This window comes from Methylotenera sp., assembly GCF_013141425.1.
Taxonomy (GTDB): Bacteria; Pseudomonadota; Gammaproteobacteria; order Burkholderiales; family Methylophilaceae; genus Methylotenera.
Genome location: NZ_JABFRA010000074.1, coordinates 1 through 53,398, shown reverse-complemented (window position 1 = coordinate 53,398; position 53,398 = coordinate 1). Strand labels below are relative to the sequence as shown.

51 protein-coding genes are annotated in these 53,398 nt (G+C 44.0%); 25 read left to right on the top strand and 26 right to left on the bottom strand.

Features of this window, described 5'->3' with window-relative positions; translation table 11 throughout:
* Positions 1 to 44: 44 nt before the first annotated feature.
* The 12 genes from HOO90_RS06560 (at position 45) to HOO90_RS06505 (ending at position 14,863) form a co-directional block, all read left to right on the top strand.
* A complete protein-coding gene (locus HOO90_RS06560; RefSeq protein WP_292841125.1) occupies positions 45 to 2,477 on the top strand; it encodes an LPS-assembly protein LptD in 2,433 nt (810 codons plus the stop codon).
* A gap of 56 nt (positions 2,478 to 2,533) precedes the next feature.
* On the top strand, positions 2,534 to 3,799 hold the full coding sequence (locus tag HOO90_RS06555; protein ID WP_292841122.1) for a peptidylprolyl isomerase: 1,266 nt from the start codon (positions 2,534 to 2,536) through the stop codon (positions 3,797 to 3,799).
* 30 nt (positions 3,800 to 3,829) lie between these two features.
* Positions 3,830 to 4,834: a 4-hydroxythreonine-4-phosphate dehydrogenase PdxA gene (gene pdxA, locus HOO90_RS06550; RefSeq protein ID WP_292841114.1), complete on the top strand. Its 1,005-nt coding sequence runs from the start codon at positions 3,830 to 3,832 to the stop codon at positions 4,832 to 4,834.
* A gap of 16 nt (positions 4,835 to 4,850) precedes the next feature.
* Positions 4,851 to 5,633 (top strand): 16S rRNA (adenine(1518)-N(6)/adenine(1519)-N(6))-dimethyltransferase RsmA, encoded by a 783-nt coding sequence (rsmA, locus tag HOO90_RS06545; protein WP_292841111.1) that lies wholly within the window; start codon positions 4,851 to 4,853, stop codon positions 5,631 to 5,633.
* Positions 5,634 to 5,689: 56 nt separating this feature from the next.
* A complete protein-coding gene (gene adk, locus HOO90_RS06540; RefSeq protein WP_292841108.1) occupies positions 5,690 to 6,343 on the top strand; it encodes an adenylate kinase in 654 nt (217 codons plus the stop codon).
* A 17-nt stretch (positions 6,344 to 6,360) separates the two neighbouring features.
* Complete coding sequence (locus HOO90_RS06535) at positions 6,361 to 6,792, top strand: hypothetical protein (protein WP_292841105.1); 432 nt, start codon at positions 6,361 to 6,363, stop codon at positions 6,790 to 6,792.
* A 491-nt stretch (positions 6,793 to 7,283) separates the two neighbouring features.
* Positions 7,284 to 9,734, top strand: coding sequence for a leucine--tRNA ligase (gene leuS / locus HOO90_RS06530; protein ID WP_292841102.1), 2,451 nt, complete (start codon positions 7,284 to 7,286; stop codon positions 9,732 to 9,734).
* 3 nt (positions 9,735 to 9,737) lie between these two features.
* The gene (lptE, locus tag HOO90_RS06525; RefSeq protein ID WP_292841100.1) at positions 9,738 to 10,235 is read left to right on the top strand and encodes an LPS assembly lipoprotein LptE; all 498 of its coding nucleotides are present in this window, start codon (positions 9,738 to 9,740) and stop codon (positions 10,233 to 10,235) included.
* 10 nt (positions 10,236 to 10,245) lie between these two features.
* Positions 10,246 to 11,259: a DNA polymerase III subunit delta gene (holA, locus tag HOO90_RS06520; RefSeq protein ID WP_292841097.1), complete on the top strand. Its 1,014-nt coding sequence runs from the start codon at positions 10,246 to 10,248 to the stop codon at positions 11,257 to 11,259.
* A gap of 32 nt (positions 11,260 to 11,291) precedes the next feature.
* Complete coding sequence (locus HOO90_RS06515) at positions 11,292 to 12,548, top strand: glutamate-5-semialdehyde dehydrogenase (RefSeq protein WP_292841094.1); 1,257 nt, start codon at positions 11,292 to 11,294, stop codon at positions 12,546 to 12,548.
* A gap of 12 nt (positions 12,549 to 12,560) precedes the next feature.
* The gene (gene nadD / locus HOO90_RS06510) at positions 12,561 to 13,205 is read left to right on the top strand and encodes a nicotinate-nucleotide adenylyltransferase (protein WP_292841092.1); all 645 of its coding nucleotides are present in this window, start codon (positions 12,561 to 12,563) and stop codon (positions 13,203 to 13,205) included.
* A gap of 86 nt (positions 13,206 to 13,291) precedes the next feature.
* The gene (locus HOO90_RS06505; protein WP_292841089.1) at positions 13,292 to 14,863 is read left to right on the top strand and encodes a M48 family metalloprotease; all 1,572 of its coding nucleotides are present in this window, start codon (positions 13,292 to 13,294) and stop codon (positions 14,861 to 14,863) included.
* Between the two features lie 39 nt (positions 14,864 to 14,902).
* Here the strand turns inward: HOO90_RS06505 and bioD are convergent, their stop codons facing one another.
* The 5 genes from bioD to bioB are packed head-to-tail and all read right to left on the bottom strand — an operon-like array spanning position 14,903 to position 19,420.
* Positions 14,903 to 15,550 carry a dethiobiotin synthase gene (gene bioD, locus HOO90_RS06500; protein WP_292841086.1) on the bottom strand — a complete coding sequence of 216 codons (648 nt, stop codon included), beginning with the start codon at positions 15,548 to 15,550 and terminating at the stop codon, positions 14,903 to 14,905.
* A 1-nt stretch (position 15,551) separates the two neighbouring features.
* Positions 15,552 to 16,445, bottom strand: a complete 894-nt coding sequence (gene bioC / locus HOO90_RS06495; protein ID WP_292841084.1) for a malonyl-ACP O-methyltransferase BioC — start codon at positions 16,443 to 16,445, stop codon at positions 15,552 to 15,554.
* A gap of 5 nt (positions 16,446 to 16,450) precedes the next feature.
* A complete protein-coding gene (bioH, locus tag HOO90_RS06490; protein WP_292841081.1) occupies positions 16,451 to 17,251 on the bottom strand; it encodes a pimeloyl-ACP methyl ester esterase BioH in 801 nt (266 codons plus the stop codon).
* Complete coding sequence (gene bioF, locus HOO90_RS06485) at positions 17,248 to 18,405, bottom strand: 8-amino-7-oxononanoate synthase (protein WP_292841078.1); 1,158 nt, start codon at positions 18,403 to 18,405, stop codon at positions 17,248 to 17,250. Before bioF ends, bioH begins: the two co-directional genes overlap by 4 nt.
* A 1-nt stretch (position 18,406) precedes the next feature.
* Positions 18,407 to 19,420 carry a biotin synthase BioB gene (gene bioB / locus HOO90_RS06480; protein ID WP_292841075.1) on the bottom strand — a complete coding sequence of 338 codons (1,014 nt, stop codon included), beginning with the start codon at positions 19,418 to 19,420 and terminating at the stop codon, positions 18,407 to 18,409.
* A 75-nt stretch (positions 19,421 to 19,495) separates the two neighbouring features.
* Here bioB and HOO90_RS06475 point away from each other — a divergent pair, with 75 nt between their 5' ends.
* Positions 19,496 to 20,212 (top strand): ComF family protein, encoded by a 717-nt coding sequence (locus HOO90_RS06475; protein ID WP_292841072.1) that lies wholly within the window; start codon positions 19,496 to 19,498, stop codon positions 20,210 to 20,212.
* Between the two features lie 98 nt (positions 20,213 to 20,310).
* On the opposite strand, the gene HOO90_RS06470 is transcribed toward HOO90_RS06475, so the two are convergent.
* Complete coding sequence (locus HOO90_RS06470; RefSeq protein ID WP_366928748.1) at positions 20,311 to 20,514, bottom strand: phage integrase N-terminal SAM-like domain-containing protein; 204 nt, start codon at positions 20,512 to 20,514, stop codon at positions 20,311 to 20,313.
* Positions 20,515 to 20,671: 157 nt separating this feature from the next.
* Between HOO90_RS06470 and HOO90_RS06465 the strand changes: the two genes are divergently transcribed.
* The 5 genes from HOO90_RS06465 (at position 20,672) to trmL (ending at position 23,777) form a co-directional block, all read left to right on the top strand.
* Positions 20,672 to 20,917: a hypothetical protein gene (locus tag HOO90_RS06465; RefSeq protein WP_292841070.1), complete on the top strand. Its 246-nt coding sequence runs from the start codon at positions 20,672 to 20,674 to the stop codon at positions 20,915 to 20,917.
* A 138-nt stretch (positions 20,918 to 21,055) separates the two neighbouring features.
* Positions 21,056 to 21,424, top strand: coding sequence for a transposase (locus tag HOO90_RS06460; protein WP_292841067.1), 369 nt, complete (start codon positions 21,056 to 21,058; stop codon positions 21,422 to 21,424).
* Complete coding sequence (locus HOO90_RS06455; RefSeq protein WP_366928749.1) at positions 21,352 to 22,227, top strand: IS3 family transposase; 876 nt, start codon at positions 21,352 to 21,354, stop codon at positions 22,225 to 22,227. Before HOO90_RS06460 ends, HOO90_RS06455 begins: the two co-directional genes overlap by 73 nt.
* Before the next feature lie 74 nt (positions 22,228 to 22,301).
* Complete coding sequence (locus tag HOO90_RS06450) at positions 22,302 to 22,691, top strand: hypothetical protein (protein WP_292841064.1); 390 nt, start codon at positions 22,302 to 22,304, stop codon at positions 22,689 to 22,691.
* A 621-nt stretch (positions 22,692 to 23,312) separates the two neighbouring features.
* The gene (trmL, locus tag HOO90_RS06445; protein WP_292841061.1) at positions 23,313 to 23,777 is read left to right on the top strand and encodes a tRNA (uridine(34)/cytosine(34)/5-carboxymethylaminomethyluridine(34)-2'-O)-methyltransferase TrmL; all 465 of its coding nucleotides are present in this window, start codon (positions 23,313 to 23,315) and stop codon (positions 23,775 to 23,777) included.
* Between the two features lies 1 nt (position 23,778).
* Here the strand turns inward: trmL and HOO90_RS06440 are convergent, their stop codons facing one another.
* From HOO90_RS06440 to HOO90_RS06415, 6 genes are all read right to left on the bottom strand, one after another.
* On the bottom strand, positions 23,779 to 24,297 hold the full coding sequence (locus HOO90_RS06440) for a metal-dependent hydrolase (protein WP_292841058.1): 519 nt from the start codon (positions 24,295 to 24,297) through the stop codon (positions 23,779 to 23,781).
* A gap of 164 nt (positions 24,298 to 24,461) precedes the next feature.
* Positions 24,462 to 25,484, bottom strand: a complete 1,023-nt coding sequence (locus HOO90_RS06435) for an NAD(P)H-dependent glycerol-3-phosphate dehydrogenase (protein WP_292841055.1) — start codon at positions 25,482 to 25,484, stop codon at positions 24,462 to 24,464.
* Complete coding sequence (locus tag HOO90_RS06430) at positions 25,485 to 25,904, bottom strand: SH3 domain-containing protein (protein WP_366928747.1); 420 nt, start codon at positions 25,902 to 25,904, stop codon at positions 25,485 to 25,487.
* A gap of 46 nt (positions 25,905 to 25,950) precedes the next feature.
* Positions 25,951 to 26,433, bottom strand: coding sequence for a protein-export chaperone SecB (gene secB / locus HOO90_RS06425; RefSeq protein WP_292841049.1), 483 nt, complete (start codon positions 26,431 to 26,433; stop codon positions 25,951 to 25,953).
* Between the two features lie 88 nt (positions 26,434 to 26,521).
* Positions 26,522 to 26,779, bottom strand: a complete 258-nt coding sequence (grxC, locus tag HOO90_RS06420; protein ID WP_292841046.1) for a glutaredoxin 3 — start codon at positions 26,777 to 26,779, stop codon at positions 26,522 to 26,524.
* Positions 26,779 to 27,303, bottom strand: a complete 525-nt coding sequence (locus HOO90_RS06415) for a rhodanese-like domain-containing protein (protein WP_292841043.1) — start codon at positions 27,301 to 27,303, stop codon at positions 26,779 to 26,781. The genes grxC and HOO90_RS06415 overlap by 1 nt, the downstream gene beginning before the upstream one ends.
* A gap of 184 nt (positions 27,304 to 27,487) precedes the next feature.
* On the opposite strand from HOO90_RS06415, the gene gpmI reads away from it, so the two are divergent.
* Both gpmI and HOO90_RS06405 read left to right on the top strand, forming a co-directional pair.
* Positions 27,488 to 29,050, top strand: coding sequence for a 2,3-bisphosphoglycerate-independent phosphoglycerate mutase (gene gpmI / locus HOO90_RS06410; RefSeq protein WP_292841040.1), 1,563 nt, complete (start codon positions 27,488 to 27,490; stop codon positions 29,048 to 29,050).
* Between the two features lie 31 nt (positions 29,051 to 29,081).
* On the top strand, positions 29,082 to 30,383 hold the full coding sequence (locus HOO90_RS06405; protein WP_292841117.1) for a peptidoglycan DD-metalloendopeptidase family protein: 1,302 nt from the start codon (positions 29,082 to 29,084) through the stop codon (positions 30,381 to 30,383).
* 149 nt (positions 30,384 to 30,532) lie between these two features.
* Here HOO90_RS06405 and HOO90_RS06400 read toward each other — a convergent pair whose 3' ends face one another.
* The 7 genes from HOO90_RS06400 to clpB all read right to left on the bottom strand — a co-directional run bounded on the left by HOO90_RS06400 (position 30,533) and on the right by clpB (position 36,727).
* Positions 30,533 to 30,823 (bottom strand): hypothetical protein, encoded by a 291-nt coding sequence (locus HOO90_RS06400; RefSeq protein ID WP_292841038.1) that lies wholly within the window; start codon positions 30,821 to 30,823, stop codon positions 30,533 to 30,535.
* Positions 30,824 to 31,005: 182 nt separating this feature from the next.
* Positions 31,006 to 31,512 carry a peptidoglycan-binding protein LysM gene (gene lysM / locus HOO90_RS06395; RefSeq protein ID WP_292841036.1) on the bottom strand — a complete coding sequence of 169 codons (507 nt, stop codon included), beginning with the start codon at positions 31,510 to 31,512 and terminating at the stop codon, positions 31,006 to 31,008.
* A 120-nt stretch (positions 31,513 to 31,632) separates the two neighbouring features.
* Positions 31,633 to 32,016 carry a DUF4157 domain-containing protein gene (locus HOO90_RS06390; protein ID WP_292841033.1) on the bottom strand — a complete coding sequence of 128 codons (384 nt, stop codon included), beginning with the start codon at positions 32,014 to 32,016 and terminating at the stop codon, positions 31,633 to 31,635.
* 3 nt (positions 32,017 to 32,019) lie between these two features.
* On the bottom strand, positions 32,020 to 32,439 hold the full coding sequence (locus HOO90_RS06385; RefSeq protein ID WP_292841030.1) for a secondary thiamine-phosphate synthase enzyme YjbQ: 420 nt from the start codon (positions 32,437 to 32,439) through the stop codon (positions 32,020 to 32,022).
* A gap of 77 nt (positions 32,440 to 32,516) precedes the next feature.
* On the bottom strand, positions 32,517 to 33,101 hold the full coding sequence (locus HOO90_RS06380) for a hypothetical protein (RefSeq protein WP_292841027.1): 585 nt from the start codon (positions 33,099 to 33,101) through the stop codon (positions 32,517 to 32,519).
* Between the two features lie 19 nt (positions 33,102 to 33,120).
* On the bottom strand, positions 33,121 to 34,077 hold the full coding sequence (locus HOO90_RS06375; RefSeq protein ID WP_292841024.1) for a transglycosylase SLT domain-containing protein: 957 nt from the start codon (positions 34,075 to 34,077) through the stop codon (positions 33,121 to 33,123).
* A 58-nt stretch (positions 34,078 to 34,135) separates the two neighbouring features.
* Positions 34,136 to 36,727 carry an ATP-dependent chaperone ClpB gene (gene clpB, locus HOO90_RS06370; RefSeq protein ID WP_292841021.1) on the bottom strand — a complete coding sequence of 864 codons (2,592 nt, stop codon included), beginning with the start codon at positions 36,725 to 36,727 and terminating at the stop codon, positions 34,136 to 34,138.
* Between the two features lie 262 nt (positions 36,728 to 36,989).
* On the opposite strand from clpB, the gene HOO90_RS06365 reads away from it, so the two are divergent.
* From HOO90_RS06365 to HOO90_RS06355, 3 genes are all read left to right on the top strand, one after another.
* On the top strand, positions 36,990 to 39,344 hold the full coding sequence (locus HOO90_RS06365) for a cation-translocating P-type ATPase (protein WP_292841018.1): 2,355 nt from the start codon (positions 36,990 to 36,992) through the stop codon (positions 39,342 to 39,344).
* Entirely contained in the window at positions 39,344 to 39,487 is a 144-nt protein-coding gene (gene ccoS / locus HOO90_RS06360; protein ID WP_292841015.1) for a cbb3-type cytochrome oxidase assembly protein CcoS, read from the top strand. Before HOO90_RS06365 ends, ccoS begins: the two co-directional genes overlap by 1 nt.
* 90 nt (positions 39,488 to 39,577) lie before the next feature.
* The gene (locus HOO90_RS06355; protein WP_292841012.1) at positions 39,578 to 40,237 is read left to right on the top strand and encodes a sulfite exporter TauE/SafE family protein; all 660 of its coding nucleotides are present in this window, start codon (positions 39,578 to 39,580) and stop codon (positions 40,235 to 40,237) included.
* Here HOO90_RS06355 and HOO90_RS06350 read toward each other — a convergent pair.
* Positions 40,217 to 40,645, bottom strand: coding sequence for a CZB domain-containing protein (locus HOO90_RS06350; RefSeq protein ID WP_292841009.1), 429 nt, complete (start codon positions 40,643 to 40,645; stop codon positions 40,217 to 40,219). The two genes, HOO90_RS06355 and HOO90_RS06350, sit on opposite strands and share 21 nt — an antisense overlap.
* 301 nt (positions 40,646 to 40,946) lie before the next feature.
* Entirely contained in the window at positions 40,947 to 42,152 is a 1,206-nt protein-coding gene (locus HOO90_RS06345; RefSeq protein WP_292841006.1) for a sialidase family protein, read from the bottom strand.
* 398 nt (positions 42,153 to 42,550) lie between these two features.
* Between HOO90_RS06345 and HOO90_RS06340 the strand changes: the two genes are divergently transcribed.
* Both HOO90_RS06340 and HOO90_RS06335 read left to right on the top strand, forming a co-directional pair.
* Positions 42,551 to 45,517, top strand: coding sequence for an EAL domain-containing protein (locus HOO90_RS06340; protein WP_292841003.1), 2,967 nt, complete (start codon positions 42,551 to 42,553; stop codon positions 45,515 to 45,517).
* The gene (locus tag HOO90_RS06335) at positions 45,507 to 46,793 is read left to right on the top strand and encodes an HD-GYP domain-containing protein (protein ID WP_292841000.1); all 1,287 of its coding nucleotides are present in this window, start codon (positions 45,507 to 45,509) and stop codon (positions 46,791 to 46,793) included. Before HOO90_RS06340 ends, HOO90_RS06335 begins: the two co-directional genes overlap by 11 nt.
* Positions 46,794 to 46,853: 60 nt before the next feature.
* Here HOO90_RS06335 and HOO90_RS06330 read toward each other — a convergent pair whose 3' ends face one another.
* The 5 genes from HOO90_RS06330 to HOO90_RS06310 form a co-directional block, all read right to left on the bottom strand.
* Complete coding sequence (locus HOO90_RS06330; RefSeq protein ID WP_292840998.1) at positions 46,854 to 47,276, bottom strand: biopolymer transporter ExbD; 423 nt, start codon at positions 47,274 to 47,276, stop codon at positions 46,854 to 46,856.
* Positions 47,273 to 47,998 (bottom strand): MotA/TolQ/ExbB proton channel family protein, encoded by a 726-nt coding sequence (locus HOO90_RS06325; protein WP_292840995.1) that lies wholly within the window; start codon positions 47,996 to 47,998, stop codon positions 47,273 to 47,275. The genes HOO90_RS06330 and HOO90_RS06325 overlap by 4 nt, the downstream gene beginning before the upstream one ends.
* A gap of 4 nt (positions 47,999 to 48,002) precedes the next feature.
* Positions 48,003 to 48,689, bottom strand: a complete 687-nt coding sequence (locus HOO90_RS06320) for an energy transducer TonB (protein ID WP_292840992.1) — start codon at positions 48,687 to 48,689, stop codon at positions 48,003 to 48,005.
* A 518-nt stretch (positions 48,690 to 49,207) separates the two neighbouring features.
* Positions 49,208 to 50,815: a PepSY domain-containing protein gene (locus tag HOO90_RS06315; protein WP_292840989.1), complete on the bottom strand. Its 1,608-nt coding sequence runs from the start codon at positions 50,813 to 50,815 to the stop codon at positions 49,208 to 49,210.
* Entirely contained in the window at positions 50,816 to 53,113 is a 2,298-nt protein-coding gene (locus tag HOO90_RS06310; protein WP_292840986.1) for a TonB-dependent receptor, read from the bottom strand. It abuts the gene before it with no gap.
* Positions 53,114 to 53,398 lie beyond the last annotated feature (285 nt).

Genomic DNA, 53,398 nt, shown 5'->3' with positions numbered 1-53,398 from the left:
ATACTCGTGCCTTCAATTTCTCTGCGCTTCAATGTGTTAATTTCATGCGATTAAGACGCTTTTTTAGTGCTATTTCCATTGCCCTATGCTCTTTTAGCTTGTTTGCTCAAGCAGAAGATGAAGCCGCACCTGCCGAATCCCACTCACCTGAAACATTGACGATTAGCGAGGCCCTCAAGCAAACCACGGCCGATTCACTTGTGATTGAGGGCGACAAGCTAGAATTACGACTTGATCGACAAATGCGCGCAACTGGTAATGCTTCAATCCGACGCGGGAAACAAAGCATAACTGGCGATGCAATTGACTATGATTTGCAGAATGACGAGCTGAACGTCAAAGGCAATGCCAGCATCAATGTAGGCAATGCAAAACTCACCGGCCCTGAACTGCGTATGAGACTATCTGAAAGTATCGGCGAAATTAAAAATGCTTCGATTAGCATTGCTAAATCTTCCGAACCGAAAAAATCACAAGCCGCCAGTAGTAATTCTGAGCAATTTTCCAAACGCTTAGGCAATTTACAAAGCCCACAAATAGGGGGCGCAAGCACTTATTCCATTGCTACCGATGCAAATCAAGAACAAAATTCCTTAGGTTCTGATTCTGGTCTACGTTCAGATCTGCACAGCTCGAATGCACGCGGCGATGCAGAAGCAATCCTGTTTGAAGGGCAAGATAAAAAACGCCTGAAAAATGCACGTTATACCACCTGTGAAGTCGGGGTAGATGATTGGTATATTAAAGCCAAAGAATTAGAACTCAATGATTACACGGAATCAGGTGTGGCTAAAAATGCCTACATTGAATTCAAAGGTGTGCCACTCATATACACGCCTTGGATTAGCTTCTCTTTTAACAATCAACGCAAAAGCGGCTTGCTCGCACCAACCTACGGCACCACTAGTAAAAGTGGTTTTGAGCTCTCTGTGCCATTTTATTGGAATATCTCACCTAATAAAGACGCAACCATGGCGGTGCGTGCCTTAAGCAAGCGCGGCGTGCAATTGCAAGGTGAATTTCGATATTTAGAAGATAGGTACTCAGGCATTGATAATGTTGAATACCTGCCCAGCGACAGCCTGAGTGGTGAAAATCGATATTACGCAAACTTAAAACACCAGCACAATCTAGGCAAAGGCTGGTCAGCGGGTTATAGCCTTGAAAAAGTGTCAGATGACCAATATTTTTCAGACCTATCAACTCGTATCGTCACCACCAGCCGCATCAATTTACCGCAACAATTTAATGTAGATTACGCTGATGACATCTGGCGATTTAATGCGCTTGCACAAAAATTTCAAACACTGGATCAGCTATCTTATCCTTACGAACGTTTGCCACAATTGACCTTAAACGGGAATAATTATTTTGGCGATGTAAATGCCAATTTGTACACACAACTGGTTGCCTTTGACACCAACCAGAACGCCCCTACCAGAGTCACTGGCACACGTTTTAGCTTGTATCCGAGCATTAGCTTACCCTTGACCCGATCATACGGTTACATCACCCCTAAAATTGGCATTCATCACACCAGCTACAGTTTGAGCAATAACCCCAATAACAGCAACTCTCAAGATCGAACCGTGCCGATTATGAGTATCGATAGTGGTTTATTTTTTGATAAAGACCTTAAAATCGCTAACAGCAACTATACACAAACGATAGAACCTAGAATGTATTACGTTTACATTCCTAACAGCAAACAGGCCAATATTCCAATATTTGATACAAGTGAGTCTGACTTAAACTTCACTAGTCTATTTAGCGAAAACCAATTCACTGGTAGCGACCGTATTAACAATGCAAATCAGCTGAGTTTGGCGCTAACTACACGACTTATTGACACTGACACTGGAGAGCAGCGCTTATCCGCTTCAATCGGGCAACGTTATTATTTTGAAGATCAAAAAGTATCACTCCCCGGTGCGACATTACGCCAAAGCAATAGCTCAGACATTATTGCGGGGCTCAATACCAATTTAAAAAATCATTGGGACCTGAATGCCCTTTGGCAATATAACACCGATGATTCAAGTTCTGTTCGTACAACGCTCATGAGCCGTTACAATCCAGAACCTGGTAAAACATTGAATCTGAGTTATAGTTATAGACGGAATAACTCAAGCACTTTAATTAATAACGGGCTAGATCAATTTGACATTTCGGGGCAATGGCCTTTAGGCAAAGGTTGGTATGGAATTGGCCGTGCCAATTACTCAATACGTGAGAGTCAAATCATCGAAACACTCGCCGGCTTGGAGTATGATGCTGGATGTTGGCAAGCAAGAACCGTAATTCAACGTGTAAGTACCGCAACTGCGGATGCGAACTATGCATTATTTTTTCAACTTGAACTCGGAGGCTTAGCTTCAATTGGCGCCAATCCGCTCTCGACTATCAAGCGCAATATTCCAGGCTATGTAAATACAGGACTTATTCCTGAGACTTATCAACAACCTTATTACGAGTAAATAAATTGCGAGCTTTTATTATAAATTCACTGCGTTTCCTAACCCTTTCCGGCGCCATGCTCTTGGCGAGCTTATCCTATGCACACGCGGAAGAAGTTGTTAAATTAGACCGTATCGTTGCTGTTGTCGACCAAACCGTCATTACAGAACAAGAGTTGGAGGGAAGAATTGCTACCGTAACTGCACAACTAAAAAAACAAGGCAATGAACTCCCAGAAGAAAGCATTCTGCGTAAACAAATTTTAGAACGGCTTATTTCTGATACTTTACAAATTCAGTTTGCGGCACAAACTGGACTAAAAGTCGACGATAGCCAATTAGATAAAACCATCGAGCGCATTGCAGAGCAAAATCAGTTAACACTTACTGAGTTTAGTGAAGCGCTAGCCAAAGATGGCATTAGCATGCGTAAATTTAGGGCTGATATTCGCAACGAAATCATCATCGCGCGTCTGCGTGAGCGTGAAGTGGACGGTCGCGTTAACGTCAGTGAATCTGAAATTGACAATTATTTAACATCGCAAGCTTCTAGAAACGAAAGCCAAGATGAATTCGAAATTTCGCACATTTTAATCCGCACGCCAGAAGAAGGCGCTACTGAGGACATTCAGAAAGCCAAAGCCAAGGCAGAAGAAGCCATCAACCAACTTAAAGCAGGGGCAAGCTTCGCAAAGGTTTCAGCAAGTTTTTCTGACGCACCTAATGCCTTGGAAGGTGGAAATTTAGGCTGGAAAAGCGGCACACAAATTCCCGCCTTGTTTCTGGATGCTTTGAAAGACATGCAAGTTGGCGAGAACTCCGCCACACTGCGAAGCCCTAACGGTTTTCATATTTTAAAACTTACCAACAAACGCGGTGGCAATTCTCCGTTGGTGATTCAACAAACGCATGCGCGCCACATACTAATTAAAATCACAGAAGTGTTGTCGGAAAATGAAGCTAAACAAAAAATGGACGTTATCAAAGAGCGTTTAGATAACAACGAGAAATTTGAAGCGCTAGCACGCCAATATTCCGAAGATAGTACCGCGTCTAACGGCGGAGATCTAGGCTGGGTAAATCCTGGCGATACTGTGCCGCAGTTTGAAAAAGCCATGAACGATCTGAAAGACAATCAAATCAGCGCGCCAGTTCGCAGTCAGTTTGGTTGGCATATCATCCAAGTATTGGAGCGTCGTTCTCAAGACATGAGCAAAGAATCTGCCCGCTTAAAAGCGCGTCAAGAAATCCGCAATCGTAAGGCCGATGAAGCCTATCAAGACTGGATTCGTGAACTGCGCGACCGTGCTTATGTAGAACTCAGGCTTGAAGATAAATTTTAAACTGTACAACTTCTTAGTGTTAATAGGCACGTGAGCCAATTGTTACCCACTATCGCCATTACGGCTGGCGAACCAGCAGGCATTGGGCCTGATTTATGTGTGCAGTTGGCCCATCAAAACCTCAAGGCCAAAATCGTGGTGATTGCTGATGTGGCAATGCTGAATGTGCGTGCTAAACAACTTAATCTAACGCTCAACATTCTCCCGTTCTCAACACAAAACACGCCTATTCACCAAGGTAATGGCACCTTGACGGTATTACATCAAGCCGTAAATCAAGTGGCAATCGCTGGAAAGTTAAACGCCGCAAATAGTCAATATGTGCTGGAAACACTTAAGACCGCTGCGCTTGGTTGCACTTCAAATCAGTTTGATGCCATGGTCACGGCTCCTGTACACAAAGGCGTTATTAATGATGCTGGCATTGCTTTTAGCGGTCATACTGAATTTTTAGCGGAGCTGACCAACACTCCGCAAGTAGTCATGATGTTAGTAGGTAGCGGGCTACGCGTCGCCCTAGCGACCACACATTTAGCGCTTAAAGATGTACCCGCCGCCATTACTAAAAAAAACTTAGAAACCACCATTCGAATTTTACATCACGATTTAGTGCATAAATTTTGTTTGAAAAACCCACGTATTCTAATAGCTGGCTTAAATCCACATGCCGGTGAAGATGGCTATTTAGGCCGTGAAGAGATTGATATTATCAACCCTGTGCTAGAAAATTTACGTACCGAAGGCATGCAACTGATAGGTGCGTTGCCCGCAGATACTTTGTTCGCAAAGCACCATTTAAGCAGCGCAGATGCAGTACTCGCCATGTACCACGACCAAGGCTTACCTGTACTCAAACACGCTAGCTTCGGAGAAGGTGTAAACGTAACACTTGGATTGCCAATCATCCGAACCTCGGTTGACCACGGCACCGCGCTAGATTTAGCAGGTACGGGCAATATCGAAATCGGTAGCATGCTAGCCGCCATTCAATTGGCAATCACGCTAGCCAATAACAACTTAGCATCTAAAGCCTAGCCCCAAGTCCCTAAAAATGAAACACATTGCTAAAAAGCGCTTCGGCCAAAACTTTCTCACTGACCAAGCTGTGATTAATAGCTTGGTAGACGCCATTTCTCCAAAATCTGAAGACTTAATGGTAGAAATTGGCCCTGGCTTAGGCGCATTGACTAAGCCTTTGCTACAACGACTTAATATGCTGCACGTAATAGAAGTTGACCGCGACATTATCGCCTGGATGGAAAAAGAGTACGTCAAGCCTGTGAATGGCAAAAAAGTCGCCATCACCATTCACAACGCAGATGCACTTAAGTTTGACTTTACTAGCCTAGGTAACAATTTACGTGTAACTGGCAACCTGCCTTACAACATTTCAACGCCGATTCTTTTTCACCTGCTAGACAATGTAAGCACAATCACCGACATGCACTTTATGCTGCAAAAAGAAGTGGTAGAGCGCATGGTGGCTTCGCCCTCAACTGCAGCGTACGGAAGGCTTAGCGTAATGCTGCAATATCGTTTACAAATGGATTATTTAATCACCGTACCGCCAGAAGCTTTTGAACCTGCGCCAAAAGTAGAATCAGCTTTTGTGCGTTGCGTGCCGCATGCTGTGCTGCCGTTTGTAGCGAAAGATGAAGATCTCTTTGCAAAAGTCGTATTAGCCGCATTCGGACAGCGCCGAAAAACATTACGCAATACACTAAAAGAGCTATTAAATGACGAAGGCTTTACTGCACTGAATATCGACTCACAACAACGTGCAGAAAATTTAGCCGTTTCAGATTTTGTCGCTATTGCGAATTATCTAAGCTGATATAATTTAACCAAATAAAATTTAAATAAACTTAACTATTACATTGGGGAGCAATTTTGCGAATTATTCTATTAGGCGCACCGGGCGCAGGCAAAGGTACACAAGCCACCTTTATTAAACAACACTTCAATATTCCGCAAATCTCCACTGGAGACATGTTACGTGCAGCAGTTAAAGCGGGCACGCCATTGGGCTTGGAAGCAAAAAGCTTCATGGATAGCGGTGGTCTAGTGCCAGATGCAGTGATTATCGGCATGGTAAACGAGCGCATTAAAGAAGCTGATTGTGCAAACGGCTTCTTATTTGACGGCTTTCCACGCACCATTCCACAAGCTGAAGCCATGAAGAACGCAGGCGTAACGATTGATTACGTAGTAGAAATCGACGTGCCAGACAGCGCCATTATGGAACGCATGACAGGTCGTCGCAGCCACCCAGCTAGTGGCAGAACCTATCATATTAAATTCAACCCACCAAAAGTGGAAGGCAAAGACGACATCACAGGTGAAGACCTAGTACAACGTGCTGACGAAGCGCCAGATGTTGTGAATAAACGCCTAGTTGAATACCACGATCAAACTGAACCATTAGTTGAATACTATAGCAGCTGGGCAAAAAGTGGCGCAGTTGGCGCACCAAAACATGTGAAAATTAATGGTTTAGGTGAGCTTGAAACGATTAAAGCTAATATTTTTGCTCAGCTTAAATAAAACATAGGAGAACTATGATGGGTCTTTACAGATATATCTTAATTCCAGCTATAACATTCTGCCTAAGCACTAATGTTATAGCGGATACACTTAAAAGCCCACTTGAAGCAAGAGAATTAACTAACAAAGTAATGTCCAAAATGGATGAAGGCGACATAGAAAGTGGTTTGTTATTACTTAAGCCATATTCAATAGTCCCACCAGCAGAATTTGACGTTTTGCTCGACAAACTTAAAATGCAACTCCCAGTAATGTCTCAGCGCTTTGGAAATAGTATTGGGCATGAATTTATACGTGACGAGAAGTCTGGCGAAAATATTCTACGAATTACTCAAATTCATAGATTCGAAAAGCACCCTATGCGTTGGTGCTTTTACTTTTATCAAGGTAAGAATGGATGGGTTCTGAATACTTTTATTACTGACGATGACATACGTCAACTGTTCTAATAATAATCAGCAACCTCATTCAGCGCATAAAGCTTCACTAACTACTCCCACCACCAAATTCCCTTGCTGTCGCGCCGAGTAGCGCAGTCTAGATGGGAGGTTTCGGTATTCGGCTGTTTGAGCCCAAATGATTTTGTTGAACAGGTTTCCGATTGCGGCCACTTAAAGACGAGCAACGCAGAAAACAAGTGACAGGGGGTAGCCTTTCACAACCGACTTAGCGCTTTAGCACTAAGCGAGTTTAGGGATGCCCCTTGCGGGTATTCTTTGATTGCTTTCTATTGGCTACACAAAAGAAAGCAATTCGCCAGTCGCGCGAAAGCGACCAATAACCAATATGAATAAATCTTATATTCAAAGTCACTAGATTCCGACCTACGTCGGAATGACAACGTGGTAGCCAAGAGATTACATGTCATGCGCGGAATGACGCACACACCGCTTAAAGGTATAATCTAGCTATTCAGTTAAATTTCAAGAATAGTTAAATTATGCAACAGCAGTACCCATTCAAAGAAGTCGAACAATCCGCCCAAACATACTGGGAAAATAATCAAACTTTTACCGCTTCTGAGCAATCAGATAAGCCAAAATACTATTGCTTATCGATGTTCCCCTACCCTAGTGGACGCTTGCATATGGGGCATGTGCGTAACTATACGATTGGCGATGTACTCAGTCGCTTTCACAAAATGAAGGGTTTTAACGTGATGCAACCAATGGGTTGGGACGCGTTTGGCTTGCCTGCAGAAAATGCTGCGATTAAAAATAATACGGCGCCTGCAAAATGGACATACGAAAATATCGAACACATGAAAACCCAGCTTAAACAACTGGGTTTAGGTGTGGACTGGAATCGCGAGATTGCCACTTGTAAGCCCGAATATTACAAATGGGAACAATGGCTATTTACTGAGCTTTTCAAAAAAGGTCTCATCTACAAAAAAACTTCAACCGTGAATTGGGACCCAGTTGACGGCACAGTCTTAGCGAATGAGCAAGTGATTGATGGCCGCGGCTGGCGTAGTGGCGCCTTGGTTGAAAAGCGTGATATTCCACAATACTTTATGAAAATCACCGCATATGCGGAAGAGCTATTGAATGACTTGGATAAGCTAGAAGGCTGGCCTGAACAAGTTAAAACCATGCAACGCAACTGGATTGGCAAAAGCTTCGGTTGCGAAGTTGAATTTCCAATTGTTGATCAAGCAGGCAATTTAAAGGTTTATACCACACGCCCGGACACGCTAATGGGTGCAACGTATGTGGCGGTTGCTGCAGAGCATGCTTTAGCAACACAAGCCGCGCAAAACAACCCTGCTTTAGCTGAGTTTATTGCTGAATGTAAACGCGGCAGTGTGGCAGAAGCAGATGTTGCAACGGCTGAGAAAAAAGGGATGGCAACTGGCTTGTTTGTGACGCATCCGCTGAATGGCGAAAAATTACCAGTTTGGGTAGCCAACTATGTATTAGCGAGCTACGGTGAAGGCGCAGTGATGGCCGTGCCTGCGCATGATGAACGTGATTTTGAGTTTGCAGCTAAGTATAATTTGCCAATTAAAGCAGTGATCACTTCGACTGGCTCAGTAACCAACGGTACTCTTCCAATGACAGAACATGGCGTGTTATTTGATTGTGGTGATTTTAACGACTTAGATTTTGATGGGGCAAGTGCGGCGATTGCCTCCGCCTTATCCGCTAAAAACTTAGGCAAACGTCGCACCCAATATCGCCTCCGTGACTGGGGGGTTTCACGCCAACGCTACTGGGGCTGCCCTATCCCCATTATTCACTGTGACAAATGCGGGGAAGTGCCAGTGCCTGCCGAGCAATTGCCAGTGGTATTGCCAGAAGACGTAGTGATGGATGGTGTAGGCTCTCCAATTAAAAAAGACCCGAGTTTTTTTGAGACCACTTGTCCAACCTGTGGCGGCAAAGCCACTCGCGAAACCGATACTTTAGACACGTTCTTTGAATCATCTTGGTACTTCGCACGTTACGCCAGCTTTGATAGCAAAACAGCCATGGCAGATGAACGTGCAAACTACTGGTTGCCTGTTGACCAATATGTGGGCGGCATTGAGCATGCGATTTTGCATTTACTTTACGCACGCTTTTTTAACAAACTGATGCGCGATGTGGGTTTACTGAAAAATGACGAGCCGTTCACCAACTTGCTTACACAAGGCATGGTGCTAAAAGATGGCACAAAAATGAGCAAATCCAAAGGCAATACGGTTGACCCGCAAGAGTTAATTGATACTTATGGCGCTGATACCGCGCGTTTATTCATGATGTTTGCTGCGCCACCTGAACAAAGTTTAGAATGGGCTGACAGCGGCGTGGAAGGTGCAAATCGCTTTTTACGTAGGTTATGGAAAGCGACTTACGATCATGTTGAATTAGGTCAAATTGCGGCTTATAAAGCTGGCGATTTATCTGCCGAACTCAAAGCAATTCGCTTGCAATTGCATACTACTATCGAAAAAGTAGCGGATGACTATGGTCGCCGCCATAGCTTTAACACGGCGATTTCATCTGTAATGGAACTAATGAATGCTTTAGCCAAACTTGAAGGCACGGATGAAATTACCCGTAGCGTGCGCCAAGAAGTTTTACAGAATGTCGCGTTATTGCTATCGCCTATCGTGCCGCATATCTGCCAAGCAATTTGGGCAGAGCTTTGCCCACAAAGCCATATTTTAGAGGCTGGCTGGCCTGCAGCAGATACAGCGGCCATGGTGCAAGACAGTGTGGAATACGTAATTCAAGTGAATGGAAAGTTACGTGGTAGCATTAACGTAGCGAAAACTGAAACTAAAGAAGCTTTAGAAAAACTGGCACTTGAGCAGCCTTTTGTGCAAAAATTCATTTTAGTAAACATGTCTGTACGCAAAGTGATTGTTGTGCCAAATAAACTCATTAATGTGGTTGTGGGGTAAGTGATGCAAAAATTCATACGCCGTATCAGTGTTGGACTAATTTTTACGCTAGCGCTGTCTGCCTGCGGCTTTCAATTGCGCGGCATCGCTGAGTTATCGTTTAAAAACCTATATATTCAAGGTAGCCCACTGAGTATTTCCAAAGATTTAAAACACGCGCTTAAAACCAATGGCATACAGGTGGTTGATAGCGTTGAACAAGCTGAATTATTAATTGAGTTGTTGAATGAAAGCAATGAAAAACGCATTCTGTCTTTAAGTGGTAAAGGTGTAGTGCGTGAATTTGAGCTAACCTACCGCGTAAGCTTCAGAACACGTGAACCTGCCAGCGCTACGTGGAGTGCGCCTCAAACCGTACAAACTCGGCGAGATTTTTCATACAGCGACAATGCCTTGCTAGGAAAAGCCGAAGAAGAAGTGCTACTTAATAATGACATGCACAAAGATGCCGTGCGTGAAGTAATGCGCCGTCTAACAGCAATTAAATTAACAGCTAAATAACTCAGCACGCATGCAATTAGCCCCAGCGCATCTTGAAAAGCACCTTAGCCAAGGCTTAAAGCCGCTTTATGTATTGGTTGGCGATGAGCCGCTTGCTCAACGTGAAAGTCTGGATGCAATTCGTTTGGCAGCCCGGACGCTGGGCTTTGACGAACGCACCAGCTTAATTGTAGAACGCTATTTTAATTGGCAGCAGATTCAATCCTATGGTCAAAGCATCTCGCTTTTTGCCAGTCAGCGCTTATTAGAAATCAACATTCCCTCGGGCAAACCGGGAGTGGATGGTAGCAAAGCGCTACAAGCACTGGCAACAAACGCGATACCAGACACCACAGTTGTGATTATTCTGCCAACACTGGAACGCGAAGCTAAAAATAGCGCTTGGTTTAGTACCTTAGAAAGCAATTCAGTCGTAATCACATTAAACGAAGTAGATGCAAACCATTTACCAAAATGGATAGCCGAGCGACTAGCACTGCAAGGGCAACACACCAGTACACAGACATTGGAGTTTTTAGCACATCAGGTTGAAGGTAATTTACTAGCGGCCAATCAGGAAGTGCAAAAACTGGGACTTTTATACCCAAAAGGTGAGCTCGCGGATGTGACTGTGCGCGAGGCGGTGTTGAACGTGTCACGTTACGATGCGTTTCAGCTAGGCGAGGCCGTTTTATTGGGTGACGCAGCGCGAACATCACGCATCTTGCAAGGGCTAAAAGATGAAGGTGAAACTGCGGTAGCAGTGATGAATCCTTTAATGTGGATATTACGGCCATTAGTCCGTATCAAACAGGCTGAACTACGCGGTGAAAATATCATGAGCGCCATGACAAGCGCACGTATTTATGGCGATAAACAGGTACTGGTGAAACGTGCACTGGCGAGATTTAGTCTAAGACAACTTGAAGCCGCCCTACAAAAACTAGCGGATATCGACAAAACTGCCAAAGGGGTCATGCTTGGTGACGCCTGGCTGGAAATTTCAAGATTATGCTTTGGGTTAGCGCGTGTACGTAGTCGCTAGCGCATACCATGCATAAAAAAGTATAATCGCTCATGGATATTAAAAACTACATGCAACAATTGGGTATAGCCGCACGTAAAGCGTCTCGCTTTATGGCAAGTGCCGATACCAACATTAAAAACCAAGCGCTTACGAATATCGGCGATGCAATCTTGCGCGAAAAAGAGGCACTGCTGGTAGCAAATAAGCTGGATTTAGATGCGGCACGTGCAAGCGGGTTAGATGAAGCCATGCTGGATCGACTCACCATTACCGAGAAATCCATCAAAACCATGGTGGAAGGTTTAAAGCAAATCGTGAGTTTGGCCGACCCTATTGGTGAAATGACGGATTTCAAGTATCGTCCTAGCGGCATTCAGATTGGCAAAATGCGCGTGCCATTGGGCGTGATTGGTATTATTTACGAAGCGCGTCCCAATGTAACGGTAGATGCGGCTGGGCTTTGCATTAAGTCTGGCAATGCTGCTATTTTGCGCGGTGGTAGCGAGGCTATTCATTGCAATCAGGCCTTAGCAAAACTAGTGCATGAAGGATTAGAAAAAGCAGGCTTACCAACCACTGCCGTGCAAGTGGTTGAAACGACTGACCGTGCCGCTGTGGGCGAGTTAATTACCATGAAGCAATATGTAGATGTGATCGTTCCACGCGGTGGCAAAGGGCTAATAGAACGTATTAGCAATGATGCGCGTATTCCTGTGATTAAACATCTCGATGGTAATTGCCATGTTTACGTGGATGACGATGCGGATTTTGACAAAGCCTTGCGGATCCTAGAGAACAGCAAAACGCAAAGACTTGGTACTTGCAATACGGCCGAATCATTACTGATTGCTCGCTCTGTAGCCAAAGAAATGTTGCCAAAACTGGCCGACATGCTTACTTCGCACAGCATTGAAATACGGGGCTGTGCAGAAACCTGTACGCTGGTAAAACAAGCTGTGCCTGCTTCGGATGAGGATTTTTATACGGAATATTTAGCCGCCATCATCTCTTGCAAAATCGTGGGCGGTCTGGAGGAAGCCATAGCGCATATCAACCAACATTCAAGCCAACACACTGAAGCGATTGTTACTGAGAACTACACCAAAGCACGCAAATTCTTACGTGAAGTGGACTCCAGCAGCGTCATGGTGAATGCTTCCACACGCTTTGCAGATGGCTTTGAATATGGGTTAGGCGCTGAAATAGGCATCTCGACGGATAAACTACACGCGCGTGGACCCGTCGGTTTAGAAGGTCTGACCTCACTAAAATACATCGTACTAGGCGACGGCCACGTAAGGGCTTAACAAGGGTTCAACGTGCAAACCATTGGCCTGCTAGGCGGCACATTCAATCCCATCCATTTTGGCCATTTACGCATGGCGCAAGAGTTAGCAGAGTCACTCAACTTAGACGAAGTCCGTTTTATTCCCTCGGCCAACCCGCCACATAAACACGCACCCTTAGTCAGCGCAGAACAGCGTGCCACCATGGTGCGACTGGCGATTGCCGACAATCCATTATTTAAATTTGACGAGCGCGAACTAAACCGCAAAGGAGCATCCTTTACCATTGACACCTTAGTGAGTCTGCGTGATGAACTGGGTGAAAAAACCAGCCTAGTACTGATTATGGGTAGCGATGCCTTTGTCAAATTCGATACATGGCATCGTTGGCAAGAAATTATCAAGTTATGCCATATCGCTCTGGTGCAAAGGCCCGATAAGAAGCCTACAGAGGCATTATCAAAAACGCTGGCGCTTTTTTTAGAGCAACACTACACCGAACAAGTGGATGATTTACATACCGCTGCCGTTGGCTCTGTTACCATGCAAGCCATTACACCTTTAGAAATTTCCTCCACCGCGATTCGCCGCACTTTGCAGCATCAAGGTTCTGCGCGCTATTTAGTACCACAAAATGTGCTTGATTTTATTGCTAGTAATCACCTGTATAGCACTTAACTATTTTTTACTTTCCATCGAACAATTCCTATTAACTCGTTGTGATTTTTGCGTTATGCTTTGAACAACTTTAAAAGGGCCGCATCATGCAGAAACCAACACATAAAAGAAACCTGAGCTTAGTCCTAGTGACTGCCACCGCATTGTTCATTTCAGCTTGTGGCACAAACCCTGTTACAAAAAAAAGAGAGTTGCAACTCGTTTCTGAATCACAAGAAATCTCCATGGGCGCGCAGAATTATGGCCCGGCACGCCAATCTCAAGGTGGCGATTACGTTATCGACCCTGAACTTACCGCTTATGTGCAAAGTGTTGGCAATCGATTAGCTAAAGTATCAGATCGCCAATTGCCTTATGAATATACTGTGCTGAACGATTCTGTACCAAACGCTTGGGCCATGCCTGGCGGAAAAATAGCGTTTAATCGTGGCTTGCTATATGAATTAAACAGCGAAGCCGAGCTCGCTGCTGTGATGGGTCATGAAATGGTGCATGCCGCTGCTAGGCACGGTGCGAAGAGCATGGAGCGCGGCATTTTCATGCAAGGCGCGATGATTGCAGTGGGCATTGGTGCGCAAAATACCGATTACGCCAACTTGATTGTAGGTGGCGCACAACTAGGCGCGCAATTGGCAACCAGCAAATATGGCCGCGATGCGGAAAGTGAATCAGACTTATACGGCATGCAGTACATGAAAAGGGCGGGTTACGACCCAACCGCTGCCGTGACTCTTCAAGAAACCTTTGTGCGCTTAAGCGCAGACCGTAAAAGCAATTTTATTGAGGGCTTATTTGCCAGTCACCCGCCTTCTCAAGAACGCGTAGACGCCAACAAAATAACGCTAGCCAAAGTTGGAGCTGGCGGTGAGTGGGGTAAAGAAATTTATGCGCAAAAAGTCGGCAAACTTAAATCCACTCAAGCAGCTTATAAAGCCTATGACGAAGGCGTAAAAGCACTTGCCGCAAAAGATACCGTAAAAGCAACCACATTAGCTAAACAGGCAATTGCGGGCGAACCACGTGAAGCACGCTTTCAAGAGTTGTTAGGCGACATTGCGCTGACACAGAAAAAACCGCAAGAAGCCTTAACCTTTTACGACAAGGCCATCAAAATGCAGCCAGACTACTTTAAACCGCACATCCAAAGCGGCATTGCGTTGTTTAATTTAGGTAAAAAACCCGAAGCAGAACCTTACCTTAAACGGGCGAATGAGTTACTACCTACGGCACCTGGACATGCCTTACTTGGCCAAATCGCAGAAGAGCGCGGCCAAACCGACTTGGCATTACAGCATTATCAAGTAGCGGCTGGATCAAATTCTGAAATCGGCAAGGAAGCCACTACGCGTGGTATGCGCATTGATTTGCCGCGCAATCCTGCCAAATATATTCAAGCTGGCGCACAAGCGGACAACGCAGGCAACCTGTATGCTGTCGTTCAAAACGGCACCAGCGTGCCAGTGGGACGTGTTCAGGTACGTGTAGTAAAATATGATGCACAAACTGGCCGTGCCGTAGCACAAAGCGCACCCATGACGATTTCAGGAGGCATAGCGCCTGGCAAACGTAATCAAATTGCTGTTGGAACAAAAGTAGCGACAGCGCAAGAAGCGCAATTATATAAAGTGGTGGTAGAAGCGGCTGAAGTTGCTCAATAAGACAGCTCGGAGCTTTATTTTTTAAGCACTGAGCTGATTTTAAAAATCAAATTGCGCCGCGCCCATCCAGCACACCACACTTAAGCATGGCGCTGCAATACGCTGTTTCAAGCTAGTTACGTTTTCATCAAACATACTCATATTTGGGTCAATTTGATTAGCCACCCAGCCCGACAGAATTAATCCGCGCGACTTAATGGCTTCAACTGTTAAAAGCGCATGGTTGATACAGCCAAGTTTAATACCAACCACTAAGACAATTGGCAGATTCAACTGCACGGCCAAATCTGCCAGCGTTTCAGTTTTGTTAAGCGGCACTAAAAAACCACCAGCACCTTCTACAATCACCACTTCTGCCAAGTTACTTAACTTCTCATAAGCGTGTTTGATTTTATTTATATCAATACTCACACCAAGCTGCTCGGCGGCAAGATGGGGCGCAATTGCAGGTGCAAACCGGAAGGGATTAATTAAATCCAAGTCTGCACTGACATTGCTTTCACTGACCAAAGCCGTTACATCTTGGTTAATTAGCTCATTTTTTTTATTGACTACACAGCCCGACGCAATCGGTTTCATGCCGATGGTTTTTAAATCCTGAGCAACAAAGTGCTTCACTAAGGCGCTAGCAATATAGGTTTTACCTACATGAGTATCAGTACCAAGAACAAAATAAGATTGACCCATGTTATTTTTTTCTCGGACTAAATGTCACAGGTGAAACACCGTCCTCAAATTTTGGCTTATCTTGCCCCCGCCATGCATGACCGTAAACCACTTCGAAGGTAGCAGGCAACTTGCCAGCTTGTCTAAATTGTTCGTAGCTCGCTTCTAATTTTGTCAAAAATCCACGACCAAGCAAGCCACGCGAACGACCATCCGTGGCGTTATGTGCGCCTATACTTTTGAGATCACGCATTACACTTTTTACATCATCGTAAGTCAGCGTGAATCTTTCCACATCGAGCACTGGCGCACTAAAGCCAGCGCGCACTAAGGCATCGCCGATATCATGCATATCAATAAACCGACTCACACTGGTCACGCCAGCTTGTCCGCTGGTTGCTGCGCGCAATTCTTTCAAGGTATCGGGGCCAAAAGTACTAAACATTAGCAAGCCTTCTGATTGCAAAACACGATGAAATTCCTGAAAGGTTTTATCTAAATCATTCACCCATTGAATCGCTAAGTTAGACCAAAGCAACCCAATACTGGCGTTAGCTAAAGGCAAGGATTCAATATCGGCACACAATAAGTTCTGCGCTGTTCCACCAAACAAACTTTTGACTTGATTGAACAAACCCGCATGCGCCATGGCACGTGCTTTCTGCAGCATGGGTAAAGCAAAATCTAGTGAAACGACTTGCGATTTTGCAAAGCGCTTTTGCAGTGCATGACTTGCAAGGCCTGTGCCACAACCCGCATCCAGTATGACTTGTGGGCTAATCTTCACTAAATCCAGGCGACTTAGCATTTCATCACGTACTTGTTTCTGCACAATTGCTGCACCATCATAGGTTTCGGCGGCGCGGCCAAACGATGTGCGCGCACGTGCTTTATCTATCGTGTAAATATCTTGCATGAAAATTAATTGGGTTCCAAAAATTGAACCAAGGTGTCAACAAATTGTTCCTGATGCGACAAAAATGGCGCATGTGAGGCGCCCGACATAACGCGTAAAAAACCGGCCGGCAAATTCTGCATCATCCAGTGCGCCGCTTGCACGGGAGCAAGCGTGTCTCGATCACCATGAATAAGTAAAGTAGGCTTTCTTAAGCGCAAGACTTCTGACCTTAAGTCCGTTTCCAGCAAGATATCCAGTGCTCTTCGTAGCGTCTGCGTTGTCGGCGCGGGACGCTCTTCTAATTTTTTACGTAGCAATCTTACGGTAAATCGCGCACTCTTATCGCCCATGCATTGCAAGGTTAAAAACTGTGTCAGTGTTTTGTGGTAATCGCTGTCCATGTTTTTTGCAAATTGCCTAAATATGTCTGGGGCAATGCCTAATTTCCACTCCGTTTGCGACATAAAGTTTTCTTTATTCACAAAACAAGGGGTTGAACCAACTAAAACCAGCCGACGCACCGCATCAGGGTGGTCAATGGCAATACGCATTGCCACTTGCCCGCCCCAAGACCAGCCAACAATATCCGCGTTGGCTGGTAACATTTCCGCAACTTTTTCCGCAATAATATGTAAATGGTAGGGCTCAGTTGGGCGACTTAAACCCATACCGGGCAAATCTACAATGTGCAGCGTAAACAACTTACTCAAGCTTTTCACAATTGGCTGCCAAACGGCGCCGCTCATTCCCCAACCATGTAATAACACAAGGTTGGGGCCTGAACCGGTAGTTTCGATATGAATGTTGGCTGGAATGATATTCATAGCACTTGCTCTGCCTGTTGGATTGCCGAAATGAGTTGTTTAATATCGTCTAATGAATGCGCTGCCGAAAGTGAAATGCGTAGCCTAGCCGTTCCGACCGGGACGGTGGGTGGTCGTATTGCTGGCACTAATATACCAATATTTTGCAAAAATTCGCTTAAAGCCAAAGCCTCGAGATTACCCCCCACCAACAAAGGTTGTATTGAGGTTTGCGATGGCAATAACTGCCATTTTTTGCAATGTAAATTGTCTTTAAAGTAAGCAATCAAACTACGCAAATGCGTACGTAAATCATCGCCCTCTTCTATTAGCTTAACTGAGGCAGATAAGGTGGCAGACAAGGCAGGTGGCGCAGGCGTTGAGTAAACATAGCTTTTGGCAGTTTGAATTAAATAATCAATCACTACACTTTCACCCGCAACAAAAGAGCCAGCCACACCCGCGGCTTTACCTAAAGTAGCCATCATGATAATGCGTGGGGATTTTAATTTAAGGTGATTTAGCGAACCTTGACCATGCTCACCCAGCACACCAAAACCATGCGCATCATCAACATACAAGTAAGCATCATATTTTTCGCAAAGCGCTAAATATTCAGCCAATGGCGCTATATCGCCATCCATACTAAACACCGCATCCACCGCTATCAGTTTATATTTTGCGGTGCTGACTTTAAGTAGCTTTTCAAGTGCGGCCACATCGTTATGGGCAAAACGGTTAAATTCTGCCAACGAATAATAGCCGCCATCATTCAAACAGGCGTGATTTAATTTATCCGCAAAAATCGCATCACCGCGGCCAACCAGAACACCTAGCACACCAATGTTCGCCATGTAGCCGGTAGAAAACAATAGTGCGGCCGGCATATTCACAAACTTGGCCAATTGCTTTTCTAAGTCATCGTGGTAGCGATGATGCCCCGTCACCAGTCCAGATGCGCCGCTACCAACACCTGAATCGCCCGCCGCTTTTTGCATCGTAGCAATGAGTTCAGGACGATTAGCCAAACCTAAATAATCATTACTGCAAAAGGATAAATACGGTTTGTTATTGGCAACAATATGCTCGGCCTGCGGAGAATCGAGCAAACGCCTTTGGCGCAGCAAGCCTTCCGCTTTGCGTTTTTCTAATGCGAGTTGTAAAGAAGCCAGCATGTTAGATTTTATTAATACCTAACTTTGCAAACAGCGCTTTATCGCTAGAGGCTTCTGGGTTAGCTGTCGTTAGTAATTTTTCGCCGTAAAAAATACTATTTGCACCCGCAAGAAAACACATCGCTTGAATGCCTTCACTCATACTTTGGCGGCCTGCTGATAAACGTACATAACTGGTTGGCATGGTGATACGCGCCGCCGCAATAGTGCGCACAAACTCAAGATGGTCTAGCTCTTCTGTGCCGTGCAATGGCGTACCTTCAACTTGCGTGAGCAAATTAATCGGCACGCTTTCCGGTGGGCGCTCCATATTGGCTAATTGCGCTAACAAACCCGCGCGCTGATTGCGCGATTCGCCCATGCCAATAATGCCGCCGCTACACACGTGAATATCTTGGCTGCGCACGCGATCCAAAGTATCTAAACGGTCTTGATAAGTACGTGTAGTAATCACATCACCATAAAACTCTGGTGCGGTATCCAAATTATGGTTGTAATAGTCTAAACCCGCCTCTTTTAACTGCTCGGCTTGACCCTCTTTTAACATACCCAATGTCGCGCAAGTTTCTAAACCCATGGCTTTTACTTCGGCAATCATTTTCAACACTGGCTCTAAATCGCGCTGTTTTGGGCCACGCCACGCAGCGCCCATACAGAAGCGGCTTGCGCCATTGTCTTTAGCTTCTTGCGCGGCAGCCACCACATCATCCAGCTTCATCAAAGGCTCATCTTCCACCTCAGTGTGGTAACGTGCCGCCTGTGGACAGTAACCACAATCCTCCGAACAGCCCCCTGTTTTAATCGACAATAACGTACTAACTTGCACGGCATTTGGGTTAAAGTTCGCACGATGCACAGTTTGCGCCTGATACATTAAATCGCTGAAAGGCAGCTCAAATAATGCGACAATATCTGCTACGTTCCAACGATTCACTGTATTGGGTTCAGAAGTATGGTTAAGATTGGCTTTTAGACTATCGGTATTAATGATTGCATGCGAGACGGTTTCGAGCATATGCGGTTCCCTTTAAGAGGCTTGAATTATTGTGAGATTATACCTTGTCAACAAAAAGTGGCGCAAACCTTAAACATGCGATTAAAATTTAAGCAGATTTTATCCAATAAGCTATCAATTGGGTTATTTAATCACCTGTTCAAACAACGCTGCCTGCTATGTACAGCGCAAAATGCAGGCGAGCTTGGCTTATGTGAAGCATGCCTAAACGACTTGCCTTGGCACACCGCACCACAATGCCCCCAATGTGGTTTAAATTCAAACGGCTTCGTATGTGGCAGTTGCTTAAGTTCCCCACCCGATTTTGACGCAACTTACAGCGTATTTACCTACGACTTCCCAATAGACGCCATGATGCAAAGCTATAAATATGGCAACAAACTAAATCTAGCAAACATCTTTGGACAAATGCTGGGTAAAAGAGTCGATTTAACAAATGTAGATTTAATCATTCCAATGCCCATGCACCCCACGCGCCTAAAAGAACGTGGCTTTAATCAAGCGCTAGAAATTGCCAAAATCATCACAAAAAATCATCCTGAGAAATTAGATTTCACCACACTGCAGAGGCAAAAGTACACGCCACCGCAAGCCAGCCTGCCATTAAAAGAACGTGTTAAAAATATTAAAGGTGCATTTAAAGTAACCAACCATTTAACGGGCAAGCGCATCGCCATTATCGATGACGTAATGACCACGGGTGCGAGTTTAAATGAACTTGCCAAAACGTTAAAACTAGCGGGCGCGGCGCAAGTGGAGTGCTGGGTAATTGCGCGGACGTTACAAAAATAACGCTCGTTTGCACAGAGATGACAATTGATGATATGTTACACAACATCATCAAACCTATTGAAAACTAAAAAAGACAAAACAAGCGAGCTAAGGCAGCGCTAAATAATACGAGTCCCCACCTCAACCGCACCCATCTCAATTGGGTAACGTTTATCAAAATGCAAAATAAAGCGTTTAATCCAATCTAAATATACCTGCTCAGTTCTAATGCTATAATGTCTTAGTCGAATTTTTCCACGAACTTGTTCTAAAAGTTTGGGGGACTCTGGACTTGTAGCAGAAGTTGATATAAAGTTTTGCATAATTCACGCCGTATAGAAATATAAATTTTAGGCAATACTAAAAATTGTTAATACAATGATTTTATTAAATATTTTATTTTTAAAAATTAAATGGCTTTCATATTTGACGCTTTTAAAAGCTTTAAATAGGATGCCTACTTTACGTTAGGGTTTCACATTGATAGAGTTAATTAAAAACTATTGGTGGGCTATTTGGGCAGCTTTAGTTGTTACTCTTTTATTGCGTTATCGTTTGGTAAAGCGTGGAGGAAATGAGCTTTTTTTAAGGCGCCTACTTTACGCCTTTTCTCCAAACACCGAACCAACAAACGAGAAACGTAGTAAATTAAGCGTTTGGGTTGTTGCGTTCGCTCTTTTTGGTGTCGCCGTTGCTATGGCTGCAAATTTTTACCTTAGTTTATAGTGCTGTGGCTATTTAACCTTTTTAGTTTTGTGGGGTGCGGTATGTTGGTTCTTCATTGTCTAACCCATCATTCAAGCGGGACTGTGGACTTGCCCTAAAAAAGTAGACACATCACTCTAACTTTTGAGGAGATGTGGCATGGCAAGAACAATCAAACGAGCATATGCTCGATATTCAGAATCATTTAAAGCTGAGGCAGTACGATTAGCTTCTCAACCTGGCATATTAGTGCAAGATGTGGTGCAGTCTCTAGACATCCACCCCTTTATGCTGTCACGATGGAAGAAACAATCGCGTGAGGGACTTATCATGGTGAATCAATCTGCAAATGAACCTGAACTAGTCAATGAAGCTGAGCTACTGCGCTTACGTGAAGTGGAGAAAGCCTATGCCCAGCTTAAGCTGGAGCATGACCTTTTAAAAAAAGCCATCAAATTCACTTCCGATGTAAAACGGACATCTTCCGCTTCATCGCCCAAAATAGCCAAGATTTCTCGATCCAAATGATGTGCGAGAAATACAAGGTATCGCGGAGTGGGTTTTATGCTTGGCAGAGGCGGCCAGCATCTTTACGTACACAAACTGATGCTACACTGTGTGAACATGTACGTGAAGTCCATCAGTTAAGTCATGAAGCCTATGGCAGCCCACGTATCCATGCTGCATTGAAGCATCAAGGCATTTATTGTGGACGTCATCGAGTTGCGAGGCTCATGCGTACCATTGGCATTGCAGGACGCGCTAGTCGCCTGTATTGGACTAATGCAGGCAACCATGCTTTCTTTCAACGCCATGGCAATGAGAAGCTAGGGATGGCTGCGCCCAGCACTGTGAATCAACTTTGGGTGGGTGATGTGACTTTTATTAAAACAGGCAATGGTTGGCATTACTTAGCGGTGGTGATGGATATGTTCTCACGTCGTATTATTGGTTGGGCATTGGCTAATCACCGTAAAGCAAGCTTAACCTGTGAGGCGCTCCAGATGGCCATCAGTGCAAGGAAGCCAGATGCTGGCCTATGGTTTCATTCTGACCGTGGTATTGAGTATGCGGCACTTGAATATCAGGCATTATTAATGCAATATGGCATCAAACCAAGCATGAACCGTCCGCGGCAATGTACGGATAACGCGCATATGGAATCATTCTTCCATTCATTCAAGAGTGAATGGATACATGGTTTCCGATTTAAGGGAGGGGACGATTTGAAGATGGCAATCAAACAGTATATTGAGGACTTTTATAATCCTGTACGTTTGCATTCAGGTATCGGCTATCAATCACCGATAGCGTTGGAAGCAGCAGGTTAAACGAGTGTCCACTTTTTACGGGCAAGATCACTGGCTAAACCCAGCCCCTTAATTCAAACGTTAGGCATACCGCAATGACATGGAGTTACGAAGAACTGGAGCAGCAACTCCTCGCTTATGGGCAAGCGGCGTCTGTGCGTGGCAATAAGCTCTTAAAGGTGTTCTTCGGCATTTTTGGAGCTGCAATCACGATCATCGTGCTTATGATTATGTGTATCATCTCCAAGCCATATGCTACTGCGGGTCTGGTGGCTACTCTCTCGGCATTTGGTTTATTGGCTACATACGTAATTGTTACCGCAAGGGCATTCCATAAAGTTAATGGGGTGTTTTGCCCGCATTGCGGAACCTCAATGGTGTGGTTCGGAAATGTTCTAGACGACCTTGAAGAAGACGGCCTTGAAAAGCCCGACAACTTGGAGTGCCCTAAATGTCACGGCGTAGTGGTAAAGAAGAATGCCTAACCCATCTCTAGGGACTTCCCCTACCTGTCAAGCAAAATTATCCTAACACCCGTTTTACGGGTGTGATTGAATTTCTGTTTTTGCGTTTACTTCCTTACTTTTCCGCTTAAAATCCTGCTGTCGGGGGACAATAGGGGACAGACCCCAATTAAAAGCCACTAAATTTTCAGTGGTGATAAAACAATACCACCTGCTAAAACATAATGAGGGCAGTTAATCCTACACTTAACATGATGCAACTTCTGCGTAACCCTTCGGTTAAATTAGCCCGCATACGGCGGATTAGCTTGCGTAATCCGCCGTATGAAAACGCTTACTTTCGGCGCAATACGCGGAACATCGCTGGTTACAAGAACTTTTATAACACCTAACAAATAACTTCCCCGCATTACATGCAGGCTACAACGCTAAATAACGATACTCTGGGAGCCAATATCCATGAGGGTCGCAGAGCATGTGTTTTAGCCTGCGTAGGGCGTATTACGTTGCACTAATACGTCCTACCACAAACCACCTAAAAATTGGATTCGTGAAAAATGACGAAGTTTTTAGTTTGTTCGTCATCATCTGCTGTTTTCAATTAAAATTGCGGCATACAAACTTCAAACGAAAACTTCCTTCATGTTTCACATTGTGCTTTTTGAGCCTGAAATACCCCCAAACACAGGTAACATCATTCGCTTATGCGCTAATACTGGTGCAGCTTTGCATTTGGTGAAACCTTTGGGGTTTAGCTTAGATGACAAGCAACTTAAACGCGCGGGTTTGGATTATCACGAATATTCAACAGTACAAGTGCATGAAAACTGGGCGGCTTGCAAAGCGGCGCTGTCTGGCAAGCGCTTATTTGCAATTACTACCAAAGGTAGCACGCGGCATAGCGATATTGAATTTAAAGTGGACGATGTATTTGTTTTTGGCCCAGAAACGCGTGGCTTGCCTGAAGAGATTCGGAGTGAATTCACGGCAGAACATAGACTGCGCTTGCCCATGTTGCCTGATAGCCGAAGTTTGAATTTATCTAATTCTGCGGCCGTCTTGCTTTATGAAGCTTGGCGTCAAATAGGCTTTGAGGGTGGCGCGTAACTTACTTGCGCCGCATACCGCGCAGGGTAAATAGCAAAATAATTGACGGTAGCCACACCCACATAAATTCTGATTTAATCACCGCAAAACCACGTTCAGTAAAGAATCGGCTAATGCCGATAGGCGAAACCGCTATCGGCCGATATTCAAAAAATACGCGCTCGTTTGAATAGGGCCAATACAACGTTACGCCCAAGCCGCCATTGGTGCACATGTCGAGCAAGGGATGAGAAACCACTGCGATGAATACCAGCAAAAAGACCACCCATGCGCGACTTTTTAATTGGCGACTGATGCAGGCGGCTAAAAGTGCAACTAACAGCGCAAAGGCAATAGAATGCGTAAAGCCACGATGCCCCCATTGCGATGCGTAGGAAATGCCTAACTTAAAACCGATGGTGTCAAAGTCTGGCAAAATGGCACAAAAAGCGGCAAAGAAAAGCAGGCGACGACTGGCAATTTTTCCTATACCCAAGCTGGTGGCAACAGGCACGGCAACATGGGTAAAAATTGTTGGCATTTAAATTCCTTTGCTTTTAAAGACAGCAATCAGAATATAACGCTTATGTGAATTGAGTGTGAAGTGGAATTTAGCCTGAGGCTAAGCACTTTTTGTATTTTTAAAACACCTAAAAAATCTCGAATAACAGCAATACAACTGCTATTTGATAGATTATTTATAAATTAAATCGCTTCTGGTTTTTGCTCGCGTCCCAGCAAATCGGTTACCGCATCTTTTGCACTTTTACCGTTAGAAAGCGCTTGGTTCACTTCATAAGTAATTGGCATATCAACACCAATGGTATTGGCGCGACGCATTACTTCACGTGCCGTGTTCACGCCTTCGGCTACATGGCCTAAACCTTGCAAAATATCCGCTAAAGACTTACCGCTGGCTAATTGCAAGCCAACTTCACGGTTTCTTGAGTATTGCCCAGTACAGGTTAAAATCAAATCGCCTGCGCCAGCTAAGCCCATAAACGTTTCGGTAGAAGCGCCTAGCGCCACACCAAAACGTGTCATTTCTGCCAAGCCACGAGTAATCATGGCTGCACGGGCGTTGTTACCAAAACCCATTCCATCAGAAATACCAGCGGCAATCGCCATCACGTTCTTAACCGCACCACCAACTGAAACGCCAATCACATCCGTCGTATGATAAACACGCAAGTTAGCACCATGAATCAGCAGTGCCGCTTCATTAGCAAAAGCTTCATCATTTGCCGCAAGCGTTACCGCTGTAGGCAAGCCACGCACTAACTCTGCCGCGAAGCTTGGGCCAGAGAGTGCGCCCCATTTTTGCTCATTGCCGAGTTCTTCTAATGCCACCTCATAAGGCAACTTGGCGGATTGCGGTTCTAAGCCTTTATGTGCCCAGATAATCGGCAGCTTACAACCTAGTGCTTTGATATCTTGCAGTATGCCTCTAAAGCCAGCGGTAGGGACAACAGAGAGGATTAAATCCGCCCCATCCAGCGCCGTGGCTAAATCGTCTTCAACTTGCAGTTGCTCGTTAAATTTGAAATCGCCCAGATACATGGGGTTGGCGCGCGCTTTACGCATACCTGAAACATGGCCAGCGTTTCGCGCCCACAATGAAACTTGATGGCGCTGACTGATATTCATCGCAAGAGCGGTACCCCATGCGCCCGCGCCAAGAACGGCTATTTTATAGCCATTAGGATTGGAGCTAACGATTTTCGCCATTTAATTAGCACCCCATGACGACGACAGTAAAACATAACCTATGACTCCATCACGATGCTTCACTTTAATCCAACCATTACTCAGCTTTGCATCCGCCACTTCCAGCACTACGTCTTTGTCCACAGTCGCTATTAAGTTAGATGTCGCATCGGCCGCTTGCCTAATCTCCGCTCCATTGACAGTGATGATGACAGTGTGTTTATTCGCCAACTGCTTTGCCTCCACCCAATTTAACCCGCCTTGCGCATCGCGCACTTTAAGCCAGTCGCCTAAATTAACGACAATTTCAACGGGGTAATTTTGACTCAGCAATAAGACTTTTTTAGCCGCGCTGGAAGGCGCATCATAAAGCACCGCTTTTGGCGCCGATACGGAACGAAAATCTAGCGCCAATGCCGATAATGGCATCAACGCTAACATTAAGCTTGTGAAAAGTTCTATTGAATAATTTCTAGGCATTAAAAAACTAGTGTGTCGCTGTAGCCGCTGCGGCTTCGGCTTGCTGTTTTTGCTGTGCGTATAAGGCTTCAAAATTGATTGGATTTAACAATACTGGTAAGAAACCAGCACGTACAATTAAATCTGAGACCGTTTCACGTGCGTATGGGAATAAGATATTTGGGCAGGTAATGCCAATAATCATGTCCAGATTATCTTCTGGAACGTTGCGAATTTGGAAAATACCCGCTTGCTCTACCTCAACCAAAAATACTGTTTTATCTTCAATTTTTGAAGTAACGGTTACTTTAATTGCCACTTCAAACAAACCTTCATCGAGCACTTGTGCGCGATTGCTCAATTCAATGCCCACTTGTGGTTGCGTACGATCTGTAAAAATTTGCGGAGCATTCGGAATTTCTAATGACGCATCTTTAACGTAGATTTTTTCGATACTAAAACCTGGTTGCTGTGCTTGTTCTTGTGTTGCGTTGTTTTCTTCTTGTGCCATGATGTTTTCTTTAGTTTCTAATTAAATAAAAGGTTAAATGAATAAAATACTGCTTAAAATGCTATTTTATCAGAGATTAAGCGAATCTTTACTTAGCGAGTAGTGGCTCTAATCCGCCCGCCCGATCAAGTGCGCGCAATTCATCAAAACCACCGATATGGCGATCATCAATATAAATTTGCGGCACGGTGCGACGCCCAGTTTTTTGCATCATCTCGACACGTAGCTCTGGTTGTAAATCAACACGAATCTTATTGATAGCCGTCACGCCTTTGCTTGTCAGAAGCCGCTCGGCATTGATGCAATAAGGGCATACCGCCGTGGAATACATCGTTACTGTGGGCATCAACTCACTCCGTTCTCGGCATCTTCGTTTGCGGCTTTTTTATTGCTTACACTTTTTTTCACGCTCGTTTTATTAACTGTTGCTTTATTGGCTGCAGCTTTGGCCACTAGCACTTTATTTACAACTGGCAATTTAGCTTCAAGCCAGGCGCTGATGCCACCTTGTAAATTATGCACTTGTGTAAATTCCGCCTTGCGTAAAATATCACAAGCTTTAGCAGAGCGCACACCGCGCTGGCAATTCACTAAAATCGGCTTATTTTGGTATTTTTTAAGCTCGCCAATACGCTGCGCTAACGCATCAACAGGAATGTTGCTTGCATCCGCGATATGTCCACTAGCAAATTCCGCTTCATCTCGCACATCAAGCACCACGGCATTTGAGCGATTAATCAGCGTCACTGCTTCTGCTGGGCTTAAGTTTGGTACGCCACCCGCACCTTTTCTTAACGAAGGCAATAACAACATCAAACCTGAGCCAATGGCCAAACCAATCAACAAAATATTACTTTTAATAAATTCCACGTACTTCCTCTCATTAATTTATACAGTAGACATGGTGTCATTTTTAGCGAAATTCAACCAATGCCTCACACTTTTTTTATTCACGAACTTTTACGTCTAGATATAAGCCGATTTTACGTGTAAATGCGCTAAAATGGTGATATTAGCATTACATTTTTTACGCAAGCTTATTAGGCGAATCGTTATGTCTACACCAACCAACATTACTCCAGTTTGCTTACTAATTTTAGATGGCTTTGGTTATCGCGAACAATCTACGGATAACGCGATCGCGCAAGCCAAAAAACCCAATTGGGATCATTTATGGAAGCGTTTTCCTCACACCCTGATTGATGCCTCTGAGCATTATGTAGGCTTACCAGACGGTCAAATGGGCAACTCTGAGGTAGGTCACCTGAATATTGGTGCGGGTCGTGTAGTGTTTCAGGATTTTGAACGCATCAACAACAGTATTGCCAGTGGTGAATTTTTCAAGCACCCCGAACTCTCACCTGCACTGAACAACCTAAAACAGCAGGATAAAGCTTTGCATATTTTTGGCCTGCTTTCTGATGGCGGTGTGCACAGTCATCAAAATCATCTCTATGCCATGTTAGAAATGGCAGCAAAACATGGCCTGACAAAAGTGTATCTCCATGCATTTTTAGATGGGCGCGATACGCCGCCAATCAGTGCCGCGCCTTTTATTGAAGCGCTTGAAAAAAAATGTACTGAACTCGGTGTAGGAAAAATCGCTTCAATTAGCGGCCGCTTTTATGGCATGGACCGCGACAAACGCTGGCCACGCGTTGAAGTGGCTTATAAACTTTTTACCGAAGGCATCGGAGAGTTCAACGCCGAAACCGCTGCTATTGGACTTAAAGATGCTTATGCACGTGGCGAAAATGATGAATTCGTCAAAACAACTTCCATCCATAAAGTAGGTGAAAAGCCTGTACATCTAGAAGATGGCGACTTAGTGGTTTTCATGAATTTCCGCTCTGATCGGGCACGTCAGTTAACACATGCGTTACTAGCTGAAGAATTTGATGGCTTCCATCGACGTCATGTACCCAAACTAGCCGGTTATTTCACATTAACCATGTACGACAAAAAAGAAACCAAAGCTTCGGTTATTTTTCCACCTGTGGATGTGCGCAATACCTTTGGTGAATATCTCTCAACACTAGGATTGACCCAATTACGAATCGCTGAAACTGAAAAATACCCCCACGTGACCTTTTTCTTTAACGGCGGCGAAGAACACATTTTTTCTGGCGAAGACCGTATCTTAGTGCCTTCTCCTCAAGTGGAAACCTACGATTTACAACCTGAAATGAGCGCATTTGAGGTCACCGAAAAGCTGGAAGAAGCGATTCTAAGTAAAAAATATAATGCCATTGTTTGTAATTATGCCAACGGCGACATGGTAGGCCACACTGGTAGCCTGAAAGCGGCAATAGCTGCAATAGAAACGCTGGACACCTGCATTGGCCGCATTGTGAATGCCATGCAAAGCATCGGTGGCGAAGTGATTATCACCGCTGACCATGGCAATGCCGAAACCATGTTTGATGTTGAAAACAATCAACCGCATACACAGCACACTACCAATAAAGTACCGCTTATTTATATAGGGCGTGATGCAAGCTTAGCTCCGAATGGCGCACTCTCCGATTTAGCTCCTACCCTGTTAAAAATGATGGGATTGGCACAACCTATCGAAATGACGGGTAAAAACATTATTGATTTTAGTCTTAAGAGTTGATTGACTTACATCCGCCAAGCTCTTGAAACAAATGAATCGCCGCCAATTGAAACACCATTTCCTCAGCGTATTAATGGCGTTAATGCTTACGCACTTACCGTTTGTCTTTGCTGCAAAAAATGAGCAACCGAAGCAAAGTTTAGACGAGGTGCAACAACGGTTAGAAGCACTTAAAAAAGAACTGGACGACTCTAAAGAAGCACACAAAGATGCAGCAGATGCCTTAAAAGAAAGTGAAGTCGCGATTAGCGAAGCCAACAAAAAATTGTTTGAAATCAACCAAAAACAGCAAAAAAATAAAAAAACGCTTTCACAGTTACAAACGGAATCTGCTACAACGAATCAAGCGCTTACTCAGCAGCAAAAATTACTCAATGAACAACTGTACCAGCAATATATACATGGCCAGCAAAGCTACCTGCAGATGATTCTACAAAGTGAGAATCCGAGTGAGATTGCGCGTGATATTCATTATTTTTCCTATGTTACAAAGGCGCGAGCCACTTTAATCAACAAAATGCAAGGCAACTTAAATAAAATCAGCAAACTGAATGAAGAAGCAGCTACAACTTTAAAAGAGGTCGCTGAGTTAAAACAAAAACAAATAGAAGAGAAAAAGGTCTTAGAAGAACAAAAAAAGACTAAATCAAAAGTTGTTCGCTCACTATCGAATCAAATTGCCACACAACGTGGCGAAATTAAAAAGCTCAGTCGTGACGAAAAGAGGCTTTCACAATTAGTAGAGCGTTTAACAAAAATCATCCCATCTGCGCCCAAAAAAGTACGCCAAAAAACAGCCAATTCTGGCAAAACCACCTCTTCTGCGGCATCCGAAAACGTGAACACGGCAAAAAATATGGTGGAAAACAATGCGAAAGCCTCGAATACTAGTATTACCAATAATGGTGAACCTAGCACTGAGTTCTCTGGCAGTAATTTTGCCAGCTTGAAAGGTAAGCTGCGCTTGCCTGTACGTGGCGATTTAACTAACCGATTTGGTACCAGCCGAGAAGATAGTGGTATATCCTGGAAAGGACTGTTTATTAAGGCAAATGAAGGGGCGGATGTGAAGTCCGTTGCAACCGGCCGCGTGGTGTTTGCCGACTGGTTACGTGGTTTTGGCAACTTGATTATTTTAGATCACGGCGGCGGCTACATGAGCTTATATGGCAATAATCAAGCGGTATTTAAGCAGGTGGGGGACAACGTTCAGGCTGGCGATACGATTGCATCGGTAGGGAACAGTGGCGGTAATGAAACGAGCGGCCTTTACTATGAGCTTCGTCGTCAAAGCCATCCTTTTGACCCGCTGAGTTGGAGCCGATTAAACTAATGCGCTTGTGCTCTAGCAAATATGTTCAAGCAAAGAAAACCTAGGCAATAAATTCTGACGCGCCTTAAACAAATGAACAGTCAATATTTAATAATAAAAAAGCACGCCTAAGCGTGCTTTTAAGACAACGAAAGAAGCGCTGTTTTTATTTACTGAGCGGCTGGTGCTGCCTCTGCAGGGGCTGCTTCAGCTGCCGGTGTGGAGGCAGCATCTACCGCTGCTGCATCTAGCGTAATGCCAGGAACACGCTCTTCTGCTGTCGGCTCATAGCCACCACCGCTTGCTGGTACTGCAGGCGCAGCTTCGGCCGCAGGTGTAGCGGCTGGCGCTTCTACTGGGGCTGGCGCAGCCTCAACAGGTGCTGCTTCCTTTTCACCACAAGCTACTAATAATAAACTTGAAACACTTAACACCAACAAAGAACGTAACAGTACTGACATATTCATCTCCATATAATTAAAAATCAAAAAATCCCTGAACCAAACAAGCTTCAAGGACCTTTTTACCAACTAAAATATCAAGTTACCATTCTAGCTTATCTTGTGATTAACGCAATGTAGTTAAACAGTTAACGATAGCTTGTTGCACCAACTAAAATGTTAGATTCCATTTTTATTCGAAATCAAGCAGGGATACGCAACGATTGTCCTGGGTAAATTTTATCCGGATGACTTAACAGTGGTTTATTTGCCTCAAAAATCTTATTGTAATCATTGGCGTTACCATATTGCGCCTTAGCGATTTTTGACAAGGTATCACCGCTAACTACTGTGTAAAAGACAGGATCAGGTGCAGAACTTGCGGTAGCGACTACGCCAAGTTGATCTTGTACATTTTCTACGCCTTTAACATTGCCCGCCGCGAGAAGTATTTTCTCTTTGATTTCTTGGCTAGCGGCCGTGCCCTGCACAATGACGGTTGCTGATGCACCATCAAAGCCAATAGCCAGACCCTCTGCAGTTAAACCTAATTTTGTCACATAATCAGCAATCGCCTTCGCTGCCGCCTTATTGGCAGCCTCTATGTTTACTGGAGTTGGATCTTTTTTTGCAACTTCTTCAGCCGCTTTAGCTTCACCTACTCCAAATAGCTTTTCGCCTGCATCTTTAATGAATGAAAATAAACCCATGAGACTTCTCCTAAATGATATCCAATTAATATTACGCTAAGCTTTTAAGCAAAACTTATACTATCAATCTATCGCCTAAAACATACATGGTCAACGTTAGCTTTGTCAATTCACAGTTCTTTACAATTGCGGCTGACCTTGCCCACTTTTCCCTACAAGACGGCGAACATTAGCTGCTTTTGCATATGCTTCAATTTCGTAAGGATTATTTTGGTAGCCATACCGAGAAGCCCACAAATACTTGACCACGGTCATGCCAGCTAGGTATTGTTCAACGTGTGTCAGTTCATGAGCTAACAGTTCGATACCGTTTTGGCTATTGAATTGATAAGCATCTTTACGAAAGTAAATATGCGCACGCAATACCACCGCACACATCTTTTTGTGCAACCAGAACGGGGTATGATTCTCTGTAATGCGTGCCTGATTCAAGGTATTAAGCTGGAAATAGGGCTCAAAAATTGTACGCTCTTGCGTATTTAAAGGCCGACCTTTATCAAACAAACTCTATTCGCCTATCAAATGTAAAATCACTTTACGCTTACCCGCAACATGCCGATGCTCGTACAAAAAAATGCCCTGCCACTGTCCCAATGCGGCTTTACCATCAATCAGTGGAATGGATAAATGTGTTTGTGTAAGTGCGCTACGCACATGAGCCGGCATGTCATCGGGGCCTTCAATGGTGTGGATGAATAGCGGGTCACCGTCTGGGACTAAGCGATTGAAAAAAGCTTCCATATCAACTAATACATCGTGATCATAATTTTCATTTATCAATAAACTAGCCGAGGTATGCTGAATATACAGTGTAATGAGCCCTGTTTTGAAGCCACTATACTCAGCCCATGCGGTCACCTCTGGCGTAATGTCATAAAGTTTTCGGCCTTGCGTATGAACGCTGATTTGATGTGTGATTTGTCGCACTTTTTCCTCGAAAAATAATGAGTTTTACTCTAATTTAATTAGCAATATTAACTATTAGCTATAATTAGCTAACCTGTTTACCAACAACCAAACGGCATACCAAAACCAAAGCCGCCGCCGAATCGACGGCCGAACCTAGAACCATATGCGCCATAACCGTATGGATGGAAGCGATAGGGGTAGCCATAATGGCTATATCCACAAAAAGGGTCATTCGAAAATCGTTGCTGCTGCAATTGTTGCTGTTTTAGCTTTTCCAACTCCAACTGTTTAAGTTTCTCGCGTTTATTGATTTCTTCAGCAATGTTATTCCTTAATGCCAGCTCGCGACTTGTATGAATATAATCCAGCACTTTGCTATCTATGCCCTGCTTGCTTAGCTCTATATTCTGACTTGGAGATAAATCATAAGAAGAATTGCTAGTTTTAATTTTTTCAATAATTTGATCCGCTGTTTGACCTTCTTTTGTCAATTTTACCAGGTCATCCAAACTGAGTGCTGGCAGAGGCTTGGGCACAATGCGAGACAATTCCTCTTCTGAAATACGCTGGATTTTTTTCTCAGGGGCAACATTTTGAAATGCTTGGCTAGCGCATCCCGAAAATACCAAAGTCAGAAAGCACAAGCCTATCAAATTAAAACGGTTCAATTTTTCAGGCATTTTTAACTCCTTATCGCACTCAACTGCGACGCTTAAACTTAGTGGATTTAAACACGGGTGACGGAGCCGTAATATTCGCATCATAGGCATGCGTTTTGTAGGGATAGCGCGCCTGAACTTTTTTTACATATTGCTTAGTTTCAGGGTAAGGTGGAATTCCATTATATTTGTTTACTGAGCCTTCACCCGCGTTGTAAGCCGCCACAGCAAGCGATACATCCCCTTTATAATAAGCCAATAACCAGCGCAAATAGGCAACGCCACCTTTTATGTTTTGACTAGCATCATAGGCATTTTTAACATTAAATCGCTCCGCCGTATCTGGAATCAACTGCATCAAGCCACGAGCATCTCTGTTTGAAAGGGCAATATTCTCAAAGTTTGATTCTACTGAAATGATTGATAACACTAATTTTTCGTCAACTTTGTACCATTTTGAAATGTTTTTGACTAAGCGCAGCACCCAACGTTTACTTTTAGGTAAATTGGCAATGTACAAATCGATTTCAGGGCTAATTTCTACAAATAAAGTAATGGGCAGTGGCGCTTTTTCTGGCAATACATTTTCCAGCACACAAGGCGGCGTGGCCGAGGTTTTAATTTGTATAGTTTCAAGCATTTGCTGGGCCTCAAAATGCCCATGGCCTGATGCGATACCAAACAAATTAGCGGCGTAGTCACGATTTTCTGGCACGCCACGACCAAACGCATACAGCATACCAAGTCGATAAGCCGCTTCAGCACTGCCATAGCGGGCAGCTTGGCAATATAAATCAGCCGCATTCCATGTAGCTTCTGCGTCTACCTCATTGCTAATCAGCACATTGGCGCGCATGAGTAAATCTTTTACAACAGGCGGCTCATTATCAAAAACTTCTAATTGTTGTGCACTAAATTCAGCACGCGCAATATCTACCGTCAGTATAAAAACTGCAAGTAATGCACAAAAAAACTCAGGCTGAAAATACTTGTACAACGCTACCTTTCAACTCACTTTTTAATAAATAGCCGCCTTATCAAGGTCTTTACATCAATCAAACATTCGATTTTGAAAAGACAAATTTACCTGCTTTAACGTCCACCTTAATGCTGTCTTTCGCTGCAAAGTCTCCAGCCAAAATTTCGCGCGCCAATGGATTTTCAATTTCAGACTGTATGGCGCGTTTAAGTGGTCTGGCGCCATACACTGGATCAAAACCCGCATTGGCGATTTCAGCAATGGCCGCGTCGGTGATTTCCAGTTGCATGTCCATTGCGGTCAATCGTTTCGCCAAATATTGCAGTTGAATCGAGGCAATGGATTTAATATTAGCTTCATCCAAAGCATGGAAAACGACCACTTCATCAATACGGTTGACGAACTCAGGTCGGAAGTGCGCTTTCACCTCACCCATCACCGCCAATTTCACAACTTGGTAATCTTGGTCAGCCATGCTTTGTATCATTTGTGAACCTAAATTAGAGGTCATGATAATCACGGTATTTTTAAAATCCACCGTACGACCCTGACCATCGGTTAAACGACCGTCATCCAGCACTTGCAACAGCACGTTGAACACGTCTGGATGTGCTTTTTCAACTTCATCTAACAAAATCACACTATACGGTTTACGACGCACCGCCTCGGTTAACGCACCTCCTTCTTCATATCCCACATAGCCAGGCGGTGCACCTATCATGCGTGATACGGAATGTTTCTCCATAAACTCGCTCATATCGATGCGAATCAAATGATCTTCAGAATCAAACAAGAATCCTGCCAACGCTTTACAGAGCTCCGTTTTACCCACCCCAGTCGGGCCCAAGAACAAGAAGCTACCATAGGGACGATTTGGATCACCCAACCCAGAGCGTGAACGACGAATCGCATCAGAAACAAGTCGCACGGCTTCATCTTGCCCAACCACACGTTCGTGCAACTTCGTTTCCATGGTCAACAATTTACCACGCTCGCCTTGCATCATCTTGGAAACTGGAATGCCTGTTGCACGGCTCACCACTTCGGCAATTTCGTCAGCGCCCACTTCGGTACGCAACATTTTATGCTTAGGTTGCGACGAAACAGCTTCTGAACTGGATGCCTGCTTCAATTGAGCTTCTAAAGCGGGCAATTTTCCATATTGCAACTCAGAAACTTTTTGCCATTCGCCTTTGCGCGTAGCTTCTTCCATCTCAAATTTTAGTTTATCAATCGCCTCTTTTATGTGGGCAGAACCTTGCACTTGGGCTTTTTCTGCTTTCCAAATATCTTCCAAATCTGCATATTCTTTTTCTAAGCGTGCAAACTCTTCTTCAATCAAACTGAATCGTTTTTTACTGCCTTCATCTTTTTCACGGCGCACCGCTTCACGCTCGATCTTGAGTTGAATCAATCTACGCTCAAGCTTATCCATCACTTCAGGCTTGGAATCAATTTCCATTTTGATGCGTGAAGCCGCCTCATCAATTAAATCAATCGCTTTATCTGGTAAAAACCGGTCTGTAATATAACGATGACTAAGCTCTGCCGCCGCCACAATCGCTGGGTCGGTAATCTCGACACCATGATGTAATTCATATTTTTCTTGCAGGCCCCGCAAAATCGCAATGGTTGCTTCTACGCTAGGCTCATCGACTAATACTTTTTGAAAGCGACGTTCTAGTGCGGCATCTTTTTCGATGTATTTACGGTACTCATCAAGCGTTGTCGCGCCAACACAATGCAACTCACCACGCGCCAGTGCAGGCTTTAACATATTACCTGCGTCCATAGCCCCTTCGGCTTTACCTGCACCCACCATTGTATGCAATTCATCGATAAACACGATGGATTGGCCTGCATCTTGGGAAAGCTCTTTCAGCACGGCTTTTAAACGTTCTTCAAAATCTCCACGATATTTTGCACCCGCTAGCAAAGCTGCCATGTCTAAAGACAAAACCTTTCGCCCTTTAAGAGAATCAGGCACTTCGTCGTTTACAATGCGTTGCGCCAAACCTTCTACAATAGCGGTTTTACCTACACCAGGCTCACCAATCAGCACTGGATTGTTTTTGGTTCGGCGCCCAAGAATTTGAATGGTACGGCGAATTTCATCGTCGCGACCAATCACAGGGTCTAGCTTGCCTAGTCTGGCGCGTTCTGTTAAGTCCACAGTATACTTTTTGAGTGCTTCGCGGTTGGATTCAGCATCAGACTCATTGACCTGTTCACCACCGCGCACTTCATTGATCGCCTGTTCTAAGGCGGATTTTGATAACCCATTGGCTTTAAGCAATTTACCAGCTTCGCCCTTATCGTCTGCCAAAGCCAACAAAAACATTTCACTAGCTATAAATCCATCGCCACGTTTTAGGGCTAATTTATCGGTCACGTTAAGTAAGTTATTTAAATCGCGCGAAATAGCCACCTCGCCCGAATTGTCAGAAGATTTGGCCAAATTGCCGATCGCTTGGCTAAGTGCAGTTTTAAGCGGTGCTAGATGCACGCCAGCATGGGCCAATAATGAAGAAGTACCGCCATCCTCTTGTGTGACCAGCGCGGAAAGTAAATGCAAAGCTTCAATGGTTGGGCTGTCATTCGCCACCGCCAAACTTTGCGCGTCATTGAGTGCTTGTTGAAATTTTGTGGTTAATTTATCAAAACGCATACTTAACTCCATTTCAGTTGATATGTACTTAATGTGGGGCTGAACCGATGCTTTTCAATATATAATTACATACCGAATCTCACGATTTACCTAGCAATCTTTTTTACGAAACTGTTTTAATTTTGTGTTAAAAAATTGCTTGGTAAAACTTACTGTTGAAATAAGGCTCTTAGACATAGAGCGCTGAGAAATAACACTTAATGATTTATTTTATTGTTATTTATTTTATAGGTGACATCACAACATTGCATGGAGTATCCCTTTGCTAACTAGCGCTTCAACCAACGATGCAAACTTGCCAAACCGCGCCTGGGAGATTTTAGACACGCAAGAGCAGTGGCAAGCCTTTAGCCAATCGGTTGGTGACGACCCCGCACAACCACTGGTGCAATCCAGCTTACTGTTGGACGGCTTGCGCTGTGCCGCGTGCTCAGGCATTGTCGAGAGAGGCTTAAGCGAACTACCAGGCATTGTGAGTGCACGGGTCAGTATGTCAAAAAGACGTGCGGTGGTTGTATGGTCTCCCGCATTAACGCGCCCTTCTACCATATTAGGTGCCATTCAAGCACTTGGTTACAGCGCAAGCCCCGCCTCCAATAATGAAAGCCAGCTGAATTCCACCAAAAAGAATCGCTCGGCATTTTGGCGCTGGCTGGTTGCTGGGTTTTGCATGATGCAAGTGATGATGTATGCCAGCCCCAGCTATTTTACAAAACCTGGCGACATTACTGAGGATATTGTCCATCTGCTTAACTGGGCCTCTTGGTTGCTTAGCCTGCCGGTATTGATATTTTCTAGCAGCAGTTTCTTTAGTAATGCTTACCGCGACTTAAAGCAACGACAAATCAGCATGGATTTACCCGTCGCCATGGGCATCGCCATCACCTTTATTGTGAGTTCAGCCGCCACATTTGACCCCAGCGGCTGGTGGGGCAACATCGTCTATTTTGATTCTTTAACAATGTTCGTTTTCTTTTTGCTCTCCGCACGCTTAATTGAAGTAAAACTACACAGCAAGACGCTGGGCTCGATGGAGGCCTTGGTCAGCCGCATTCCTGAAAGCATCGAGCGCCAAAATGTAGATGGTTCGTTTAGCCGTGTACTCAATAGCAACCTTAAAGTTGGCGACATTGCACGCGTGCACATCGGCGAAGCTTTTCCCGCTGACGGCAAACTGGTATTAGGTAGCACACGCGTTGATGAATCCTTGTTAACGGGCGAATCCACCCCCATACAAAAAAACCTGCACGACAATGTAGTGGCAGGCAGTTACAACTTGGGGCAAACCGTCAACATTGTTCTTGAAACCATTGGCGAATCGACTCAATACGGCCAGATTGTTAACTTAATCAACCAAGCGGCGATAGAAAAGCCCCGACTGTCGCAACTGGCAGATCGTGTTGCCCGACCCTTTTTAATTGTGGTGATACTAAGTGCAGTGGTAGCCGCCGCCTTACTCTGGAATGTGGATCATGGTCGCGCGCTTATGACAGCAGCGGCGGTTTTAATTGTTACCTGCCCATGTGCATTGTCGCTGGCCACCCCTGCAGCCATGCTCTCCAGCGCTAGCGCGTTCGTAAAGCGCGGTATTTTAATCCGCCGTCTGCAAGCTATTGAAAGCATTGCCGATATTGACACTGTCATTTTCGATAAAACGGGGACACTGACAGAAGATCATATCGCAATAAAATCCATTTCGTACAAAGAAGGACTTTCTGAAAACGAGGTACTCGCCCTCGCGGCTGCGGTCGCCCAGCACTCAATGCATCCAGTTTCTCGCGCAATTGTGAATGCAAATACTCAAAATTCCAGTTCTGCATTAGCTTCTGTTGAATTTACTGATATTCAAGAGACTGTAGGTGCTGGGGTTAGCGCATCGCTAATAACCAAGGAGTCATTGCCAAATGCGATAAAAGGCCAACTCAAGTTAGGTTCAGAAAAATTTTGCGGCTTACTTGATTCCAGACAATCATCACAACAAGTCTTTCTGGCGGATGAAAATGGCTGGTTAGCCACGTTTGGTCTGCAAGAAGCCATCAAACCGCATGCCGCATTCGCAATTCAACAACTAAAAGCGGCAAATCTAAGTATAGAACTTTTATCCGGCGACCAAGCCCACACCGTGGTAAATACCGCAAATGACATTGGCATTACGCAATTTCAAGCGGCTTGCAGCCCACATGACAAATTGATGCGCCTACAAACACTTAAACAGCAAGGCAAAAAAGTACTCATGGTGGGTGATGGCCTCAATGACGGCCCGATATTGGCCAGTGCGCATGTTTCCATCGCCATGGGCAAAGGCGTGCCTTTAACCTTAGCTCATGCCGACTACGTGCTATTAAACGGGGATATCAGCCAAATTCCACAGCTGATTCAACATGCTAGAAAAACCATGACGATTATCAAACAAAATATCACATGGGCTATTGTGTACAATGCGGTCTGCGTACCATTAGCCTTCTTTGGTGTGCTGTCAGCCTGGCTTGCGGGCTTAGGCATGGCGGTGAGTTCGCTGATTGTTGTTGCGAATGCGCTACGCTTAACGACTTTCTCTGCGTCTACCGCCCCAATAAGCCCAACGCCATTGGCGCTAACCCCTGCAAAGGTTCAATAATGGATATTTTATTTATACTGGTGCCACTCTCGGTTGTAATGGCTTTGATTGTGCTGGGCGGGCTTTGGTGGGCAGTTTACCGTGGCCAATTTGAAGACGTTGAAGAAGAAGGCCGAAGAATTTTTGAAGAAGATAAAGACTAAAAAACCGCCGCCAAAGCTAAGACTGAGCTTTAAAATAGCTACCAAGACAAATCGACTAACCTGAACTTTACCCAACATACCCTGCCCTCTATGCAAACAGCATTAATTTATAGCGCACTATTAATGGGTTTAACAGGTGGACCCCATTGCGTGGCCATGTGCGGTGCAGCTTGCACTTCATTTACGCAATCTTCGGAAAAGCCTTACGCAATACAACTCTACCATCTCGGACGATTATGCGGTTATGCTTTACTCGGCGCCATTGCAACGTTTGCGATTCAAAGCATTGCTTGGCTTTCTACCTACAGTACAATTCTGCATCCGCTATGGACATTTTTTCATGTGCTGATTTTTTTCTGGGGTCTGATATTACTCGTATATGCGCGCCAGCCAATTTGGGTCGACCAGGCTGGGCGAAACATTTGGCAGCACGTTAAAAAATTAAGCCGCGTACAAGGCGGCTATTTTTATATCGGCATGTTATGGGCATTGATGCCTTGCGGCCTGCTTTACTCAGCACTCATCATCGCATCGTTTAATGGAAATCCACTAGGGGGCGCATTGAGCATGGCCGCCTTTGCTATCGGGTCCAGCGCCTCATTATTTTTCGCCCCATGGCTGTGGCTAAAGCTTAAAACAAGCCTTGTAGAACCTTATGGAATGCGCCTTGCAGGCTTGCTCCTCAGCAGTGCAAGTGCTTGGGCGATTTGGATGGAATTAACACACAACTCAAAAGTGTGGTGCATGTAATCCTGCGCTTAACCGAGCAGGCCTATTGGGCCGGACAGACGTAATAGTACTCGCCGTATATTGCTGAGATAAGACAATAATTCTTGACTTTAATTTTCTAAACACCATTTCAAATCTGCCATGCAATAGCAACAAGGCTTTTTCATGTTGCCCCGCATGATGCAAACGCACAATCTCAGCCGTTAAGCCGTGAAAATTGGCATGCAGGCCTTTCACTTCTTCAAAAACTGGTAGCGTAGCCAATTGCTGCTCGTGACCATAAATCAACTTACCTAAATAGCACACGTCGTCTTTTTTAATTTTTTGATAATCCAAGGCAACTACAGTTTGATTTGACAGCAAATCCGTCAGGTACCTTTTTAAGGCAACATGAATATTAATCATTTTAACAAAATCAACTTGTAGCATTTTTACTCACCGTATCCAGTTCAACATTAGCGATACAAAAAAATATCGCCATAGTCTAGATAATGCAAAAGCCATGCCAAACATGAATTGTTCATGAAAAAAATTACTCATCGCTCAAGACTCATGCAGAAAAAGTGAAGCCGCGCGCACATATTGTCGCGAATTAAATCTAAAAAAGAGCGATAGGATTTAATCAGCAAAAGTCTGAATTGCTTAAACAAATAAAAATACTGTTATTGAATTCATCGAACCTGTCAGTTTGCTAACAGCCCTCGAATTAGAACTTAGCGGGACCGCAAATTTATTGCAGCGAAATTACCTGAAGATTTTCTTTTTCAGTATTCCAGACTAAATATACATGTTGATGATGGGTAAGCAGTTGCGGAAACCCAGCCGCGCCATTGCTGACTGCTAATACTTTACTATCGCTCCAACTTCGTCCTCCATCGGCTGAATGCAGACCAACAATACGAGCACCGGTCGCTTCCGTCTCAGTCCAAATTAGCCAAACGGCGTCATCCAAACTTAATAGCGCGACATTAGTTTGCTGCTTATGAAAATTTCCTACTTTTTTTGCTGGCGACGAAACCCAGGCTTCACCATCCACACGAGCATAAAACAGCGCGATGTCTTTGCCAAAATCACCTTTCCCGCCTTCAAACCAGGCCATGTGATAGCCCCACCAATTTTTATCCTGCCCACCAATTGCCAATGCGGCACTATTTTGCGCACAGCCACCCAACCTCCAGCGACCAAACGTTGCACGCTTTATTATCGGTAATTGCCCCACTATTTTAGGTAACTCGGTCATTTTGTAGTCATGTTTATCACCTTCAATTTGATCTAACCACATCATGACTACCGTTCCATCCATTTTATTGGTCAAGGCTATACGACAATCTACACAGTGACTATCCGCAAGTTTTTGTTCAGCTTCAAAAGTTAGGCCTTGATTGGTTGAAACTGCATAATAAATTGCCGCAGATTGACTGATTCTTTCTGCCCCTTTATCTAAAATGCCATCTCGCTTTTTTAGCCATAACACAGTAATCGCAGATTGCGAGACATTTAGCGCCGCCAAGCCGCCAAGAACTTTAGCTTCATCTTGGTACAGCATGGTTGGTCGTTCAAATGTCTTACCACCATCAATCGAGCGTGTGAGCCAGATATGCGCCGTTTGAGCAGTCTTTAGCACTTCGGTCCAAGCCACGTAGATATTGCCTTCTGGGCCAATGGCTAAAACAGGTCGAGTTGCATTGCTTGTATCTGTCTTTTGCGCAGTTGGATTGATTAACATCGGCGCTGAAAAAGTTTTACCCAAATCTGCGCTAACATCCACCTCTATCAATCCATTGCTCTGCACCACGCGCCAAAGCTGGCCTTGGGCATCTAAAGCCACATGTAGCGCTAACAATTTATTTTGTGGCAACGCTTGGACTTGTGCCGCGAAGCCAGCAAAAAACAAGCACAGCAATAAACTGAAGAAATAAGCCAATTTTTTTTTCATTAAAACCAACTTTTCCATAGAACAAGTTTTTTGAAGAAATGAATCTTACTACATTGAATATTGAATCAGGCAAGAAACCTTATAACGCAAAAAAGAAAGCTAAATACCAAATTAGAGGCACATTACCCTTTTGATTTATCGATTGTTTTTTTTGCTAAAGCGTATATTTACATTCAAGCTTTAACGAATCTAGTCGATAAAAGCACAGGACTCTTATTCAGTAGGTTTGAAAACAATATTCAGTATATTTGTTTAGCAATGTGTACTAAGCCAAATTAAATCTGAACTAGAGACTTTAAATTTAACCCAATTTTGAGACGTTTCAGAAATTGAAAAATTCAATAAAATTAGAACTAACTCAATCTACCGCAGAGGGCGAAAGCCATCTTAATAGATTCATGGCAAACGAGCTAACGCTTGCTTGGCAATTGTTGAGTTCATTGCAAGGGGTGGCGATTATCGCCGCGGAGGCTAACGGCAACGTAAGCTATGCCAACCCGTATGCGCGCGAAATTTTCAATTTAAATTTAAATCAAGTGGCTGCAGGTGCAGGCAAGTTACCCAAGCCGGTCCATCAACGTATCGTTGCCGAGTTAAAAAAATCCAGCACTGATTTCATTTTGCAATATGCTGCTGGTGATGCCCTTCGCACACTCAAAGTGTTCACCTCAAATCAAGCCAATGACAAGCACGCAGCGGGCTATGTATTACACATGCACGACATTACAGACCGCGTAGCCACCGAATCACAATTAAGGCACACTGAAAAACTATTGCGTAATCTGATTGATGCCAGCCCCGATGTGATTTTTTTCAAAGATGAAAAAAACCGCTGGCTGGAGGCCAATAGTAGTAGCTTGGAGTTATTCCAACTCAATCAGCAAGATTTTCGGCATAAAACCGACATGGAACTTGCCAGCCAGACAGATCCAGCATTTAAAGATGCATTCCGTCAATCAAAAACCTCAGATGACCGTGCTTGGCATTTACGCAGAGCCATTCGGAACGAGGAATCTGTTTCACTGCCACATGGCGGCGAGAAGGTACTGGATGTCATTAAAGTGCCGTTGTTTAACGACGATGGCAGTCGACATGGCTTAGTCACATTGGGCCGCGACATTACCGAACGCAAACTAGCCGAAAGTCATTTACGTGACCGTAGTGCTATCCTAGATGCATTAATTTCGTGTGACTGGCTACTGCACTCTGCAGACTCGTGGCATAACGTGGCAGCTACCGTGCTACAACAATTATGTCTGGCTTTACGCTTTACCCGGGCGACCATTATCAAAAACTCGACGCCAATTAATACTGAGCTTGGTAAAAATCAGAAAACGGCGCACGCTAAAATTCTCTACAAATGGGCTGTGCCAGGTTTTAACAGCACGGACGATGCACTTGAAGCGATTGATTTTAATGATGTTCGTTTAAAACGCTGGAAAGATGCATTGCAACTGGGCGACCCTGTATTTGGCGACATTCGAGATTTGCCAACTGCAGAACGGAAAATTCTCAAACAGCATGACACCCAGTCAATTGCCATCGTGCCCTTATTTTCAGACAAAGTTTGGTGGGGCAACATCATTATCGAACGTTGCCATGATTTAATTAAAACAACACCACAAGAGCTCGGTTCATTAATGGCTATCGGCAGATCATTAAGCGTTGCCATTCAAAGAGAGAGTTCAGACAAACAACTGCACCAAGCAAAAATCGCTTTCGATAACGCCACAGAAGGCATGGTGATTATTGATGAAAATGCTCGCATCATTGCCATCAATAAAGGCTACACCGAAATTACCGGCTATACCGAAAGTGAAGTACTCGGCTCAATTCCAAAAAAACTACAGCCCGATGAACATGAAGTATGGAACGCCTTGTTGAATGATGGAAGATGGTGCGGCGAAGTAACTAACCATCGCAAAAATGGTGAAATCTTTCATAAGTGGCTAACCATTTCCGTTGTGGAGAATCAAGATGGCAAAACATTTAATTATGTCTGCGTGTTTTCCGACATTACCGAGATTAAACGCTCTCAAAATAGACTGAACGAGTTAGTCAATCACGACCCACTCACGGGACTTCCGAACCGTCGGCTTTTAAATGAGCTACTTGAGCATTCTATTAAACGCGCCGAGCGTGACAACCATAAAATTGCTTTGTTGTTTATTGATTTAGACCGCTTTAAAACTGTAAACGACAGCCTTGGGCATCAGGTTGGCGATAAACTCCTGCTTGAAGCCTCTAGAAGAATCAGCCTTTCTATGCGTGATAGCGATGTAGTCGCGCGACTAGGCGGTGATGAATTCGTAGTCATGATGGACATGATTAACAACTCAAGTGATGCGGCGATTGTTGCAAAAAAAATTATTCACGCTTTGCAAATTGAATTCACCATCGATGGTAAAGAGATTTTCATCAGCGCTAGCATCGGCATTTCCATTTTTCCAAAGGATTGTAGTGATGTTGAAAGCTTAATAAAAGCAGCTGACATTGCCATGTATCAAGTTAAGAACAAAGGTAAAAATAACCACTGCTTCTATTCAGATGACCTGAGCAAAAACGCGGTGGAGCGCTTTACCATGGAAAGCCAACTGCGCCGAGCCTTAGAACGAAATCAGTTTGCAGTGTATTACCAACCGCAAGTATCACTAATCAGTGACGAGATTATTGGTGCAGAAGCACTTATTCGCTGGAACCATCCTGAATTAGGCCTGGTATCACCTGCTAAATTCATTCCACTAGCCGAAGAAACTGGTCTCATTGTGCAAATTGGCGAATGGGTATTGCGTGAAGCCGCTTTACAGGCAGTACGTTGGGTTAAAGACGGCCATGCCATTCAATGGATTTCCATTAATGTGTCTGGCGTACAAATCATGCGAAGTAATTTTGCTGATACGGTTTATGGTGTGCTGATGGAAACCGATTGTAACCCGTCAATGCTGGAGCTTGAGATCACCGAAAGCACCGTCATGCAAAACACAGAGTTTGTAATCGATACATTTAATCGAATCAAGCAACTCGGCTTGAGATTAGCTATTGACGACTTTGGCACGGGCTATTCGTCGCTCTCTCATCTGAAACGTTTACCGCTCGATAAAATCAAAATTGATCAGTCATTTGTGCGCGACCTACCAGGTGATATGGACGATGCCGCCATTGCCAATGCCATAAATGCGATGGCAAAGAGCTTGGGCTTCAGCGTCATTGCCGAAGGTGTAGAAACCTTTGCACAAGCTGACTTTTTAAGATTAATGGGTTGCGAAGAAGCGCAAGGCTATTTGTACAGTAAACCAGTGAAAACAAATGATTTCTCAATATTATTAGCGTCAAGAAAACTACAAGGCAAAGAAAATGCAAACTAATCAGCCCCATTTTATCGATGTTGCTCAGCTACAAGTTGGTATGTATGTTCACTTAGATTTAGGCTGGATGGACCACCCGTTCCCACTGAGTAACTTTAAGGTGAAAGATGAAGACCAGATATCCATCATTAAAAAAACTGGCTTAAAAAAACTGCGTTACGACCCAACGCGTAGCGATTGCCCGCCATTGCAGTTAACAGAAGACAAGCCTAGCGAGGCCCAACCAATTGTAGAAAATAATAATGACAGTGCAAAGCCTGAAGCCATAGCAACCCAACCAGACACTAAAAAAGTACGCCTGAAAGAATTGCATCACGCCATTAACGAGTGCGAAAAAAAATTCATCAATACCAGCAACATTGCTAAACAAGTTACGCGAAACATATTAACGAATCCAAAAGCATCGATTGAGCAGGCGTCATTAATCGTCAATGACTTAGTCGACACCGCGCTCATGGAAGGCGATGTGGCGGTGCACGCGCTCAATGGCAACCGCTCCAGCGATGCCAATTATGTGCACCCACTGAATGTAACGGTACTTGCACTGATTATGGCAAAATCCATCGAAATGTCTAAAGAAGATGCGCGACTTTTAGGATTAGCCGCTTTGTTTCACGATATTGGTAAGGCAGAAATATCCGATAAAATCTTGCTAAAAAAAGAACCTCTGACAAAATCAGAGCAAATTCACTATGAGCAACATAGCGAAATCGGGGCACGAATTGCTCAAGAAGTGGGTTTGCCAGTTCGTATTGGTAAAATAATTTATCAGCACCACGAACATGCCGACGGCTCAGGATATCCAAAACATTTACGTGGTGAACAAACAGATCCGCTTGCTAGACTCATTGCGCTGGTAAACGGGTACGACAATCTATGCAACCCGAATAACTTCGCACTGGCAAAAACTCCTTACGAAGCCTTGGCATTGATGTATGCTAACCAGCGCTCAAAATACGATGAAACTCTGCTCAAACGCTTAATCAAATCGCTGGGCATTTACCCGCCAGGCAGTATTTTGCAGCTTTCTACTGGTAGTTATGCCACAGTGATTTCGGTCAACCCAAATAAGCCGCTTCGACCCTTTGTAATGTTGCATGACCCTTTGAGCGACAAGCAAGAACCACAAATACTGGATTTGCGTGAAGAACCAAGCATCAACATCAGCGCCTGCTTGCGCCCTAACCAACTACCGGCCGACGTGCTTGACTACTTAACTCCGCGCAAGCGCATTAGCTATTTTCTTGATGCTGATTTGTTAAAGGACACAAACTAGGTAACCGAATAGCGGTTAGCCATCGCTACTAGCTACTAATTTGTGTTTGTTGAATTGCAGTTATTTACTGAAAGAAGGATCTGTCACAAAGCCAATTTTAACCAAGCCTGTTTTCGCGGCTACGGACATCACTTGCGCTACTTTCTCGTAAGCTGCCGTGCCATCTGCCTTAATATGCAACTCAGGTTGTGGCTCTTTTTTTGCTTCAATCTCAAAACGAGCAGCTAGCGATTCCTTAGGTACGAGTTCGCCGTTCCAAAATAAGCTCCCATCTTCACGAATAGCCAATTCCACATGGTCTGGTTTGGTAATATTTGGATTACTTGAAGCTTTTGGTAAATCGATTTTTACTGAATGCGTGAGTAAGGGTGCGGTAATAATAAAAATCACCAACAATACCAGCATTACGTCTACCAAGGGTACCACGTTAATTTCTGCTTTTGCAGAATGTTGTGATTGTGAATTAAAGCTACCGAAACTCATGATACATCGCCTACAGATTTAAGTTCGGGTTTCACTTTCTCATCAGCAACATTCCCCACCGTTAACATCACAAATAAGTCATGGGCGAATGCATCTAATTTAGCAAGCCACATACGGTTACGTCGGTTAAATGCGTTATAAGCAAATACCGCGGGAATCGCCACCGCCAAGCCGATTGCCGTCATAATCAAAGCTTCGCCTACAGGGCCAGCCACTTTATCTAAAGTACCTTGGCCACTCAGACCGATATTAACTAAAGCGTGATAAATCGCCCACACCGTGCCAAACAAACCGACATAAGGCGATGCCGAACCTGCCGAAGCTAATATGGTTAAGCCATTTTCACTGCGAGCTGACTCTTGATCAATACCATTACGTATTGCGCGCGTCATAAATTCTGACGTTCCACCAGCCGCGGCCAGTTTATGAGCACCATAACCATTGCTATTGCGCATAGCAGTTAAACCCTCTGCCGCCAGTTTTGCAAACGCGTTATCAGGCTTTGTTTGTTTTAAACTCCCACTTAAACTATCAATCGACTGATGCTGCCAGAACTTGGTTAAAAATTCTTTAGCGCGTTTAGCCTCAAGCCAATTCGCCAAACTCTTAGTCACAATCAAATACCAGCTGGCAATCGAAAGTATCAGCAAAAACACCAATACCGCCTTACCTACCGTATCCACATTTGCAATAAAATTTGCAACGCCTAATTCATTTGCCATATTACTAATTCCCTTCTAAAATAAAATCAAATGGTTGCAAGGCCACAGCACGCACGGGCTTACCATCGCGTGTTGCCGCATTGCACCGCCAACTTTTTACTGCGGCAATTCCTGCATCGTCTAAACGTTTAAAACCTGAACTCTGCGCCACTTTAACCGAGGTCACATGCCCACCTTCATCCAACTCTACCCGTAATTTAACTTGGCCAGCCTCGCCTTTACGTCGCGACACGGCAGGGTATTCTGGCTCCGAGCGCTGTGGGCAACCAAGGGATAGCTCAGACAATTGCACGGGTGCAGAAGATACTGGAGCTGTCGCAGCAACACTTACTGGCGGAGAAGGAGGCGACTCTTTGACTGGCTCAGCAGGTGGTGGTGGCGCAACAGGCTCAGCAGCCGAAACTATAGGGGCCTCAGCAACCAGCACTGGCGCAGGCTGTGGACGTACGATTGGTTTTTCTTTCACCAACTCAACTTTTTTTGGCGGTGGTGGTTTTGGTGGTTCTGGCGGAGGAGGTTCTTCCACCTTAGGTGGCGGATTAATCAAATTCACCATTAAAGTAATGGCTTCTTGTGGCGGAGGAATCAATTTATAACTCATTGCCGCGTATAGCAATGCGCCGTGGATAGCCACTACAAACAGCAAACCCGTCCACTTACTTAATCGATTTTCCAATACGTATTCATTCATGCCCTAGAAACCCTTAACTAAACCATCGTATTACTAATATAGCGTCACTTCAGCATCACTATACAAACTTTAAGAAGCAACTAAACTCTATCTAAACAACTATTATAATTTGGATGGTACAATTGAGTGTACTAGGATTACAGCTCAATGCTATCTAACTTAAACCAAAAGTTTTAGCTCAAAAATTTTGATGTGGCAGAAATATACCATAAAATATCTGCGCTCGAAAAACTTCTTTATCCGAGCCATTTTCTTTTCGTGTTCGGCTATTTGCTCTACAGTTTCAACTAACTCAGCAAACATATCATTAAGAAACTGCGTTACCACTGGTGGTGCTATTTCTGGAAAGCCCGTATCAAACGGAGTTCAGACGGTGGAATATTAAATCCACAAACTAGAAGATAGCCTCTTGCGACGGCAGAATGAACATATAACCAATCGCAACAATAGCAAAACACCGTGCCAAGCCCGCACCAACAATAAACCTACAAATTTATCCTAGCGTAAAGAGTAAATTATTAACAGTTTGTCAGTCTTTTAATTTTGTTTTGATAGCCACTTCTAGCTAAACAATTTTTGATGCTAACTTTCATTCTACGCCAACCAATATAAAGTGAGGTCATGCTTAATATTAACCCAATTAAACTCCAAATTACCATCCATACGTCCCATAAAGGTCGGCTATATAAAACACCTAAATCCCAATTGTGGAGTGCAAAAAATAACCAGCGATAAGCGCGCCTACTATGATCAATTTTAAGTAAGACACGCCCCTCTGTTGGATCAATATATACGCGATGATCTGCCGAATCATTAAAATTGACACGCAAAACTGGCAAAGGTCTTTCTGTTAAAGACTTGCGATGATTCGGATAATAAAAATCATCATAATCAGTAATCAAAACATAGTCTTTAATTTTTGCTTTTGGCAATAAACGTTGAGCAGCTTCTAGTAAGGATTTTTCTTTTTCTTCTTGTTTATGACGACCAATGGCTAAGGATTTCCCTATCGCAGCATATGCACGCACAAACGATTGTCCTCCAATAGTGCGCATCAACAACTCTACCGTTTGCATATCTTTAGGTAATATCGCTTCTGGAAGTGTGGCAAGTAATTCTGAAGAAAGTGGGCCTCCTTGAAATTGTAATAACTGCTGTTGACTAAATTTAGCTTTAGTAAAAATTTCCCAAGGATTATTGACCAAAAAACCACTAAGTATCCAAGTCAAAGTAATGATACCACCAGTTAAACCTAACCAAAAATGCCATTTAGACCATGACTCGCGATAAGGCTGAACTTGTCCATTATTGTAGATTCTTGTACCAAACCAACCTGGACGCCAGCGTAACCATCCAACAATCAAACCTACGAGTACAGCAAAGCAGGCTGTAAACGAAGTCCAAGTTAAAATAGGCTTGCGATAATCACTGAACCCCAATGAATCGAGGAATCGAAAGTAATGTAGCCATTCTCCAGAATAAGCCAATATACGTTGCAATTGTGTTGTCACTACAACAACTTCACCTGTTTTAGATGAAATATCCAATTCAGTTCCAGCGCTATCTCCAATCGCGACCTTGATAAAAGGTCGATAAGAATCAAACATCATCATACGTGTGCCTAAGTCTTTATCCACTACTTTTATTACTTGTGGCGTTGCCTCTTTAGCTATCCATGTTTTTGAGATTTGAAGCGCAGAATCAGTTGAAATATTTTGGATGTCACCATTTAGGGCGGATAGCGCATAATGACGTCCAGCGTCGTCTTCTATTTGCCATACTGGGCTATTATTTATAACAGTTAAACGTGCTTCGATAACTTTAGGCTTTAACTGACTCAGCTTAATACTTGAAGCTTTTTGTTTATCGTGGTCATGAGACTGCATAGCGCTAGTAAACTTCGCACTACTACGCTGTTGCTCACTTAAACGCCATACTTCGCCGACACTGAGCAATGCACTCGCATCATGTAACGAGATTGGTTTGGCATGTACTAAACGTTCTTGTTGCGTGACCGCCGTGCTACCTGAGTAAACCATAACTAGGCCAGAAAAAAACCATAGAAGCATAAAAAGCCCCAGAGCTATTCCCAGCCACCTATGTACGATGAAAAGAAAACGCTTCATCTAGTAGTCAAATTTCAACTCAGTTAGAAATGTACGCTGTGGTGCAGAATTAAAAGCAAAGAACTTGTAGTTATTCAGGTTTTCTATCCCTGCTGATAAGCGCCAATTCTTGCTGAAACGGTAGTTAGCTCGAACGTCAATCATAAAAAGTTTACTGGTGCTGCCGTAGTCACCTCTATTAACGTCGTTGTTCTCGAGCGTGTTATATTGGTCTCCTATATATCGCAAGCCCATTCCATATGATAATTTATCATTTTGTCTATAAGTCGCTGAAAGTGTTGCGCGGAAATTTGGAATTCGCGGTTGTTCATTACCGATTGTTTCTGGGTTATTCTTATTTTCAAGAATTCTGGAACGCGTCAAGGTCAAACTTCCTACAAGATCAAGCCCATTAATGGCCACATCAGCTCCTTGGTAAGCCAATTCAATTCCTTGTGTACGAATTTTATCTATATTCTGTATGTTAGTAACAAGCGTGTATGCATTGGTTTGAGAAATAAGTGCATCCTTCATATTTTCATGAAAGTAAGAAGCTCGCAATAAGCCATTTCCTAGGTCACGCTCGACTGTCAAGTCAGTTGATACCGCATTTTCTGGTTTTAGGTTAGGATCATTATTGACAATAGTGCCAGCAGTAATGCTACCTTGGAAAAGTTCAGACACCGTCGGCATACGATAGGCTTGTCCTATTGAGCCACGTAGCATCCAGACGGGAGTAGCTTGATATGAGAGTGAAAACTTAGGTGAAAAAAAGTTATCTTCCCTCGAAGCAAAAGACAGCTTAGATGTTGCATTGGCAACAGAGCCATCAAATGCTTCCCAGTTCTCCCAGCGTCCACCTATAGTCGCTTTCCAATTTGGCGAAAATCGCCATGCATCTTGCGCGTAAATTGCTTGTGTTTGAGTTTTTCCTGCAAATGCAGAACGCCGTGTTGTTGCTGAGCCTGTTTTCCAGTTTGCAGTGTTAGATATAAGTGTTTCTAGAACATATTCATCTAAATGATAACCAAGGCTAATTTGATGCTCTCCATCTTTACCTTGGGGATAATAATTAGTTCGTAAATCAAAAGTTTCCCAACCAGTCCCTTCAGAATCAGCGATTTGCCCAGCTCCACCTGCATCAGCTGCAGGAAGTGCAATTAATGGTTGGCGATAAATGTCTTTATTAAAATTATATTTTGTTGCTACAACTTCCCAATCCCAATTACCTGCATCTTTATCATGTAATGACAGACTGTGCATGAAGTGTTCTCTATCACGCTCGCCAATAATAAAATTTGTATTAGCCAGCGTATATCTAAACCCATTTATGTTTACATTTCCGCTGAAAACAGGATTCCCAGCATTATCACGCAAATAACTCTTGGCTTTTTCATTTTGGTCTTCTTGCCAATAACCTAAAGTGTAAGCTGCCTGAATGGAAGGGGTAAAATCATAGGCCAATTTGACTTTCGCCTGATCTTGGATTGTCCTAGTAATGTTATTCTCACCAAGTATGACGCGAGGTTTGCCATCAACACCAAGATCGAAAATAGCTCCACTGACTATTTTGTTAGCAGGGACGGCTAAAGTTGTTGATTCCGGTTTTTGCAAATAAGCTTGGGGCATTGCTGCACTATTAAGTTTATTAGCACTTAATCTCCATGAAAAATCCCCTTGACGCCCACCCAAAGACGCACTTAACTGTGTTCCTGAAAAGTTCTCGTCCGTTTTATACAGTTCATAATTTTGGGTGAAAGCTTGTATACTTGCATGTGCTTCAAATTTCTCAGGCATACGGGTTGTCATTTGTATCACAGAACCTATAGAATTGCCTGGATATAATGCGGAATAAGGCCCGTAAATTAAATCAATTCTCTCAATCTCTTCTGGGCTGACCAGCCCAAAACGAGGCGCAAAACTAGCACCATTTCCCAGAAAGTTTGATAGTAAAACATGATCCGCATATACCAGTGTGCGCGAGGTAACCAAGGTACCACTAGTCCGTGTTGAAACAGGACTATTAGTGTCACCGATATAACGCTTGCGCACTTGTACGCTTGGCAGGTACTTAATTGCATCTTCAGTATTAATTACATTAATACCATCTTGAATCTGTTTTGAAGTCACACCTTCTGAAGTGGCTGGCAAGTTCACAGGTACCGCAGGTTTAGCTACCGCCGTGGCGCGTATCTGCATCGATTCCATTTGTGTAGCAGGAATATCTGCAGTATCTGCCTGCGGAGAAACCACATCTTCCGCTATCGCTAAACCACTACATCCAAGCAATAGAGTACTTATTGTTATTTTTTTAATCACGGCCATCTCCCCAAAATATTTTTATCGCTGAATTGTATTAGAGAAATTCATCAAGTGGAATGTGGCAAATTGTCGCAGGTGACTCTAAAAAAATATAACATATTGTTTTAATTGATTATTAGTTAAAAATCCATATTTAGCCGAGCCGTTTTTTTGCACGTTTTGCTGTTTGCTTTGAAGTTTTAACTAGCTCTGCAAACATATCATTAAGGAATTGTGTGACTACGGGTGGGGCTTTTTCTGGGGAGCCCGCATCGAAGGGTGGTTCTGGGTTATATTCAAGGT

What these genes read in the sequence shown, in the direction of transcription:
- rsmA (WP_292841111.1), top strand. Translation starts at nt 4,851, where the DNA reads ATGAAACACATTGCTAAAAAGCGCTTCGGCCAAAACTTTCTCACTGAC.
- gpmI (WP_292841040.1), top strand. Translation starts at nt 27,488, where the DNA reads ATGTCTACACCAACCAACATTACTCCAGTTTGCTTACTAATTTTAGAT.
- lptE (WP_292841100.1), top strand. Translation starts at nt 9,738, where the DNA reads ATGCAAAAATTCATACGCCGTATCAGTGTTGGACTAATTTTTACGCTA.
- clpB (WP_292841021.1), bottom strand. Translation starts at nt 36,727, where the DNA reads ATGCGTTTTGATAAATTAACCACAAAATTTCAACAAGCACTCAATGAC.
- bioF (WP_292841078.1), bottom strand. Translation starts at nt 18,405, where the DNA reads ATGCTGGCTTCTTTACAACTCGCATTAGAAAAACGCAAAGCGGAAGGC.
- HOO90_RS06330 (WP_292840998.1), bottom strand. Translation starts at nt 47,276, where the DNA reads ATGAGTTTCGGTAGCTTTAATTCACAATCACAACATTCTGCAAAAGCA.
- HOO90_RS06355 (WP_292841012.1), top strand. Translation starts at nt 39,578, where the DNA reads ATGCAAACAGCATTAATTTATAGCGCACTATTAATGGGTTTAACAGGT.
- trmL (WP_292841061.1), top strand. Translation starts at nt 23,313, where the DNA reads ATGTTTCACATTGTGCTTTTTGAGCCTGAAATACCCCCAAACACAGGT.
- leuS (WP_292841102.1), top strand. Translation starts at nt 7,284, where the DNA reads ATGCAACAGCAGTACCCATTCAAAGAAGTCGAACAATCCGCCCAAACA.
- secB (WP_292841049.1), bottom strand. Translation starts at nt 26,433, where the DNA reads ATGGCACAAGAAGAAAACAACGCAACACAAGAACAAGCACAGCAACCA.
- HOO90_RS06560 (WP_292841125.1), top strand. Translation starts at nt 45, where the DNA reads ATGCGATTAAGACGCTTTTTTAGTGCTATTTCCATTGCCCTATGCTCT.
- HOO90_RS06325 (WP_292840995.1), bottom strand. Translation starts at nt 47,998, where the DNA reads ATGGCAAATGAATTAGGCGTTGCAAATTTTATTGCAAATGTGGATACG.
- bioH (WP_292841081.1), bottom strand. Translation starts at nt 17,251, where the DNA reads ATGAATATCATTCCAGCCAACATTCATATCGAAACTACCGGTTCAGGC.
- HOO90_RS06345 (WP_292841006.1), bottom strand. Translation starts at nt 42,152, where the DNA reads ATGAAAAAAAAATTGGCTTATTTCTTCAGTTTATTGCTGTGCTTGTTT.
- HOO90_RS06340 (WP_292841003.1), top strand. Translation starts at nt 42,551, where the DNA reads ATGGCAAACGAGCTAACGCTTGCTTGGCAATTGTTGAGTTCATTGCAA.
- HOO90_RS06555 (WP_292841122.1), top strand. Translation starts at nt 2,534, where the DNA reads ATGCTCTTGGCGAGCTTATCCTATGCACACGCGGAAGAAGTTGTTAAA.
- HOO90_RS06405 (WP_292841117.1), top strand. Translation starts at nt 29,082, where the DNA reads ATGAATCGCCGCCAATTGAAACACCATTTCCTCAGCGTATTAATGGCG.
- HOO90_RS06400 (WP_292841038.1), bottom strand. Translation starts at nt 30,823, where the DNA reads ATGTCAGTACTGTTACGTTCTTTGTTGGTGTTAAGTGTTTCAAGTTTA.
- holA (WP_292841097.1), top strand. Translation starts at nt 10,246, where the DNA reads ATGCAATTAGCCCCAGCGCATCTTGAAAAGCACCTTAGCCAAGGCTTA.
- HOO90_RS06505 (WP_292841089.1), top strand. Translation starts at nt 13,292, where the DNA reads ATGCAGAAACCAACACATAAAAGAAACCTGAGCTTAGTCCTAGTGACT.
- HOO90_RS06475 (WP_292841072.1), top strand. Translation starts at nt 19,496, where the DNA reads ATGCGATTAAAATTTAAGCAGATTTTATCCAATAAGCTATCAATTGGG.
- bioB (WP_292841075.1), bottom strand. Translation starts at nt 19,420, where the DNA reads ATGCTCGAAACCGTCTCGCATGCAATCATTAATACCGATAGTCTAAAA.
- HOO90_RS06335 (WP_292841000.1), top strand. Translation starts at nt 45,507, where the DNA reads ATGCAAACTAATCAGCCCCATTTTATCGATGTTGCTCAGCTACAAGTT.
- HOO90_RS06315 (WP_292840989.1), bottom strand. Translation starts at nt 50,815, where the DNA reads ATGAAGCGTTTTCTTTTCATCGTACATAGGTGGCTGGGAATAGCTCTG.
- HOO90_RS06435 (WP_292841055.1), bottom strand. Translation starts at nt 25,484, where the DNA reads ATGGCGAAAATCGTTAGCTCCAATCCTAATGGCTATAAAATAGCCGTT.
- HOO90_RS06470 (WP_366928748.1), bottom strand. Translation starts at nt 20,514, where the DNA reads ATGCAAAACTTTATATCAACTTCTGCTACAAGTCCAGAGTCCCCCAAA.
- HOO90_RS06535 (WP_292841105.1), top strand. Translation starts at nt 6,361, where the DNA reads ATGGGTCTTTACAGATATATCTTAATTCCAGCTATAACATTCTGCCTA.
- HOO90_RS06440 (WP_292841058.1), bottom strand. Translation starts at nt 24,297, where the DNA reads ATGCCAACAATTTTTACCCATGTTGCCGTGCCTGTTGCCACCAGCTTG.
- bioD (WP_292841086.1), bottom strand. Translation starts at nt 15,550, where the DNA reads ATGGGTCAATCTTATTTTGTTCTTGGTACTGATACTCATGTAGGTAAA.
- HOO90_RS06515 (WP_292841094.1), top strand. Translation starts at nt 11,292, where the DNA reads ATGGATATTAAAAACTACATGCAACAATTGGGTATAGCCGCACGTAAA.
- HOO90_RS06320 (WP_292840992.1), bottom strand. Translation starts at nt 48,689, where the DNA reads ATGAATGAATACGTATTGGAAAATCGATTAAGTAAGTGGACGGGTTTG.
- HOO90_RS06450 (WP_292841064.1), top strand. Translation starts at nt 22,302, where the DNA reads ATGACATGGAGTTACGAAGAACTGGAGCAGCAACTCCTCGCTTATGGG.
- bioC (WP_292841084.1), bottom strand. Translation starts at nt 16,445, where the DNA reads ATGCAAGATATTTACACGATAGATAAAGCACGTGCGCGCACATCGTTT.
- lysM (WP_292841036.1), bottom strand. Translation starts at nt 31,512, where the DNA reads ATGGGTTTATTTTCATTCATTAAAGATGCAGGCGAAAAGCTATTTGGA.
- ccoS (WP_292841015.1), top strand. Translation starts at nt 39,344, where the DNA reads ATGGATATTTTATTTATACTGGTGCCACTCTCGGTTGTAATGGCTTTG.
- HOO90_RS06460 (WP_292841067.1), top strand. Translation starts at nt 21,056, where the DNA reads ATGGCAAGAACAATCAAACGAGCATATGCTCGATATTCAGAATCATTT.
- HOO90_RS06430 (WP_366928747.1), bottom strand. Translation starts at nt 25,904, where the DNA reads ATGTTAGCGTTGATGCCATTATCGGCATTGGCGCTAGATTTTCGTTCC.
- HOO90_RS06380 (WP_292841027.1), bottom strand. Translation starts at nt 33,101, where the DNA reads ATGCCTGAAAAATTGAACCGTTTTAATTTGATAGGCTTGTGCTTTCTG.
- grxC (WP_292841046.1), bottom strand. Translation starts at nt 26,779, where the DNA reads ATGCCCACAGTAACGATGTATTCCACGGCGGTATGCCCTTATTGCATC.
- HOO90_RS06350 (WP_292841009.1), bottom strand. Translation starts at nt 40,645, where the DNA reads ATGCTACAAGTTGATTTTGTTAAAATGATTAATATTCATGTTGCCTTA.